Origin of the sequence: Nonomuraea sp. NPDC005983, assembly GCF_040614375.1 — a bacterium.
In the GTDB taxonomy this organism is placed as follows: Bacteria; Actinomycetota; Actinomycetes; order Streptosporangiales; family Streptosporangiaceae; genus Nonomuraea.
In genome coordinates this window covers 1-54542 of the sequence record NZ_JBEXUP010000045.1, presented here as the reverse complement: position 1 = coordinate 54542, position 54542 = coordinate 1, and the positions used below count along the sequence as shown (strand labels likewise).

Here is a 54542-nt window from a genome sequence, read left to right as displayed (position 1 = left end):
TCGGCGCGGCACTGATGTTCCCGTCCTCGCTGGCGCTGCTGCTCGGCGAGCTGCCGCCGAACAAGCGCGCCGGAGCCGTCGCGCTGTGGAGCGCCTCCTCTGGAGCCGGCGCGCTGGCCCTACAGGGCGGCGGCGGGTGGCTGGTGGAGGAGTACGGCTGGCGCGGGCTGTTCCTGCCCGGCACGGCGCTGGCGGCGGTGCTGCTGGTGCTGACCCCCGCGCTGCCCCGCTCACGCGGCACCACACGGCGCATGCCCGACCTGTTCGGCGCGCTCCTGCTGGTGGGCGCGATCGCCGCCGCCGTGCTCGCCATCTCGCAGGGCGAGGTGTGGGGCTGGACGTCCACACGCACCATCGGCTGCGCGCTGGCCGCCGGCCTGCTGCTGGCCGGCGCGCTCGCGACCTCGTGGCAGAACCCCGGTGGCGCGATCGACATAAGGCTCTGGCGCCGCCCCGGCTTCCTGTGGGCCGGTGGCGCGTCCTGCCTGTACGGAGCGGCCTCGTACGTGGTGCTCTCGATCGGGCCGCTGTACCTGAAGGAGTCCGGGTTCGACAGCGTCAGCCTCGGCCTCTGGCTCACCCCCATCTCCGTCGCGATGGTCGTGTCCAGCCCGCTGGCCGCGATGGCCAGCCGGCGCATCGGGCTGAACGGGATCATCTACGCGGGCGCCCTCACGCTCGGCGGGGGCTGCGCGCTCCTCCTCGCGCACCCGTACCCCAACCTCTGGTGCCTGCTCGGCGCGCTGCTGCTCGGCACCGGCTTCGGCGCGCTGTCCACCGGCACGTTCACGGTCGGCACGATGGCCGCGGACCCCGGCCAGTACGCGGCCGCCGCGGGCGCCGTCAACACCGCCAGGATGCTCGGCGGCGCGATCGGCGTGGCAGGAGCCTCCGTCCTGGTCGACCGGCCGATCGTGGACGGGCCGATGCCCGGTTTCGCGTCGGTCCTGATGGCCTGCCTGGCGGTCGCCGTCGTGCTGGCCGTGGTCGCCCTCACGCGGGTCGCCAGATCGTCGTCGCGCCGGCGGGCGGCCCGCCCCACGCGGCGCGAGGCCGAGGCGGAGCTCATCGTGCTCCGTCGGCTCCTCGCCGAGCTGCGCGACAGCTTCGTCCAGGTACGCAGCGAGGCCGAGCAGGAACTCGCCCGCTTCAACGTCCACGACTTGTCATCCGCCACCCGCGTATCCGCCACCCGAGCAGCCGCCACCACCCGAGCAGCCGAACAGCGCTGACAGGAGTGACCCCATATGGCCGCCGACGCCCTCCGCAAGCCGTACCTCCGCCCCTACGACACCCCCAGCCGCGGGACGCGGCCTGTCTCGGGGCCCGTCCCGCCGCCCGCGTTCGGCGACCAGCGCGACGCCCCGCCCACCGAGATCGCGCCCGCCCAGGCGGCGGAGAGCGCGACGGCGACAGCGCAGACCCTGCACCTGCTGCGGCACATCCAGCAGGTCTCCGAACAAGCAATCACCGTGATCGACCAGGCGCTCGACCGCGCGTCCTGACCCCCGGAGGCAAGCCATGCTCACCATCAAGGTCGACTCACCGGCGGACGTCGCCGAAGAGCGGCAGCGCGAGTTCGCCGACACCGTGATCGGGGCAGCGGTGAACGTCTTCGGCGTGGAACGCGCCGACGTGCGGCTCGTCCTCACCCAGGGCGGGGCGGACGACGAGCGGGAGCGCCGGGAAGCGGCCTTCTGGGCCGCGGCTTGGTCGGGCTGCTGATGACCGCCATCCTCACCCCTCCGATAACCCTGCCCTACCAGGTCAGCGGGCCCCTCGTGCTGGCGCTGCGGCGCAAGGCCGCCGCGGTGGCCGAGGCCGAGCTGAAACGGCTCGCCTCGCGCGCCCCCGAACTCGACGCGCGCTCCCGCGACGAGGTCAGGCGCTCGATCCACCGCGTGGTCGAGGGCTTCCTGCACGAGCCGATCGTCCGCGTCACCACCTCGGCGGGCTCCCCGCTCGGCGACCACTACGTCGACGCCATGTACGAGCTGTTCGGCCTCGAGCGGGGCACGTCATGAGCCGGGGCAGGGTCGGCGTCCTGGTGCCGCCGGCCAATCCCGCGGCCGAGCCCGAGCTGGCACGCCTGCTCGGATCCCGCGCCGACATGCACGTCAGCCGCTTCCCGGTAAGGCCCGGCTACTCCCTGGCCGAACGCCTGGAGATGTACAACGCCACCCTGCCCGACATGATCCGCTCGTTCGGCGGCCTGCGGCTCGACGCGCTCGTCATGGCCTGCAGCGGGTCGCGCTACCTGATCGGGCCCGAGCAGGACCGCTACCGGTGCGAGGAGCTGAGCAAGGAGTTCGGCGTGCCGTTCGCCTCCGCCACGCTCGCGACCTGGGAGGCGTTCGAGCACGTCGGGACGCACGACTTCATTCTCGTCTCCCCCTACCAGCCGTGGCTGACCGAGCTGGCCGAACGGTTCTGGGCGGAGGCCGGCCTGATCGTCACCAAGGTGGTGCCGGTGTTCGCGAAGGGCAGGACCTCGCCCTACGACGTCACCCCGGCCGAGCTCGTCCGCCAGGTCGAGGAGGCCGACCTGCCGCACGACGCGGTGGTGCTCTTCAGCGGCACCGGCATGGCCACGCTGCCCGCGCTGGGGTCGCTCGGCACGGGCAACGACCGGATCCTGCTGACGTCCAACCTGTGCAGCGCCTGGTGGGCGCTGTCGCAGGCGACGGGGCAGCCGCTCACGCTCAGCCGGGTGCCGCACCGCCGGGCCGCGCAGAGGCAGCACTCGTGAACGGCGTCGTGGTGGTCGGCGCCGGCCCGGTCGGGCTGACGGTGGCGCTCACCCTGGCCAGGGGCGGGACGCCGGTCACCGTGCTGGAGCGCGAGAGCGGCCTGACCAGGCAGTCGCGCGCCTCCACCTTCCACCCCGCCACGCTGGACCTGCTGGACGACCTCGGCGTCGCGTCCCGGCTCGTCGGACGCGGCAGGGTCGTCGACCGGATGCAGTGGCGCGACCGCGCGGGCGGCGTCATCGCCGAACTGCCGATGGACTGCCTGGACGGCCTGACCAGGCACCCGTACCGGCTGCACGCCGAGCAGTCGTCGCTGACTCCGCTGCTGCTGTCGGCCCTGTCGGCCTACCCGCACGCCCAGGTGCGGTTCGGCACCCGGGTCGACGGGGTGGCCGAGGCCGGCGCGGGCGTCCGGATCCGGCTGGGCAGGAACTGGGCCAGGGCCAAGTACGTGATCGCGGCCGACGGCGCGCACAGCACCGTGCGCAGCTCGCTCAGGCTGCCGTTCCCCCGCTCCTCGTACCCGACCCAGGCGCTGCGCGTCTTCACCGACTCGCCACTGGACCGGTTCCTGCCCAAGCTGGCACCGCTCACCTACGTACGCGACATTGAGCAGTCGTGCAGCCTGCTGGGGCTGCGCGACCACTGGCGGATCGTGTTCAGGATCCCAATCGACGCCCGCGACCCGCTCTCGGCCGGCAACGTGGCCGCGCTGGTGCGCAAGGCGCTGCCGGAGGCCGGCGAGCAGGTCCGCGTCACCGGGGCCGACAGGTACGGCCTGGCCAGGGGCGTGCTGTCGTCCTTCAGGCACGGCCGGGTGCTGTTCATCGGCGACGCGGCGCACCTGACCTCCACCGCCGGCGGGCTGAACATGAACGCCGGCCTCCACGACGCCGTCGATCTCGGCCAGCTGCTCCCGGCCGTGCTCGACGGCTCCGCCCCTCCCGCCGCGCTCGACTCGTGGGCCTGGCGGCGGCGGACCGTCCTGCTCGAACGGGTGATCCCGCGCAGCGAGGCGCGCGTCGCCGGCGTGCAGGACCGCAACAGCGCCAGGCTGGCGTCCGCCATGGCCGGAGTGCGCGCCATCGCCGACGACCCGGACGCCACCCGCACCTACCTGGCACAGGCTTCCATGCTCGACACCGTCCCCCATCTGGTGAGGCGTAGCTGACATGCGGATCTGGTTCCAGAAACACACCGTCGAGGGCCGTTCGGCGCTGCTGGACAAGCTGTACGCCGAGCACCTGGCCAAGGTCTCAGGGCCTGGCACCCACGTCGAGGTGCACACGCTGCCGCCGGGCACCTACGGCAGCACCCTGCCGGAGCATCTGGTCGGCTACGGGCAGATCGGCCTGATGTTCGGCGACTACTTCGCGCGCACCGCCGTCGAGGCCGAACGCGACGGCTGCGACGCCTGGATCAGCGGCGCCGGCCAGGACCCCGGCCTCGCCGTGGCCCGCTCACAGGTCGCCATCCCGGTCGTGGGGTACGGGGACGCGGTCTGGCAGGCGGCACGGATGGAGCGGCACCGGCTGGGCGTCCTCGGGTTCATCCCCGGCCTGGTCGAACCCATCATCGGCAACATCCGCTCCGCGGGCGCCGAGCTGGCCTCGTACCAGGTGGTCGAGGGCAGCGCCCGGCTCGTAGAACAGGCCCTCAACAGGGACTTCGAACCGCTGCTCGACGCCTACGGCGAGGCCGCCCGGCGCGCCGCGCAGGCGGGGGCGCAGTGGCTGGTCCCCGCCGAGGGCATCCCCAACGTCATCCTGGTGCACCTGGGCGTCACCGAGCTGCACGGCCTGCCCGTGATCGACCCGGGCGGCCTGGCCATCAAGACCGCCGAGCACCTGTGCGAGCTGCGCGCGCTGAACATCACGGCCCGCGCGAACACCGGCTACTGGCTGCGGCTGGCCGACACGTCCGTGGTGGCGCAGGTCCGCGCGGCCCTGGAAGGGGCGTCATGAGCTTCCCCGTCGACCGTCCGCGCCGCCTGCGGCGCACGCCCGCCCTGCGCGGCCTCGTCGCCGAGACCCGCCTGCACCCGGCCGAGCTGGTGCAACCGCTGTTCGTCCGCGAGGGCATCAAGGAGCCCCGGCCCATCACCTGCATGCCGGGCCAGGTCCAGCACACCCGCGACAGCCTGCGCAAGGCCGCCGCTGCCGCCGCCCAGGCGGGCGTCGGGGGGCTGCTGATCTTCGGCATCCCCGAGGTCAAGGACCGCGACGGCCGCGGCGCCTGGGACCCCGACGGCATCACCCAGCAGGCGCTCGCCGACGTCGCCGAGGAGGTCGGCGACGCGACCGTGGTGATCGGGGACGTCAACCTGGACGAGTTCACCGAGCACGGCCACGTGGGCGTGCTCGGCCCCGACGGCGACGTCGACAACGACGCCACCCTGCTCGCCTACGCCGACGTGGCCGTGGCCCAGGCCGACGCGGGCGCGCACGTGGTGGCTCCGAGCGGGATGATGGACGGCCAGGTCGCCGCCATCAGGGCCGCGCTCGACGGCTGCGGCCACGAGCGGGTGCCGATCCTGGCGTACGCCGCCAAGTACGACTCGGCCTTCTACGGCCCGTTCCGCGACGCCGTCGAGTCGCGGCTGAAGGGCGCCCGCTCCACGCACCAGCAGGACCCCGCCAACCGCCGCGAGGCGCTGCGCGAGGTGCTGCTCGACGTCGAGGAGGGCGCCGACATGGTGATGGTCAAGCCGGCCGGCCTCTACCTCGACGTGGTCCGCGAGGTCGCCGACACCGTCCACGTGCCGGTGTTCGCGTACCAGGTGTCGGGCGAGTACGCGGCGATCGAGGCCGCGGCGGCGCAGGGCTGGCTGCTGCGCGAGCGGGCGATCAGGGAGAGCCTGACCGCGATCCGCCGGGCGGGCGCGGACAGCGTCATCACCTACTGGGCCACCGAGGTCGCCGAGCAGCTGCCGCGCTGACCGGCGGGACGACAGGGAGGAGCTGGCATCCGGATGATGTGGCGGGATCTATCGGACGACGCGCGCGCCACGATCGGCGAGCTGTGCGACGACTACGGCTCCCACCTGTACGACTACTGCCTGACCGAGCTTTCTCCCGCGGACGCCGAGCTGGCGGTGGCGGGGGCGCTGCTGTCGGCGCACGCCCGCGCCAAGCTGATGCCCGACCAGTCACGGCTGCGCCCCTGGCTCTACGGGCTGGCCCGCGCCCACCGCGGCGCGGTCGCCGGCCCGGCGAGCACCGGGACGTGGTCGCGTCCGGGAAAGATGCCCGACCTGCTGCCCGAGGCGTTGATCACGCTCCCCGGGCCGCAGCGCGAGCTGCTGGACCTGTCGGTACGGCACGGCCTCACCCACGACGAGATCGCGGCGATCTTCGGGGTGGGGGCGGGCCTGGTGGAGTCCATGGTGGATGAGGCCGCCGACGGGCTGGAGAAGTGGTTCGCCGCGGTGATCGCAGCCAGGACCAGTGAGGGGTGTGTCCGGCTCGCGGCACTGGTCTCCGCGTGGGCGAGGGCGCCCGGCAGGCGGACGCGCACGCAGATCAGCCACCACATCCCGGCCTGTGCGGCCTGCCGGGCCGCCCCCAGGACCCTGGGGGCGGCCCGCCTCCTGCGCCAGCTGCCGCTCGCCGCCGCTCCCGGCACTCTGCGGGACTGGCTGGGGCGAGCCCGCCCGATGCCGGACGTGCGGGGCCTGTGGCGGATGGACGGCTTCCCGTTCCAGCCGCACGCGCTGCAGGACCCCGTTCCGCCTCCGACCTCCCCGGTCTCCGGCCCCACGACGGGGACCGGGGAAAGCTCCTGGCCCGCGGCGGGCGCGGCCGCCGCGGGCCAGGAGCGCACCACCTCGCCGCCGCCGAAGCACTCGCGCGCGGACCCCGCCCCGAAACCCTCGCGGGTGGCGCCGTTCCCGCCACCCGTGAGGCCCGCCCGTACGGTCCCGCTCGGTTCTCCGGTTCCTGCGGAGTCCGCCCGCGCCGCTCCGGTCGCCTCCGTCGCCTCCTCGGCGGTCCTCTACGAGGAGGTCACCTCGGAGGAGGAGCACAGGTGGGAGGAGTTCTGGCGCAACCGCCCGGACGAGGCCGACCCCGAGGCCCGCATCACGTTCAGGTCGGTCGCCAAGGTGGGGCTGCTCATCGGCATCGCGATCCTGCTCGCGGCGCTGGCCTGGTCGGCCGTCCACGCCCGGCAGCGGTCGAGCGTGGTCTCCCAGCCCGGGCCGGCTGTCACGCTCGACCTGGGAGACCACACCGTCTAGAAGAAGCTGAACTCCTGCTCGGGCTGCGGCAGGTCGAAGCGCGTCGGCCCGCGGAAGGTGGTCGCGTCCTTCGGCACGTCCGTCAGCGGCGTGCCGACCGTGATCGGGACGGTGACGCTGCTCCTGGCGAGGTCGACGGTCACGGTCGCGCCCGTGCCCTCCTCGTCGCTGTAGGTGGCGTCGGTGCCCGCGACCACCAGGGCGAGCCTGTGGCCCTTCCTGAACGTGTAGTCCTGCGGCAGCGTCTGCCATCTGACCGTGCCGTACGTCCCGGGCGGCAGCGGCGCCGGACTGCTCAGCGAGTCGCGGTTGCGTACGTCGATCCAGCCCCGCGCGACGATCTCCGCGGGACGGGTGGCGACGTTCGTGGCGACTTTCTTGTAGCAGGCGTCGTCGGCCGCGGTGCTCTCGCCGTGGCAGTCCTCCTCGGCGAGGGTGGTGATGCCCTGGCCGCGCCGCCAGTCGACCCGGGTGGCGTCGCCGAAGTCGACGAGCATCGCCGTCAGGTTGGAGGTCGGCTTGTCGAGCTTGACCCGCAGCTCGGCCGTGGGAGTGCCCGACAGGCGCAGGTCGAGCGGCAGCGCGCCGGTGGTGAACGCGACCCGTCCCGGCTTGGACGTGCCCACGTCGGCGATCATGTCCGACTCCTGGAGCGCCACGTCGGTGAACGTGGCGCTCGCTCCCCTGGCGGCGGGCACCAGCCCGAGCGTGCCGTCGGCGGCGGGACGGAGCGGCAGCCTGGCAGCCGACGGGGCCGGCCAGTCGCGCTGGGTGATCCACTGGGCCGGGCCCAGCTGCACGTCGGCGCGCGGCTCGGCCATGACGTCGTTGCGCACCCCCTGCAGCCAGCGGTCGAACCAGCGGTGCAACGTGTCGACCCACAGATCCCTGCGGCCCTCGAAGTCGAACGGGTCCACGTGCTGGTACTGGCCGACCCAGATCTTGCGCGGCACGCCGCGCCTGGCCAGCCCCTGCCACCAGGTGGAGAAGTTGTCCGGCTTGACGTTCAGGTCGTTGACCGTGTGCACGACGAACACGCTGGCCCTGACCTTGGACACGTCGCCGAGCCGGCCGGCGAGGTAGTCGCGCTCGTTCCAGAAGGCGTTGTAGTCGCCGGTGTCGTCGCCGTCCTCGGCGTCCATCCGGTCCCGGACGGCCTGGCACTTGGCCTCGGGGTCGGTGTCGACGTAGTTCGCCAGCCAGGACGCGTAGTCGTAGTTGTAGATCACGCCGTTGGATCGCTGGTACCGGTACCAGGAGCTGATCGCCGAGATCGGCACGATCGTCTCCAGGCCCTCGACGCCTGTCGCGGCGACGGCGTTGGCGAGGGTGCCGTCGTAGGACTTGCCGATCATCCCGGCCTTGCCGGTGGTCCAGTCGGCGACGGCCGGGGAGCCGTCGGCGCGGAAGGCCTTGGCCCTGCCGTTCAGCCAGTCGATGACCGCCTTGCCGCCCAGCACGTCGGCCTCGCCGCCGATGTCGGGGCAGCCGTCGGACCTGGTGGTGCCGAGCATGTCCACGTTGAGGACGGCGTAGCCGCGCGGCACGAAGTAGTTGTCGTAGAACAACGGGAATTTCGCGACATTTCCGGAGGCGTCGTAAATCTTGCGTTCGCCCTCGTTGCCGCGTCCCGAGTTGTCGTAGTACGGGCTCTCATCGATGATCACCGGCACCTTGAGCCCCGGGCCGGACTCCTTGGGCCTGATGATGTCGACCCGGACCCTGTCGAGCCGGCCATCGGAGTCGCTGTCGACACTCGACTCGACGTAGACGTGCTCGCGGACCGCGTCCGCATAGGAGAAGACCGGCTGGGTGCGGCCGTTCTGGACGGTGATCGTGGGCGTGTCCGCCTGGGCGGGGGTCGCGAGAGCCAGGGTGAGGGCGACGGCGAGGAAGGCCGGGCGTAAGGGTGGCACGCGTGTCCTCCTGGGAGAGAAAAGTACCCGCAATCTCTCAAACGGCCAGGAACCTGACAAGATTCTTTCCATGAACGGTGCAGACGACGACACCCAGATGACCCTGTTCACCGTCGAAGCCCTCACCCGCGCCGCGCGCTGCTGCTGTCGGTCAACCACTCGGGAGACAGCGACTCGACCGGCTCGGTCTGCGGCAACCTCCTGGGTGCGCTGCGCGGCGCGTCCGCGCTGCCGGCGAGCTGGCTGCGCCCTCTCGAGGGACGTGACACGATCGAGCGCCTCGCCGACGACCTGAGCCAGGCCGCCGGTTGCTTAGGCTGGGAAGGATCCTAGGACCAGAGAAGAGGTTGCATGCGAAACGTGGCGCGGACCTCCCTCGTCGACACCGCCATCGAGGAGCTCCGCGAGGAGATCACGAGCGGGGCGTGGCCGGTGGGGACGAAGATCCCGTCCGAGAGCCAGCTCGCCGAGTCGCTCGGCATGAGCAGGCTGTCGGTGCGCGAGGCGGTGCGGGTGCTGGCGCACGCCGGCCTGCTGACCACCAGGCAGGGCGACGGCACGTACGTCACAGCGACGGACGAGTCGCAGATCGCGCTCCGCCGCCGCCTCGACAAGGCGGCCGCGATGGACATCATCGACGTCCGGCGCGGCCTGGACCTGGTGGCGGCCCGGCTGGCGGCGACCAAGCGGACCGAGCAGGACCTGGAGGGCCTGCACGAGACGTTGCGGCGCAGGGACGCGGCGGGCAGCGCCGGCGACCTCGACGGTTTCGCCGACGCGGACGTCGACTTCCACCTGCGGGTGGCCGACGCGGCGCACAACCCGCTGCTCGGCGAGCTGTACCGGAGCATGAGCGAGGCGCTGCGCGACAGTGTCCGGGGCATGGAGGAGGCCGCGCTCGAACCCGACAGCTCGCACGAGGACCTGCTGCGCGCGATCGAGGACGGCGACGCGTCCCGTGCGGTGGCGGTCTCCGTGGCCCTCCTCGACCAGCAGGAACGCGACCTCTGAAGCCCCGCCCGGCCCGCCCGCCACGCGCGCGGTGGGCGGAGAGGCTCACCCACCGCGTGTGCGGCCCGTGGAACGTTCGCCCAGCTCCGCAGGAAGGCGGGCCTGGCGAGCGGGTGGCCTGCGGGAACGTTCCTTCGCGCTAGGCTCGCCGCATGGTCACCCGCCGTGCCGACGCCGAACGGAACATCGCCGCGATCCTCGACGCGGGCCAGCGGGTGCTGAGTTCCGATCCGTCCGCGAGTGTCGCGGAGGTCGCCAAGGCGGCGGGTGTCGGGAGGGTGACCCTCTACGGGCACTTCCCGTCGCGGGAGTCGCTGGTCGAGGCCGTGCTCACCCGCGCGGTCGCGCTGGCCGACGCGAGCCTGGAGGACCCGCAGCTGGACGCGCTGCCCGCCGTGGAGGCCCTGTCGAGGCTGGTCCGGTCGTCGTGGGAGGTCCTCGACCGGCACAGCGCGCTGTTCGTCGCCGCCGACCGGATGATGCCGTCCGAGCGGATCCGCGAGCATCACGCGCAGCCGTTGCGCCGGGTCGAACGACTGATCGCCCGTGGCCGCGACGACGGCGACTTCCGCACCGACCTGCCCCTGTCGTGGCTGGTCAGCACGTTCTTCGCGATCCTGCACACGGCGGCGGGCGAGGTCGAGGCGGGCAGGCTCGACCGGGCCGACGCGGGCGAGGCGCTCACGCTGACGCTGCGCTCGCTGCTCACGGGATGAGCAGGACGATCCCGCCCGCCATCCCGAGCAGAACCGAGGCCACGGCGGCCACCTGTGCCTGCCGGCCCACGACCGGTGCTCCCGCCCCCTCCAGGGCCAAGACCGGCCGAGCCATCCGCCGCTACGAGCGGACCAGGCGGGCGATGGCGTCGGCGGCCTCCTTGACCTTGAGCTCCGCCTCGGCGCCGCCCTTCAGGGTGGCCTCGGCGACGCAGTGCGCCATGTGCTCCTCCAGCAGGGAGAGCGCGAACGACTGCAGCGCGCTCGTCGTGGCCGACACCTGGGTCAGGATGTCGATGCAGTACTTGTCGTCCTCCACCATCCGCTGCAGGCCGCGGGCCTGACCCTCGATTCGGCGCAGGCGCCTGAGGTGGTCCTGCTTGTTGTCCGCGTAACCGACCATCGCTCCGTCCCTCCGTTCACCCACACCGAGCAACACGGTACCCCCCTACCGTATTCCGGATCCTCATGAACGATGTACGCTAACTCGAACATCGTTGTACGAGTTATCGGAGACCTTCATGCGTGCCCTACCGGCACTGGTCCTGCTCTGCCTGGCCCAGTTCATGCTGATCATCGACATCACCGTGGTGCAGGTCGCACTGCCGACCATCGGCACCGACCTGGCGCTCGACCGCGAGTCGCTCACCTGGGTGGTGACCACCTACACGCTCTGCTTCGGCGGCCTGATGGTCCTCGGCGGGCGCCTCGCCGACTCCTTCGGCGCCCGCCGCACGCTGACGGCGGGGCTGACGCTGTTCACCCTCGCGTCGCTGCTGTGCGGGCTGGCCGCGAGCGGCGCCCTGCTCGTCACGGGCCGCGCCCTGCAAGGAGTGGGCGCCGCCCTGCTCTCACCGTCGGCGCTGGCGATCATCACCGGCTCGTTCCACGGCAGTCAGCGCAACCGGGCGCTGGGCGTCTGGGCGGCGATCGGCGGCTCGGGGGCCGCGGTGGGGGTGCTGCTCGGCGGCCTGCTCACCGCCGGCCCCGGCTGGGCGTGGGTGTTCTACGTGAACGTCCCGATCGGGCTGCTGGTGCTGCTCGCGCTGCCCGCCGTGGTTCCCGCCTCGCGCGGCGAGCGCCAGCGGGTGGACGTGCCGGGCGCGCTGACGGTCACGCTGGCCACCGCGCTGCTCATCTACGGCCTGGTGAACGCGGGCGACGGAGGCTGGGCGACGGCGGGCACGCTGCTTCCGCTGGCCGGCGCGGCCATCTGCTACGCGGCGTTCGTCCTGATCGAGCGGCGTGTCAAGGCGCCGCTGATGCGCGTCGAGACGATGACCCGCCGCCCGGTGCTCTCCGGGACGTTCGTCATGCTCCTCGCCACCGGCAGCATGCTGGGCCTGTTCTTCCTCAGCACGCTCTACCTGCAGCACGTTCTGCGCTTCAGCGCGCTGGAGACGGGGCTGCTGTTCCTGCCCGTGGCCGTCGCCATCACGCTGGGCGCCCAGCTCGGCGGCCATCTGATCGGCCGGATCGGCGGGCGTCCCGTCGCCGTCGGCGCGTTCGCGCTGACCGCGCTCGGCGCCGCCCTGATGACGCGCATCTCCCCCGACGCCAGCGCCTACACGACGCTGCTGCCGGGCTTCATGGTGGCGGCGTTCGGCATCGGCCCCGCGTTCGTCACGGCCACCACCACGACCATGGCCAACGTCCCGCACGGCGAGGCCGGGGTCGCGTCCGGCGTCATCAACACCTTCCACGAGCTGGGCGGGTCGATCGGCGTCGCGCTGGTGTCCTCCGTGGCCGCCGCGAGCCTCGCCCCCGGCGCCACCGGCGTCGGGGGCTTCACCACCGCGCTGACACTCTGCGCCGTGGCCGCCGGGGCCGCCGCCCTGGCCTCGCTGGGACTGGTCCCCTCGGGCAGGCCGTCAGGCGCGTTCGTCGGCCACGGGCACGGGCACTGAGCCGTCACGCCTTGTTGTTCATGAAGCGGGCGATCTTCCAGTCGCTGCCCGACTTCTTGAGGATGAAGAACTGCCGGCCCTTCTCCGCGTTCGACGTGCTGGTGCGGACGAACGCGAGGTCACTGCCGGTGATCGTCTCGTCGAAGGTGGGCGTGGCGCTCTTCATCGAGCTCATCTTGCTCTTGAACACCGTGCGCAGCGCCTGGGTGCCCTGCGCGGTCGGCTCGCCGGCCACCGCGGCCACGCCGTCACTCGCGAACGCGTTGACGACCTGGTCCACGCTTCCGGCCTTGAGCGCGTCGAAGAATCCCTGGACCGTGCCCTTGGGCGTGGTCTGCACCGCAGTCGTGGTGGGCGACGGGCTCGCCGTCCCGGTCGGGCTCCCCGACTCGTAGGGGCTCTCCGACTCGTACGGGCTGGCGGACTCGTAGGGCTCGCCCGGAGTCTCAGGCTCGGTTCCGGGCGGGCTCACAGGCGGTGACATGTACTGGTACGTCGTCGTCGAGGGCGACGCGGCGGACACGTTTCCCACCGCTCGCATCGAACCGTTTCCGCTCGCGGCGCAACCCGTGACGAGTACTGCCGGGAAGACCGCGGCCAGCAGGTAGGCCCTGCGCTGGAATATCGTCATGGCCGCTTGATTCCCGCCCAGCCTGTACCCGAATGCCCGGTTTGTCCACTCAGCACGGGTCCTTTACGGACTTTGATCGGGTATTACTCACGGTAACGGTTCACTCAAATTGGTGAGATCGTTCAGAGGTCCGATCGTTGCCGAGCCGCGACCAACGCTCGGCGACCCCGCCGATAGCGTCCATTCAGTGCCGCAGATCGACATGAACCAGAGCACGACCCCCCAAACTCAGCCTCTCCCGCAACGCGAGGACGCCGAACGATGTGACAACGTCACAGACGGCCGGCGGTGCGTCTTACCGGCGGGCCACCAGAGCGCCCATGTCCATCCCCCAGCCGAGCCCGCGGGCGACTCGGCCCCGTGACGCCGCCCTACCAGGCGGGGCCGAGTGACGTCCCGCGGTCATCATGCCAGCCGCCGCGGCTCGGATGCGGGGCGGCTTCCCGACGGCGTCAGCCCGCGAGGCGTCGCAACGGCTCGTCGGTCAGCCTGAACTTGATCCACTCGTCCTGCGGTTCGGCGTCGAGCGACTTGTAGAACCCGATCGTCGGCTCGTTCCAGTCGAGCACCGACCATTCGAGCCGCTCGTACCCGCGCTCGGCGCAGATCGCGGCCAGCTCGCGCAACAGCGCCTTGCCGTGGCCCCCGCCACGACGCTCCGGACGGACGTACAGGTCCTCCAGGTAGATGCCGTGCACCCCCCGCCACGTGGAGAAGCTGAGGAACCACAGCGCGAAGCCGACCACCTCGCCCTCCTCCTCGGCGACATGGGCGAACGCGGCGGGCGACTCGCCGAACAGCACCGCGCGGAGCTGCTCCTCGGTCGCCCGCACCTCGTGCGCGGCCTGCTCGTACGTGGCCAGTTCCCGGATCAGGTCAATGATCACAGGTACGTCATCAGGGGTTGCATAGCGAATCACAGGCCCAAGGGTATGGCCGCTACCGCGCGCCCATGACGACGCCGGCGATCCGCCCGACCGTGCCGTACTCCCCGGCGGACGCCCGGTTCTTCGTCACGCCGACGCTGATGCCGGTGGCGGTGTCGGCGAAGGCCGCGGTGCCGCCGCTGCCGAACATCCCGAACACGGTGGGCCTGTCGAGGAGGCCCACCGCGTAACCGAGCCCCCAGGACGTGGGCATGGCGCTGACCTCGTCCGTGCCGGACACGGCCGCAGACGACAGCTCGCGCAGCCGCTCGGGCGAGACGAGCTTCCCACCGAGCAGGGCGTCGTACATCCCGGCGACGGCGCGGGCGGTCATCGTGCCTCCGGCGGGAATGTCCGAGGTCAGCACGTCGGTGCGGTTGCTGAACGCGGCGTCGGGCATGGCCCGCATCGGGGCGGCCGTGTACCCGTCCACGACTCTGAAGAAGGGCATCTCGGCCAGCATCTCGGCGGGCATCTCCATCGCGGGGCCCGGGTCCTCGATCCTGGCCACCCGTCCCAGCTCCGGCTCCGGCACGCCGAAGAACAGGTCGTCGGCCACCCCGAGCGGGCCCGCCACCTCCTCGCGGAGCACCTGCGAGATGCGCTTGCCGGTCACCCTTCGGACGACCTCGCCGATGAGGTAGCCGAAGGTCTGCGGGTGGTAGCCGAACGCGGTGCCCGGCTCCCACCAGGGCGTGGCGTCGGCGATGGCCGCGCACATCCGGTCCCAGTCGCACAGGTCCTCCGGCGTGGTGTCGACCGGGACGCCCGGCACTCCGGCCGCGTGCGTGAGCACGTGCCGCAGCGTCGCCTGCCCCTTGCCGTGGGCGGCGAACTCCGGCCACACCTCGGCGATGCGCAGGTCGTAGTCGAGCGCGCCGCGCTCCGCCAGCACGTGGACGACGGCGGCGGTCACCCCCTTGCCCGTCGAGGTGCTGTAGACCAGCGTGTCGGAGGTGAAGGGACGGCCCGTGCTCGGGTCGGCCACGCCCGCGACGGCGTCGACCAGCAGCTCTCCCCGCTGGTAGACGGCGACCTGCACGCCCCGCTCGGTGCCGGTCTCGACCAGCTCGTCGATCGCGGCCTGCACGTCCTTCTGAAGTTCAGTCATCATCATTTCCTCTCGTACGCGGCGAACACCCCATGAGACGAGCGGGCCGCGGAAAAGGAATCGCTCAGAGGGACGCGGGAAGGCCGAACGCGCGGAGATACTCGTCCCCGTACGTGGTGATCTGCGTGATCAGCCCGTCCTCGACGCTCAGGACCGCCAGCCAGGACGGCGTGAACCCGCTCTCACCGGACCTGCGCAGGTACGCGGCGGCGGCGGGCTGGCGGTTGGCCCGCGTCGCGAGGAGCCGCCAGTCGCCCCACGCCTCCGGCCCGACCATGGCCGGAGTCCAGGCCGCGACGAACGACTCGCGCCCCAGCAGCCAGATCGGCTGGGGCGGCATCGACTGCCACACGTCGTCGCGCAGCACCTTGCCCAGCAGGGTCGGGTCGGCGTGCTCCACGGCCTCGATGTAGCGGCGCAGGACGGAACGCTCCTCGGCGGTGGGCTCCGCCGACCACTCCAGCCGCCGCGCCGGCAGGACCTCCTTGACCGTCGGCCTGGCCCGCTGCAACGCGCTCTTCACCGCGGCCACGGTCAGCTCCAGCGACTCCGCCGTCTCCTGCGCCGACCAGCCGAGCACGTCACGCAGGATCAGCACCGCCCGCTGCCTGGGCGGCAGGTGCTGGATCGCGACGAGGAACGCCAGCTCGATGGTCTCCCGCTCGATCACCACGTCGGCCGAGTCGAGCAGTTCGTCCGGGTACGGCTGCAGCCACGGCACCGCCTTCGCCGCGGGCGGCTCGACCCCCGCGTCGGCCACCACCGGGACGGCCCGGGGCTGCGGCCGGCGCGGATGCGCCCGCAGATGGTCGAGGCAGGCGTTGGTGGCGATCCGGTACAGCCAGGCCCGCAGCTCCGACTCGCCCCGCAGGCTGTCGCGCCCCCGCCAGGCCCGCAAAAACGTCTCCTGGACGAGGTCCTCGGCCTCGTCGAAGGAGCCGAGCATCCGGTAGCAGTGCACGTGCAGCTCCCGCCGGTGCTCCTCGACGCGCTCCCCGAACCCGGTCACCATGGGCGGAAGCGTAACCCAAACGGCGCGAACCGCGTCCTGGCCGTGGCACTGTGGAGACGTGCCCGATCACTCCCGCGCCCCCGACGCCCTCCCCCGCACCCAGGACACCCCGGCCCTCACCCGAGACGTGCTCCCTCGCACCCGTGACGCGGCGATCGACGCCGTGCAAAGCGGCCGGCGGCTGCGCTACCTGTTCTTCTGGGGCCACCGCCCGGCCCGTGACGGCGGCGTCGGAACCGGCTGCCTCAGCCAGTGGTGGCCCGTCACCTTCACCGAGTCCGGCCACACCTTCGCCTCGGCGGAGCACTACATGATGGCGCACAAGGCCTGGCTCTTCGGCGACGACGAGAGCGCCCGCAGGATCCTCGCCAGCGGCCATCCGGGCGAGGCGAAGTCGCTCGGCCGCGAGGTCTGCGGCTTCGACGACGCCACCTGGGACACTCACCGCTACCAGATCGTGGTCCGCGGCAACATCGCCAAGTTCGGCCAGCACCCGGACCTGCAACAGTTCCTCCTCGCCACGCACGAACGGCTGCTGGTGGAGGCCAGCCCGCACGACCGCATCTGGGGCATCGGCCTGACCGCCTCCGACGACCGCGCCGCCTCCCCCCTCACCTGGCGCGGCCTGAACCTCCTCGGCTTCGCCCTCATGGACGCCCGCGACGCCCTCTCCTAGTCCGCGAGACCCGGGCGATCTCATAGCCCGTGAAACCCGGGCGATCCGCCAGATCACGCGTGCCCGGCGGCCGCGGTGAGCGGCTTCGGCTGGTCGTCCTCGACGCCGCGTCCCAGAAGCAGCGTGCCCAGCCACAGGAACGACATCCCGGCGGCGACCAGCGGCGAGTTCCTGCCGACCGCCAGCATCGCGACCGCCAGCACGATCACGCCGATCGTCACCACGGCCGCGCTCGACGCCGTCACCCGGCGCATCCACGCCATGACCACGGCCAGCGCGAGCAGAGCCACGAAGAACAGCTGCGCGCCGACGCCGTACGCGACCGCCCCGACACTCGCATTCCCCTGAACCCACTCGAACAGCGCCCGCAGCACCTCCCCGTCAGCCGCCCCGAACCCGGCCGCCAGATCGACGGCGAGCTGCACCAGGTTCACGGCGACGCTCAACAGCCCCACCCCCACGGCGACCTCGACGGCCACCCTCCGCCCACGGGTGTCAGGCGCTGCTCTCCGCCGCAACTCCAGCAGCATCACGCCGAAGAACAGGAACGCGACCACCCAGACGGCGTGCGCCGCCGTCCACCAGAGCCCAGGCACCAACCCCCCGCCTATGGGACGCATCAGGATCCATCCCCCCAGAAGCGCGGCGGGTGCGACGGTGAAGGACGCTCTGGCGACGGCGGCGAGGCTCATGCCCCCACCCTGCCCGCCCACCCCCGGCCGGCCCATCGGTGATCACCCCTGATCAACCCCGACCCGCACCGGACCCCACCTCAGGGACCCCGCCCCCTGCCGGCCGATGCCACGACATCGCCGCAGGTCAGGCCTGCCCGAACCGCGTCTCCCCGGAAACGCTCGGCCTCCTGTCGGAAGGGCGGCCTGGGAGCCGCGGGAAGGGCACGTTACGGCTCCGTCGAAGGTGGCAGGAAGGCACCTCGAAGGTCCGTCGGCAGGCGGCCCGGAGCCCCGAAACTGTCGGTGCCGCAGGCAAGAATGAGACCCATCATGGTGATCTCTCCTCCCTCCCCGTTCACCGCGGTCCGCTCCCCGTCGGGCGGCATCGTGGTCTTCTACGTCGGCACCGACCCGCGCCTGACGGCCGAACAGGCCCTGGCCTTCGCCGACCAGCTCCGCGACCTCGCCACCGCCGCCACCGACTCCCTGACCGCCGGCCAGCCGCGCCCCGGCTACGGCGTCCTGTCGAGCTGAACGCTCACGGGCGGCCGGGCGGAGGCGGGCTCAGTCGCCGTTGAGCACCTGGGTCATCCACTCCAGAGTTCCCGTGCGCAGGGCCTCCTCGGCCAGGCGCTTCCCCGTGGTGGTCTTGAGCGCGGCGAGAGAGCTGTCGATCCACGGCTGCATGTTCTGGTGCCCCTGCTCGCGGTACTCGACGGCCTGGAGGAGGCATTCCAGTTTGTCGGCGTCGCGGGCGCAGACGGCTTCGAGGCTGACCTTCTCCTCGTACTCGCCGACCGCGCCGCTCACCATGTCCGCCACGGGCTCCGGCACGCCGCGCATCTGGTCCGCGGTGACCTCCTCGTTCAAGGCCGCCTTGAGGTAGCGCTTGCCGACGTACGGGATGTCGGTGATGCGCGTTTCCTGGCTGTCGTGGAACAGGCTCATGAAGGCGGCGCGCTCAGGGTCGCCGCCTTCGAGGACGGCGATGACGCTGGCGATGATCGCCGCACGGAACGAGTGGTCGGCGATGCTCTCCGGATCACGCACTCCCGCCACGAGCCAGCCGGTGCGCTTGTACCGCTTGAGCAGCCCGACCTCGTACAACAACCCCGTCAGTCCCGCGATGTCGTCCACCACGAAGGCCCCCCTTCCATCCGCAGCACGCCATGGGCCGAGCGTAGACGACGTCCCCGACCTCGTGCCGCAACCGCGGCGACACGCCGCTCCCGCCTGCTCAGGAGATCGGCACGTCCGCGAACAGTTTCACCCCGTCGAGCTGAATGTCCCGGCCGGCCAGGGGACCACCGGACCTGGCCTGTTCACCGCGCGCTCCCCATCCCAGCGTGCGGACAGCATGGCCAGGGAGACGGCCAAGGCGGTGGCCGCGGCGAGCACCGGGCGAAAGGCGAGATGTCACCGCTACCGTTCGGTCGTCGTTGAGGGTGCGGAGGCCGTTGCCCTGACCTCCCGCAGGAAGGCGCTCACCGCGGACCGGAATCCGTTCGAGTCCTCGGTCCACGGCAGGTGACCCGCACCCTGCAGAACCACCCGCGACACGCGCGGCAGCGCCCGCTCCAATGAGTCCACGGACCAGCGAGGGCGGATGTCCTCCGCCCCGTCGACGATCAGCGTCGGGACGTGCAGCGCCTCGCACTGCGCCCGCAATGCGGAAGTGCCCCGGAGGCGCTTGTCCTGGGCGTTCACAGCGGCGTTGCACTCGAAATTGACGCCGAGCCAGGGGGTGGCCATGCGCTCGGCGTGCTCCAGCCCTCGCCGCTGGTCGGCGAAGTCCGCCGACCACTGCAGGACCGCGAACTCCCGGTCCTCTGCGTCCGTGCGCTCCCGGTTCTTCAGCGCCTCCCAACGCTCCAGGTTGCCGCCCAACCCGCGTCGCAGGTTGCGCGCGTACTCGTCGTGCCAGGCGGCATCACGATCGATTCCCGTGCCGGAGACGTAGACCAGCCCGCTCACGCGCTCGGGGTGGTCGAGCGCGTACCGCAGAGCCAGTTGGGCACCCCAGGAGTGGCCCAGCAACACCATCGTGTCCAGCTGGAAGTGCCGGCGAACGGCATCGAGATCCGCCGCGGACTGCGCCATCGAATACGGGCCGCGAGGTGGCCGCCCGTTCACCGCAGGCCGGCCGACAACCAGCGCATCCGGAAGCGGCGTCGATGCCCGGGGCATCGGCGCCGCTCCTCGAAGTGCCGATCAGCCCGCGCCGGGGACGGTGACGTTCTGCTCCTTGAACGGGAAGCCAGTCTTCGTGGCGTCCTGCTGCAGGCTGTTCAAGGAGTCCTTGCCTGCGTCGACGTCGGCCGGCGTGGCGGTGCCGCCCTTCAGCTTGCTGGTGAGGGCGGTGAACTTGTTGCTGACGGACTCGACGGCCTTGCACAGCGTCGGGTTGGCCGCGGCGAAGCCCTTGGCGACCTTCAGCTCATGCAGGGCGAAAGCACCTGCTATCGCCGCCTTCACGAATGCGCGTTTCCGACCCTCCGCTCCGGCATTGAAGCCGCCGCTGCGCAGGGGTTTGTAGATGTAGCGATGGAAGGCACCCAGCGCGAGACCCGCGTGCAACGCGAAGCGGGTCTTGGCGAACCGCCTTCTGTTGCCTGCCGTCGGGCAGGCGGAGTTGTACTCGCTGTCGTTGCCCGGGGTCGCCGTGGCAACCACCGCAGGGTTGGTGGCGACCGCGCCTTCGGGCATCAGGGTGTCGGTCTTCTTGCCGCCGCAGCCGACGAGCAGCCCCGCTGCCAGCAGAGCCGCCGCCGCGTGCACGGCAACGGATCGAATTCTCCGTACAGCCACTTCGTCCCCCTATGGATCCCTGTGCGCTTTCGCAACGCACCGGTCCGCGGTCCCGCGGCGTATCTCGGATGCCGGACCACCGCAGGTCCATGTGCTCCTTGCCTCCGTCATCGAACTCATCCGCTCCCGAACTGACAGCGGTCGCTCGTATGACGCGGCCCGCGGGATGCTCTCTCGGGTGTCCGCGGGCCAGGGCTGAGCGCTGTCGTACGACGAGCTTGCCGCCCTGGTTGTGGTTTAAGCGCGCTTTTGCCGCGTCCGGGCTGTCTCTGGACCATGGCCAGCCGGACATTTTGGTGGTGACTGACCGTTATGCGTAACCCGTCCTTCGGGGTACGACCGTCGCCCGCATGACGTTCACATCCGTCGGGCGGTCATCGAGGGGGAGGCAGCCCGCACACGTCAGGCGTGTCGCTGCGCGCGAATCTCCCGGACCATGTTCAACACCCGCAGTGCGTGCTCTTCGGCGTCGTCGCAGTCCATGACGACGGGCCACACCGCGGGCATGAACATGATCCTTTCGCCGTTGGCCTGCAGGCAGAAAAGATCGATCAGGGAAGGAGGGGAAGAAGTCATCTTCCCCTCATCATCCCACGTCAGGCGCCGCGCGTGGGGAAATCGTCAGCTCTCACGGGCTGTCATGCGCGGCGCCCGCACCTGACGACCTTCAGCGGCCAGGCCAGGCCCCTGTGGTCACCACGCGCCTATGGGGGTCTTCATCCGGAGGATCGGCCTCCGGCTCCCCCCGTCTCGCCGCCCTTGCCCTTCCCGTGCCCCTTCCCGTGGCCCTTGCCTTCGCCCTTTCCGCCCTTCCCCGGCGGGTCGGCGCTCTCCACCTGCGGGTCGAGGGGTTGCGTCTGCGTGGTGACAGCGCTGGCCGTCGCGGGGTCGTGGTCGTCTGCGCGGGCGGCGGCCGTGCCCGCCGTCAAGACGATCCCGGCGAGCGCGGAGCTCAGTACGGCGGCGGCGACATGCTTGTGGTTCAACATCCCTCATCTCTACGTTGAGTAACGACTCCGTCACTCTAGATGACAAGAGGGTGAGCGGGAAGCCATGCGGACTCATAGCCGTCGGCTCTCACGTTGCAGAACTCGCGCCCGTGACCGTCCTCGCGGACTCGCAGAACCACGGCGGAAGCAGACCGCAGGATCGTCAGCGTGCGGTGCGACGAGATCAACCGCGCAAGCAGGGCCGTTGCCCCCAAAAAATAGATCTGACCATAGGCCGGCGTTCGACACGGCCTATGGTCAGAGACTTTGGATCGCTGTCAGCGCTACCGCGCACACCCGGCGAGTTCGGGCTGCGACGGCGGGGTGTTCTGGGCGCCGAAGAAGAGGTTTGCGCAAGCGCTCACAAAGGTCGGATTCTCCTCGGGGACGAAATGCGCGGAGTCGGGCGCCACCGCGGAACGAACGTCGTCGGCGACGTTGCGGAAGGAGTCGGCGATGCCCCCGAACGAGTACTGTCCGCCAATCGCCAGCACCGGCATGGGCAGCCGCTTCGCCGCGTTGGCCTTGTTGTTCTCCGCGTCCCCGGCGAACGCCCGGTAGTACCCGTACCCCGCGCTCCGCTTGGCCGGATCGGAGTAGGCCGCGTAGTACAGCTCGCGGTCGATGACATCCCGCCGGTAAGACCCGGAGTCGTAGATCATGCCGAGGTAGGTGCTGACGTCCTCGTTGTCCATGATCCGCTCGGGAATCGGTGCGGGAGACGAGTTGAACCGGAAGTGCCAGCTCAGCCTGTACAGGTCCTCAAGCCCGAAGCCGGACAGCGGCGCCTCGATCACGGCGAGGCGGGTCACCTCGGCAGGGAAGTCGCGTGCGTAGGGGTAGGCGACCAAGGTGCCGAGGTCGTGACCCATGAGCTGCACCTGGCGGAAGCCCAGCTGATTGACGGCCTGGCGAATCCGCCGTGCGATGGTGACCTTGTCGAAGCCGCCGGCCGGTACGGTGGAGTCTCCCAGCCCCGGTAGGTCGAACGCGATCACGGTGTGGTCGCGGGCGAGCTCGGGCATGACTTTGCGCCACATCAACCACGTCTCAGGCCAGCCGTGCAGGAGCACGATGGCCGGGCCCGACCCGCCCTTGACGTAGTGGAGGGTGCCGCCTTCGACAGCGACCTTCCCGTGCCTGAAGCCGGGCGCGAAGAGCGCCGGACCCTCGGTGGGCTCCTTCGGCGTCCCACTCGCGTCGGCGCCGGCGGTCATGGTGAACAGGGCCACCAGGGCGACAAACGCGCTGATGGCGGCTCGCCCCAGTTTCCTGACACGTAGCCTTGGTCTCGGTGCTTGCACGGCAACGCGCGCGGTTGTTTCCTCTTGCGGCATATCCCGTTCCCTTTCCGAGCGCAGAGAACCACGTGACGATCCAGCTTTTGGCGGTAGGGGCCCACTTCCGCGATGCACCGATTACCGGTCGGCGCGCACGGCCATGCCAAGGCTGTGGATAGCAAAAGCTGTGGATAGCAGCGGAGGCGGTCGATCGCTCGGCGTCACGTGGTCGTGTGAATCCTGCACGATCGGAGATCATGCCGTCTTCTTCGATCGTGCTCTTTACCGAGCCTGCGGACTCACGACAGCGACTCGACAAGACGGCGGACTTCCCTCGCTGACGGGGAGGTGAAGCGAGCCGCGGCTGATCACTCACAACTCGGTCTCAGCGGGCCGAGGTGGAACCTTACTCCCCTTGGCGTGCGCCGTTCGGCTCGGGTGTGATGGGGCGTCGGCAGACATACGTCCGCGCGGGGGGCAGGTTCCGCCAGATGGTCCTGGTCGTCAGCACCTCGTCGAAGGCCGCGCCGAGCCGCCGGCGGAACCGCTTGCCCGGCCCGAACGGAGTGCCGGTCAGGTAGGCGATCGTGGTGAAGCTCCCGCCCGGCGCCAGCACCCTGGCGACCGCCTCGATGATCCGCCCCTGCGTCCGCTCGGGGATGAGCGTCCAGGGCAGCGCGCTCACCACCGCGTCCACTTCGCCCGCGCCGATGCGGGAGGCCAGCTCGGCGGCGTTCATGTGCAGCACCTCCAGCCACGGCCTGGTCGCCACCAGGTGATCGACCATCGCCCGATCGACCTCGACGGCGACGTAACGCGCGTCCTCCGGCAGCCGCGACCTTATGAGGCCGCTGATCGCGCCGGTCCCAGGGCCCAGCTCCAGCACGGTCGGGGCGCCCCTTCTCGGGACCACCTCGATCAGCTGGGTGGCCAGCATCTCAGAGGTGGGCGCGAACGCCCCGATCACCGCGGGCCTGCGCACGACCGCCTTCATGAAGACACCCAGATCAGCTCTCATGATCCGACACTAGGGACGCCACAGGGCGATCGGATCCTGCCTGACGCCGATCTCCGCCCTCCGCCCACTGGCCGGGCCGACCGGCCGATAAGCCAGAGTCCTCCTTCTGAAGGCGGACGGCGTTCGTCTCCACGACGGCCCGCCAGGCCCGTGCACTTCGGTGGCGATTCGCTACACCGAGCCCCTGGCCGAGGCCACCAAGCCCGGACGGGTTCAGCGTTCGCCCCAGCCCCAGTGCGTCAGCTCTCTGGTTCCTCGGAGCAACGAGGACCTCTCGGCGGCTCAATCGACGGGCTCGTCTCGGGTCGGAGACGTGCGGGATCTCAGCTGTCTAGCGCTGCTTGAGGCGGAGTGCTTCCTTGCGGGTCTCGGCCTGGATGGACCGCTCGCGCTCCAGCCACGCCGGGTTCTCCGCCTTCAGCGCGTCGATCTCAGCGGTGGTGAGCGGTCCGGTGATCCCGCCTCTGATCAGGCCGGAAATGGAGACCCCGAGCTTCGCCGCGACGACCTGCTTGGGGTGCGGGCCGTTGCGGCGCAGGTCAGCGAGCCAGGCGGGTGGCGTCGACTGCAACTTGTTCAGCTCGTCCCTGGAGACGACACCCGCCTGGAACTCGGCGGGAGTGGCCGAGAGGAGGACACCCAGCTTCTTGGCCGCGGTCTCGGGCTTCATTGTCTGGATGGTCTTCGGTTTGGGCGAGGTCATGGCGTCAAGCGTAGTCAGTCGGAACGGGTTTCCATGACATGGATACTCTGAGGAAGTGACTGATGGGGAGACCAAGGTGTTCCGGCTGGCGTACGTGCCTGGGGTGACACCCGCGAAATGGGTCAACATCTGGTCCGAGAGGATGCCCGGTGTGCCGATCACCCTGGTCGCGGTTCCCGCCGCCGAGGTGGTGGGCCTCCTTCGGGACGGCGGCGCCGACGCCGGACTTGTCAGGCTGCCGGTCGACCGGGACGGGCTCAGCGTGATTCCTCTCTACGTGGAGACCACGGTGGTCGTGGTGCCCAAGGATCACGCGGTGGCCGCCGCCGATGAGGTGACCATCGCCGACCTGACCGACGACGAGGTGCTCCATCCTCTGGACGACACCATCGAGTGGACGGTCCGGCCCGGGCTGCCCGCGTTCACACGCCCGGCCACAACGGCGAACGCGGTCGAGCTGGTAGCGGCCGGCACTGGGCTTCTCCTGGTTCCGCAGTCGCTGGCACGCCTGCACCACCGCAGGGATCTCACTTACCGGCCGGTGCTGGACGCGCCGCAGTCTGGGGTCGCGCTGGCCTGGCCGACGGACGCGACCACTGACCTGGTGGAGGATTTCATCGGCATCGTCCGCGGCCGGACAGTGAACAGCTCGCGGGGCCGTACCCCCGCCTCCCCTGCGGAGAAACCGGCGCAGCGGCAGGCACAAAAGCCCGCAAAGAATGGCTCCGGCCGCCGGGCCGGGCCGGCCAGCCGTAAAAGGAGGGGCTACCGGCCCCGGTGACCAGGGGCCCCGATCGGTTTTACCGCGGACCGCTGTTCTCGCCTGCGTCATGCGCGACAATCTCGCCCGAAAGCCGAACCCTCCCACGAGCAGCAGCGTCCTAACATCATGCTCAAGACGATCACCGTCGTGGCCTCGCTACTGGCGCTCACCGCCACAGCCACCCCCGTTCTCGCCGCAAGCGGCGAGATCCCCCGAGCCTTCCTGCTCTACGAGCACAAGACCATCGGCGAACAGGACCCTGAGGACTACTGGTGGGTCGACGGCAAGCGCGCGCAGTGGTTCGCCGTCAGCCCGTGCAGGGGCAGCCGCGTGGACGGCGTGCGCGGCGACCCGAAGGTAGGCAGGACGGGCCGGGTGGCGGCCAGGACGGTCGAGCGCAGCTGGCAGGAGACCACGGGGCTGAAGGAGCAGGTCATTCTGTACTCCACGCCCGCCATGGCCAGGCGCGCCCTGCGGGAGTTCAAGGCAGCGTGGAAGCGCTGCGGCCACCGCAAGGGGTTCACCCGGACGCTGACCAGGGTGAGCGTGGGTGAGGAGAGCTGGCGGACCTTCACCACGAGGGACGGCGGGATCGAGGACGACGACGCGATCATCGCGCGCACCGCGAACGCGGTGTACGTCTACCTCCGCCGGCCGACCAGGACGAGCGTCAAGCCACTCCTCAGGGACGCCCGAGCCATGGCGGCCAAGATCTGTGACATCGCAGACTGCTGAGTCATTGAGCGGAGACCTTGGATGGGCCGTTAGCAGGCCGATGACAGAAGGCGTGGGCCTTGATCCGGTTTCCCGCAGGTCTCCACGGTTTGAGGGGATTGACATGTCCCTGGCTCCCCCTGGGGAACAGTGAGTCACCGCCCCGTCGGGCATGCAACGGCAGCCAGGCGGCCGATTCCATCGGCCGCCTGGCCACACGACGGCGCCTGTCCCGGGCTGAGGACTGACAAGGGATCGCCGTGTACGTCGAAAGTCCTTACCCAATGTCGAAGAAGTCGAGCACCTCCAGCTTCTTGACGAGGCGCTGCTGGTCGTCCTCATCGTCGTCCTCGAAATCGTCGTCGAACACGACGGCCTGGGCGACCGGGCCCCGGTCGGCCGAGCCAGAAGCGGTGGCGGCCTGTGCGGTAGCGGCTCCGCTCACCGACATCAGACCTGCCGCGGCAACGGCGAACAGGGAAACGAGCATGGACGCGAGCCAACGCATGATGACTCCTTTCAGTGATGGTTCGACTACTTTCTGTAGCCATACCGCTCATCCCCCGCCAATGCCGCCTCAAACTGCAGGAAACGTTCAGCCTGTGCGATAAACACATAGACCATTTCAACCGGTTCAACCGGACGCTCGGCTCACACAGCGGGGGTGACACCCGGCGAGCCCGAGTGCAGACCTCATGCAGCGGATGGGACACGACTCCGTACGCGCGGCACTGATCTACCAGCACAGCACGGCGGAGGCCGACCGCAAGATCGACGACGCGATGAACGCCATGATCAACAAGGACACCCCGGACGACGATGACAGACCCTCGGGAGTGCTCGCCCGCGTGAGCTAATGGCACGCTAATGACACGAAGCCCGTTTCCTTGATCGGAAACGGGGCTTCTGGCTGGTGGGCGGTACTGGTATCGAACCAGTGACCCCTCGCTTGTAAGGCACACTCGGAGGGGTCTCGATCAGGCCCTATCCTGCTGCTGACCTGCACATGTGGTCCACGCTCGCCCACCAGAGTCCATGGCGGTCCGGGGCGATTGTCACCCAGTTAGTCACTCAGAATCTGAGGCGCGGTCTGGGTTTGCCGCCACACATCGCGGCCGTTGCTCCACAACTCGAAGGCGTGGTACGCGAACCGGTCGAAGAGGCCGTCGTCCTGGTACCGGCGCAGGTGCAGCATCGGCGAGTCATGCCCCACGAGCTTGGCCAGATGCGGAGTGACAAGCATCTCCGAGTCGAACCGGAAGACGCTCATGGCGATGTGCTCGTCGCCGTACCTGGCCTCGACTCCCGGGACATCGCGTAGCTGCTCGATCTCCGACAGCGTGATCCGGATGCGCGTGGAGACGGTCAGGGGGACGTTCTCCACTTCCTCACGTCGACGGGTGACGTCGCTCTCCGGGTCGCCGACCAGGAACCGGATCTTGCACCCCTGCTGAGCCTTCCGCTTGAGGACCTTGGCCAGGTTGGGGTGTTCCAGCCACAGGAAGTAATTGATGAAACCGGCAAAGACGATCTCGTTCCGTGCCGCGTTGATGAGATTCCGCCAGATCGATTTCGGGCATGCGGAACGATACGGGTAAACGGTCATAACTTCTCGGTCCGGCCCGGTTTTAACCGTATTGCGAATAACGTCTGGCCATAACACGGCTGTTTCAACTCCTAGCGCCTCTGCGGCGGACCACTGGTGTCGAAGGTGCGGTACGCGAGTCTCGTCCTGCAGCCAGCGTTCTACCGTCTTGACATCCACCCCACACCGCTCCGCCAGCCTTTGGCTGGTGACCTGCGCATCGAGCATGGCACGGCGTAGGGCGACAAACTCTGAGCCCCCGCCGACAGACGTCTGTCCTGTCCCGGGACACGCTTGACAGTGGACTCCCAAGACATGCTAGACACTGGTGCCGTGTTCCAGCGTCTCGTGATGCGTTGTTTGCACGCGGCACGTTTCGGGGGCGGGAATGACGCGCTGGTCGATAACGCGACGAGCGGCCGCAGTACTGACGTCGGCGCGTTAGAACCGGAACCGCACGATGCGGGTGGACCGTTTCATGCCCGGCAGCAGGTTCATGAAGCGGTACATGCGGCGTATATTCGCGGGCGCCTTGGCCATCAGCACCGGTGAGTCGTTCATCGGCGCCTCGTCGACGTATTCGAGCCGCGGGTGCCAATCGGCCAGCGCGGCAGGGTCGTTGAAGCCGCAGTGGAACTGTGCGTCGTATTTGCGCAGCGAGGGGTCCCATTTCGAGGTTCGCCACGCCCAGACCGGCACCGTGTCGAACTGTATTTGGCCGGCGGGGAAGGCGTCGACGACGCTGGTCAGCAGCCGCCGGACGTCGGTCTCGGCCAGGTAGGGCACCAGCCCCTCGGCGATCATCAGCACCGGTCGACCGCGGGGGATGCGTTCCAGCCAGGTCAGGTCGGTAACGCTGGAGTCGATCAGGGTGTAGTGCTCGCGCGGCGGCAGGAATTGTTGCCGCAGTTCGATGACGGACGGGTAGTCCAGGTCGTACCAGTCGACGGTGGCGGGCGGGTCGATCCGGTACACCCGGGCGTCGAGGCCACAGCCCAGGTGCAGCACCACCGCGTCGGGGTGGTCGGCGAGGAAGCTTCGGGCCCAGTCATCGTGGGCCTTGGCGCGCACCACGGCGGCGAGGCCCATCTGGCTGGTGCCGAATCTGCGGTTGTCGTAGTCGGGGTCGAGGCGGCGCATCGCCTGCTCAGCGTATTCGTCGCCGAGGATCGGGTCCGGCAGTCGGTTGTCCAGTGCTTTGGCCCTGAGGACGGGGCTGAGGGTCTTCTGCACTCCGACGAGTTCAGTGTCCTTCACGACAACGACATTACTCGCATTTCACGAATTTCGTGAAGTCCATGAATAGCTTTAAACTGTTGAGGCCACGACGAGGAAGGGAGCTTCGGTGACGCGAGCGGACGAGGGCGCCATCGCCGTCTTCCGGGAACGGTTCGCGCAGATCATGGTCGAATACGGCATGCCCCGGATGGCCTCGCGCGTGTACGCCGCGCTGCTGGTCACCGACTCCGGCAAGCTGTCGGCCGCCGAGCTCGCCGAGCAACTGGAGGTCGGCGCGTCGGCGATCTCGGGGGCGGTCAAATACCTGGTGCAGGTGCGGCTGGTCGAACGCGGCCGCGAACCCGGCACCCGGCACGACTTCTGCCGGATCCACGAGCACACCTGGAGCCACTTCGTCAGCCAGTCCGACCCGATGCTGGCCCGGGTGCAGGTCGGCGCCGACGAGGGCACCGCACTCCTGGGTCTCGACTCCCCCGCCGGGCGGCGGCTGGACGAGACCCGCCGGTTCTTCGCGTTCATACGCGAGGAGATCAACCGGTCGATGGCGAAGTGGCGGCGGCTCCAGGAGGCTGAACGCGAGGCCGGCCAGACGGCGAGCAGGATCTTGCCAAGGTAGCCGCCTGGCCTCCAGCAGCCGGTGGGCCTCGGCGGCCTGGTCGAGCGGCAGCCGGTGCACGATCACGGGTTTGCCCCAGCCCGCGGCCGGCCGCTGCGGGTCGCCCTGGGACACCTCCACCCCCGCAGGATGCGCACCGTGCACGGCAGCGGTACCACCCTGGCCATCCGGCTGCCCGACGACGTCCGCATCGTCCGGCGCACCACGACTCAGAACGTCCGCAACATCAAAGCCGCGGCCCAACCCAGGGAAGGTGACCTAGTTGATCTCTAGGCGGGCCGGTGCGTCGCGGATGGCGGCGGTGTGCCCTCGGTGCCACATGCTGCGGCGGTGGATGATCGGGTGGCCGGGCCGGACGCTGACCATGATCGCGAGGTCTCGGTTGGCAGTGCTCTTCTCTCTGGTGAAGAGCGGGGTCTCTGGTTCGCGGTCGCGTTGGGCGAGGTCCCAGCCGAAGGCTTGGACGTCGGCGTGGTTGCCGGGGGCGGCGAGGTCGGGCCGGTTGCGGTCGGCAATGAGGATGGTTCGGCGTTCGGGCATGGGACGGACGAAGGAGCGTTCGATCAGTAGGCCGTCGAGTTCCTCGGGTGCGTGGTAGTCGTAGCCGGACAGTTCTCCGTCGGGGAATGTGATCCTGCTCTGTAGCTCGGGGCTGAGGATTCCGCCGTCGAAGATGAACAGGATCTTGTCGCCTTCCTTGGGGTGTGGTGCCCAGTCGACGACGAGTAGGTCCCCGATGCGTGGCTGGATGCCGAGTTCCTCCTGAACTTCGCGCACGCACGCTTGGAACGGCTGAAAGATCTCATACAGCGGATGGGACACGACTCCGTACGCGCCGCGCTGATCTACCAGCACAGCACAGCGGAAGCAGACCGCAAGATCGCCGACGCGATTGAACGCCATGATCATCGAGGACAACCCGGACGACGATGACGGACCTCGGGAGTGCTCCCCGCATGGGCTAATGGCACGCTAATGGCACGAAGCCCCGTTTCCTTGATCGGAAACGGGGCTTCTGGCTGGTGGGCGGTACTGGTATCGAACCAGTGACCCCTCGCTTGTAAGGCGAGTGCTCTACCGCTGAGCTAACCGCCCCTGATCGGCACTACACCTTACGACACCAACGGCTCCGATCGCACATCCAGCGCCCAGCCCGGGCCCAGTTCGGGGCGGCCTGCTGCGCGCCAGCCCAGGAGGGAGGCGCCGAGCATGCCGGCGTCCACGCCGAGGGCCGCCGGGATCAGCGGCGGGGCGGAGCGGAAGGCGAGGCGTTTGACGAGGCGGGTACGGACCGGATCGAAGAGGGCGGGGCCCGCCTCCGCCAGCCCGCCACCCAGGACGATCATGGTGGGGTCCATGAGGAGGGTGTACGTGGCGAGCGCCAGAGACAGGGCCTCCACGGCCTCGTCCCAGATCTCTATCGCCACGGGGTCGTCGGAGGAGACGACCTGTTCCGCACGGACGTTCTCGAGGCCCGCTCGGAGGCTGTAGCGGCGGCCGACCGAGGCGGCCGACGCGTAGGTCTCCAGGCAGCCGAACTGGCCGCAGGCGCACTGCTCGCCGTCGGGGAAGACCGGGATATGACCGATCTCGCCGCCCCAGCCCGAGGCGCCGCCGTACGGCTCGCCGGCGACGATCATGGCTCCGGCGATGCCGGTGCCGATGGGGAGGAAGAGGAAGTCCTGGACGCCTCTGCCCGCGCCCATGACGCTCTCCGCCAGCCCGCCCGTGCGCACGTCGTGGCCGAGCATGACCGGGACGTCCAGGGACGTGAAGTCCGTCGCCGGGACGTCTCGCCAGCCGAGGTTCGCCGCGTAGACGGCCATGTCGGCCGAGACCAGGCCGGGGACGGCGAGGCCCACGCCGGCCGGGACGCCTTCACCGGAGGCGGCGAGGTGGCTGATGAAGTCGCGGATGGCGGCGACGACCGCGTCCGGGCCCTCGGTGCGAGGGGTGGGACGGCGCTCGCTCAGCAGCACGGCGCCGGACTCGGTGACCAGGCCGCCCTTCATGGACGTCCCACCGACGTCGAGTGCGACGACGAACGAACTCTTTGCGGACACGGAAGGAGACGATAGCGCAGCTCACTGAATGTCCGGAAAGATGAGCTCCAGGATTCCTCGCCGCCCTGCAGGGGCTCAGGCGCGTCCGAGGACGCGGTTGAGCGCCGCCTCCACCTCTGCGGACAGCCCCGGCGGGGCGCAGGGAGTGACGAACGCGTCGGCCCGCGCCTGGCGCACCGACCCGCAGGCCCGGCACTCCACCTCACCGAGGCGGCAGATCAGCGAGGTGGACGCGCAGGTACCGCAGGTGTCGAGGTCGAGGTCGTGCAGCCGTTGACAGTCCGGGCAGATGAGCACCTGCGCCTCGTGACGGACCCCGCGCTTCCAGGGGCTCGCGCCACGGACCGGGTCGGTCTGCCGGGCCCCGCAGCGGTAGCAGGGCATCGCTTCCTCCGATGTCAAGAAATGTCGGCGAGTGCCTTGATGTAGTCGGCGACGTCGCGCGCCTGGCCGATCGGATTGACCACCGACCACCGGATCACGCCCTCGCCGTCGATGACGAAGGTCCCCCGCTTCGCGAACCCCTTCGTCTCGTCGAACACACCGTACGCCCGCGCGACCTGTCCGTGTGGCCAGAAATCGGAGAGCAGCGGGAACGCGTAACCCTCCTGGTCCGCCCAGGCACGGTGAGTGAACATGGAGTCGACGGACACGGTGAGGAGCTGCGCGTCGGCGTCGAATGCGCGCAGCGCCGACAACTCGCCGTGGCAGACCCCGCTGAAGGCGAGCGGGTAGAAGACCAGCACGACCTTCCTCCCCCGAAAGCTGGAGAGCATCACCGGAGTGCCGTGCTGGTCCTGGAGTTCGAAGTCTGGAGCTAGGGCGCCGACCTCGGCAGAACGTTCGTTCACGCCTGTCATCCTGCCGCATGGCAGGCGCTCTGGCTCCCTAGCGTCTCCCTAGCGTCGGCCCTTCGGCGAGACGAGCCTGGTTCCGGACCAGTCTGGAGCGGCGGAGATGCTGCTGGTCTGCGAAAGACCTGCGGTAGTGGCATCCTCCCCGATGTCGCTCGGCTCCACGTGGCCGTCGCGCCCGGCCTTGGGAGTCAGCAGCCAGATCTGGCCGCCTTCGGCGAGTGATCGCATGGCGTCGCTGAGGACGTCGAAGAGGTCACCGTCGCCGTCGCGCCACCACATCAGCACCACATCGACGACGTCGTCGGTCTCCTCGTCCAGCAGTTCGTTACCGGTCAGGTCCTCGATGGAGTCGCGAAGCTCGTCGTCGACGTCCTCGTCCCAACCGATCTCCTGCACCACCTGACCCGGCTTCAGGCCGAGTCGTTCGGCCAGGCCGCGCTCGCCCTGCGCCTGACCCGCGGTCGCGCTCACGTTTATCCCTCCTGCTTGAGTGGCCCCGCATATGCGGTTTATCGCTTCGGGACAGTCCACACGCTGTGACCCTCAGTCGTCAACGGTCGCCACGGGTACGGCCGTAGTCAGCCAGAATCAATCCGACAAAAACGACAGACGAACCTGACGTTGCGGGTTGTCGACATTCAGGTCGACCAGCGCGATCGACTGCCACGTGCCCAGCGCCAGCCTGCCGCCCAGAACCGGGACGGTCGCGTACGGCGGGATGAACGCGGGCATGACGTGTGACCTGCCGTGACCACGCGAACCGTGTGCGTGACGCCACCTGTCGTCGGCGGGCAGCAGATCGCGCAGCGCGGCGAGCGTGTCGTCGTCGCTTCCCGACCCCAGCTCGATCAGCGCCACGCCCGCCGTCGCGTGCGGGACGAAGACGTGCAGCAGCCCGTCTCCCTCCTGAGCCCGCACGAACTCGGCGCATTCCGAGGTGATGTCGTGCACCGTCTCTCGTGAGCCCGTGGCCACGGAGATGATCTGAGATCTCACACACAGATTCTACTGAGGCACAACGACCGCATCAGGGCCGGGAAACACCAGCCCGGTGTGCCCGTCGTCGAAGCGCACGATGTACGGAGGCCCGCCGTCCACGCCGTGGACCTCGATGATCACCCCGCCCCGATCCCTCTCCCCAACGGTGTTCCCGTGCACAAGGAGCCGGTCGCCTACCGTCGCGTTCATACTCACCACATTGGTACGGCCGGGAACGCAGGAAAAGGGGCAACTTCCTCCCCTCCGTGCGGGGAGGGCGAATGATGACCCAAACGTTACACGCCGCTCACGCGATGGCGCCGGGTCACGGGTGCCGCGACGCGCTTGCATGGGCAGGAGTGGCCCGATGGGGATGGCGGGGCTCAGTGGGCGAGGCCCTGGCAGCCCCACAGGAGGCACCTCCGAGGAGGACGGTTAGACTCGCGCGGCATGTCTGCCGACGTGGGCGCCAATGTCCCTCTTCGCGGCACTGTGGGAAATTTCGTAGCTTTTCCCCGCTTGTTAAATTGGCGGTGAGATGTAACCTTTGGTGTCGATTCGTCCGACCATCGGTGGTCTAGGCCACCGGTAACGGCCCTGCCAGCAGGGACACCGTGGTTACCCGCCAGTAGAGATGCACTTTCTACCGCGAGCGACCAGGATGGAAGGCGACCCAGACCAGACATCAGTCATCCTCGGAAGGCGAGACCCAGTGGCTTCCGGACGCCAGCGTTTCTCGATCATCAGCGACGGCCTACCCAGCCAGCTGCCTGATGTCGACCCCAGTGAGACCAACGAGTGGCTCGAATCCCTCGACAACGTCGTCAAGACGGAGGGCCGCACCAGGGCCCGCTACCTGATGCTCCGCATGCTGGAGCGGGCCCGCGAGCACCAGGTCGGCGTGCCGGGCCTGCGCAGCACCGACTACATCAACACGATCCCGCCGGAGCGGGAGCCCTGGTTCCCCGGCGACGAGCACGTCGAGCGGCGCATCCGGGCCTACATCCGGTGGAACGCGGCGATCATGGTGTCCCGCGCGAACGCCCGCACCAACGTGGGCGGCCACATCGCGACCTACGCCTCGGCCGCCTCGCTGTACGAGGTGGGCTTCAACCACTTCTTCCGCGGCAAGGACCACGGCGAGTCGGGTGACCAGGTCTTCTTCCAGGGTCACGCCGCGCCGGGCATCTACGCCCGCGCCTACCTTGAGGGGCGCCTCAACGAGGCCCAGCTCGACGCGTTCCGCCAGGAGCTGTCGCACGGCTTCCACGGCCTGCCCTCCTACCCGCACCCGCGGCTCATGCCCGACTTCTGGGAATTCCCGACCGTCTCGATGGGTCTGGGCCCGATCGGCGCGATCTACCAGGCGCGGTTCAACCGCTACCTGCTCAACCGCCAGATCAAGGACACCAGCCGCAGCCACGTCTGGGCCTTCCTCGGCGACGGCGAGATGGACGAGCCCGAGTCGCTCGGCGCGATCGGCCTGGCCGCCCGCGAGGAGCTCGACAACCTGACCTTCGTCATCAACTGCAACCTGCAGCGGCTCGACGGCCCGGTACGCGGCAACGGCAAGATCATCCAGGAGCTCGAGTCGTACTTCCGCGGCGCGGGCTGGAACGTGATCAAGGTCGTCTGGGGCCGCGACTGGGACCCGCTCCTCGCGGCCGACGTCGACGGCGTCCTGGTCAACCAGATGAACACCACCCCCGACGGGCAGTTCCAGACCTACTCGGTCGAGTCGGGCGGCTACATCCGCGACAACTTCTTCGGCGGCGACCCACGCCTGCGCAAGATGGTCGAGCACCTGACCGACGACGACATCCGCAAGCTGTCGCGCGGCGGCCACGACTACCGCAAGGTCTACGCGGCGTTCAAGGCGGCCCGCGAGCACGTCGGCCAGCCGACGGTCATCCTGGCGCAGACCATCAAGGGCTGGACCCTCGGCAAGGACTTCGAGGCCCGCAACGCCACCCACCAGATGAAGAAGCTCAGCAAGGCCGAGCTGAAGGAGTTCCGCGACCGGCTGTACCTGCCGATCCCCGACTCCGCGCTCGAGGGTGACCTGCCGCCGTACTTCCACCCGGGCGAGAACGACCCCGAGATCGAGTACATGAAGGAGCGGCGGGCGGCGCTGGGCGGCGTGCTGCCCAAGCGGGTCGTCCGCGCCAAGCCGGTCAAGCTGCCCGGCGACGACGTCTACAAGACGTTCGGCAAGGGCTCGGGCAAGCAGCAGGTCGCCACCACGATGGCGTTCGTCCGCCTGCTGAAGGACCTCATGCGCGACAAGGAGATCGGCCACCGGTTCGTGCCGATCATCCCTGACGAGGCCCGCACGTTCGGCCTCGACGCGATGTTCCCCACGGCGAAGATCTACTCGCCGCACGGCCAGACCTACGAGGCCGTCGACAGGGAGCTGCTGCTGTCGTACAAGGAGTCCACCGAGGGCCAGATCCTGCACGAGGGCATCAGCGAGTCGGGCTCGATGGCCTCGGCGATCGCCGTGGGCACGTCGTACGCCACGCACGGCGAGCACATGATCCCGATCTACATCTTCTACTCGATGTTCGGCTGGCAGCGCACCGGCGACCAGATGTGGCAGATGGGCGACCAGATGGGCCGCGGCTTCCTGCTGGGCGCCACCGCGGGTCGCACCACGCTGAACGGCGAGGGCCTGCAGCACGAGGACGGCCACACGCCGCTCATCGCCTCGACCAACCCCGCCGCGGTCTCCTACGACCCGTCGTGGGCGTTCGAGGTGGCGCACATCGTCAAGGACGGCGTGCGCCGGATGTACGGCGAGCAGCCGGAAGACGTCTTCTACTACCTGACGGTCTACAACGAGCCCTACCTCCAGCCGGCCGAGCCGGCGGACATCGACGTCGAGGGCCTGCTCAAGGGCCTGTACAAGTTCGCCGCCGGGCCGCAGACGCAGGGGCCGAAGGCCAACATCCTGTCGTCGGGCGTGGCCGGGCCGTGGGCGATGGAGGCGCAGCGGCTGCTGGCCGAGGAGTGGGGTGTGTCGGCCGACGTATGGTCGGCGACGTCCTGGTCCGAGCTGCGCCGCGAGGCCCTGGCGTGCGAGGAGCACAACCTGCTCAACCCCGACGCCGACCAGCGCGTGCCGTACGTGACGCGGGTCCTGTCCGGGGCGCAGGGGCCGTTCGTGGGCGTTAGCGACTACATGAAGGCCGTCCAGGACCAGATCGCGCAGTGGGTGCCGGGCGACTGGTCCTCGCTGGGCACCGACGGGTTCGGCCTGTCCGACACCCGCTCGGCGCTGCGCCGGCACTTCCACGTCGACGCCGCGTCGATCACGCTGGCCGTGCTGACCCAGCTCGTGAAGCGGGGCGAGCTCGACGGCGAGGTGCTGCGTGAGGCGATCGCCCGCTACCACCTGAAGAACGGTGTCACCGAGGCCGGTGGCGCGGAGAGCAACGACACCCAGTCGATGGGGGTCTGAGGCAGCAGATCGGCGCCCCCGCGAAATCTCTTTCGCGGGGGCGCCGCCGCGCCCGCGCGGTCCTACGGAAAGCGCCTGCACGGGGCACGCGCGCCACTGTCCCCATGGGTGACGGTGGCGCGTATTGTGGGCACTACTTCCCCCTGAAACACTTCGAGGGGGATGTTGTATGCGCCATGTCCTTGCCGCCGTCACCGTGATCGCGGCAGCTGTCTCCGCTTGCGCCAGCGCACCGGCCGCGCCCGACGCCGACCCGGAAGGCGCCGTCACCGCCAAGCCGGTCGCCTGGGGCCCCTGCACGGATATCAGGCGTCCGCAGGGCGCGACGCCGGCTCAGGCGGACCCCACGGTCAGGTGCGGCAAGGTGACCGTCCCTCTCGACTACTCCAAGCCGAACGGCGACACGATCGACCTGGCGCTCATCAAGCTCTCCGCCACCCACCCGAACAATCGGATCGGGTCGCTGGTGTTCAACTTCGGCGGGCCTGGCGCGTCCGGCGTCGACACCCTCGACCAGGCGTCCAAGGCGTTCGGCGTGCTGCGCACCCGCTACGACCTGGTCAGCTTCGACCCGCGCGGAGTCCAGCGCAGCGCGGGCGTGCGTTGTGGCACCAACGCGGAGATGGACGCGTACGCGGCGCTCAACACCCTGCCCATCAACGCGGAGACCCGCGCGAAGGGCAGGGCGGCCAACCAGCAGTTCGCGCAGCAGTGCGAGCGTGACGCGGGCAAGGTCCTGCCGTACGTCGGCACCATCAACGCGGCCCGCGACATGGACCGCATCCGCCAGGCGGTCGGCGACCCCAAGCTCAACTACTTCGGCATGTCGTACGGGACGCAGCTCGGCGCGGTCTACGCCACCGAGTACCCCGAGAACGTCGGCCGGATGGTGCTCGACGCGCCGCTCGACCCGACGGTCGACTTCGAGCAGCGCGCGATCGCCCAGACGAGAGGCTTCCAGCAGGCCTACGAGAGCTTCCTGAGGTGGTGCGTCAAGGAGGGCTGCGACCTCGGTGCCAACGCGAAGGCGGCCGACGACAACATCGAGAAGCTGCTGCACCAGCTCGCCGCCAAGTCGCTGCCGGTCAACGGCCGCCAGCTCACCCAGGGGCTGGCCTCCACGGCGATCGCCGCGGCGCTGTACTCCGACCTGACCTGGCCGTTCCTGGAGACCGCCCTCTCGCACGCGATGAAAAACGGCAAGGGCGGGGGGCTGATGTACCTGGCCGACACCTACACCGGCCGCAACCCGGACGGCACGTACTCCACGCAGCTCTCCAGCTTCCCGGCGATCACCTGCGTGGACAGCACCGAGCGGCCGGACGAGGCGCTGCTGCGGCGCACCGAGGCCACCGCGCTGAAGATCTCGCCGCTGTTCGGCAGCGAGGGCCCGGGCGGGCTCTGCCGGTTCTGGCCGGCCGGGGGCAGCGACCAGGCCCGGCACGTGGACGCGACGGGGTCGAAGCCGATCGTGGTCGTCGGCGGCAAGGGCGACCCGGCCACGCCGTACCAGTGGGCGCCCAAGCTGACCGCGCAGCTCAAGACCGCCACGCTGGTGACGTACGAGGGCGAGGGGCACGGCGCGTACACCTCGGGCAACAAGTGCGTGACCGGCGTGGTGAACACCTACCTGCTCAACGGGAAGGTGCCCGTGAAGGGCACCACCTGCGCCGCCACCTGATCTAGTGTCGGTCGGATGACGGACTACTGTGAGCAAGTCGAGACGGAGGCCGCGCGCCTCGTCGAGCTGGCCACCGGCGCCGACCCCGCGACGCCGGTGCCCGCCTGCCCCGGCTGGACGTTCGCCGACCTGGTCACCCACGTCGGCACGACGCACCGGTGGGTGCGGCACATCCTGACCACCAGGACGCGTGCGCGCATCTGGCCGCGCGACGTGCCCAACGGCCTGGCGCCCGGCCAGAGCGGCGACCCGGCCTGGCTCGCGGCCGGCACCGCGGACCTCCTGGCCGCGTTCCGCGCCACCGAACCCGACACGCCGCTGTGGAGCTGGGGCAAGGACCAGCACGCCGAATTCTGGGCCCGCCGGATGCTCTTCGAGCTGGTGATCCACCGGGCCGACGCCGAACTGGCGCTCGGCCTGGAACCGGTCATCCCACAGGCGGCGGCGCTCGACGGCATCGAGGAGTTCCTCGACAACCTCCCGTACGCGGGCTGGGTCACCAAACGCCTGGCAGAGCTGGGCGCCGAGGGGGCCACGATCCACCTCCACGCCACCGACTCGCCAGGCGAGTGGACGATCACCCAGGGCCCCGCGGGCAGGATCGCCTGGGAGCCGGGCCACGCCAAGGGCGACGCGGCCGTCCGAGGCTCGGCCGGCGACCTGCTGCTCCTGCTGTACGGCAGGCGCAGCCCCGACGCGCTCGCCGTCTTCGGCGACCGCGCCTGGCTGGACCGCTGGCTGGCCACGGCCAACTTCTGAGCCCTGGACGCGCCGCCACTCGGCGGTCGGCGGCGTGCCCAGGGCCAGGGTGGCCACTCGCCGGGAGCGGCCCGTACGCGGAACCGGGTCGGCGGGGAAGGTGCCTCACCGGCCTGCGACGATCATCATCTCCTGTTCAAGATCCCGATCGCGGGCGAAGGCGCTGCCGCCCGCCGCTCTCACATTTCTCGAACAAAGAAACGATCTAACGAGTGAGCGACAACCCTATGTCGGTGTTTTCGACTGACTAGTCGAGCAGCGTGCCGTGGACGACCATCTCCGGCACCTCGGTGGCGAACCCTTCGAGCGGGCGGTCGGGGCAGCGCTCGGCGGTGACGGTGGCCGAGGCGATGCGGTCGAGGCGGAAGACGCGGACGTCGTCGCGGAGCCGGCACCAGGCGACCAGGTACCAGAAGCCGCCGCGCCCGCCCAGGAACACGCCCGGCTCGACGTCGCGCGAGGTCAGCGCGCCCTTGGCGTCGGCGTAGTCGAGCCTGAGCACACGGCGGCGCAGCAGCGCCTCCTCGATCGTGCGCGAGATGCCCTCGGCGCCGAGCGGGTTGATGCGGGCGTGGTCAGGCGGCAGGCTGACCAGCTGGACCCGGCGGGCCAGCTCTTTGGCCAGCTCGCCCTCCGGCCCAGGCATGGCGGCGACGACCTTGCGTAACGCGCTGCGGGCCTGCCTGCCGAAGGGCTGGTCGCCGGCCTGGCTGAGCGCCACGGCGATCGCGACGGCCTCGGCGGGGGTGAAGTTGAGCGGCGGCAGCGACATCTTCTTGTCGATGGCGTAACCGCCCCTGCGCCCCGGCTCGGCGTAGATCGGCACCCCCGACTCCTGCAGCGCGGCGAGGTCGCGCTCGATCGTGCGCACGCTCACCTCGAACCGCTTGGCGAGCTCGCGGGCGGATCGACAGCGTGGGGAGATCGCGCGCAGGTCCTCGACGAGCGCGTAGAGCCGGTCGGTACGGTTCACAAGCGCGACGCTACGCGCCGACACCGACAATCACCGGCCAGGGACGGCCCGGGGAAAGCCTTCCCTCACCCCGTGGCCACAGGCGTCTCACGCAAGGGTCATCAGGCCGGATCGACGCCGCCGGTCTCGGGTCCAGGCCGGACGGGCGCCGACAGCGTCTCACGTCCTCGCCGGACGGGCGCCAGCAGCGTCTCACGTCCTCGCCGGACGGGCGCCAGCAGCGTCTCACGTCCTCGCCGGGTCCTCGCCCGTCCAGGCCAGGAGGTCGGCGAGCGGCCAGGTGTTGACGATCCGGTCGGCCTCGATGCCGCACCGGGCGGCCCGCTCGCAGCCGAAACGCTGCCAGTCGAGCTGCCCGGGCGCGTGCGCGTCGGAGTCGATCGAGAACAGGCAGCCGCTCTCGTACGCCTGGCGCATCAGCCGCTTGGGCGGGTCGAGCCTGTCGGGCCTGGAATTGATCTCGACGGCCACCCCGAACCGGCGGCACGCCTCGAACACCAGCTCGGCGTCGAACTCCGACTCGGGCCTGCGCCCGCCCCGCGCGGTGCCGGCCTGGACGATCCGCCCGGTGCAGTGGCCGAGGACGTCCACGTGCGGGTTGGCGATGGCGGTCACCATCCGGCGGGTCATCTCGTAGCGGTTCATGCGCAGCTTGGAGTGGACGCTCGCCACGACCACGTCGAGCCGTTCCAGCAGCTCGGGCTCCTGGTCGAGGGTGCCGTCGAGGTTGACGTCCACCTCGATGCCGGTCAGGATCCTGAACGGCGCGAGCCGCTCGTTCAGCCTGGCGACCTCGTCGAGCTGCCTCTTCAGCTTGGCTGCCGACAGACCGCGGGCGACGGTCAGCCGGGGCGAGTGGTCGGTCAGAGCCAGGTACTCGTGGCCGAGCCCCCTGGCCGCCTCGGCCATCTCCTCGATCGGCGAGCCGCCGTCGGACCAGTCGGAGTGGCTGTGCAGGTCGCCCTTGAGCGCCGCCCGCAGCGCGGCGCTCTCCTCGTCCAGGTCGGTGCCCTCGGTGGCGCGCAGCCTGCGCAGGTACGTCGGGACCTGCCCGTCGAGCGCCTCGGTGATCGCCAGCGCGGTGACCTTGCCGATGCCGGGCAGCTGCCCCAGGCCGCCCGAGCGGGCGAGCCGGGCGAGTTCGTCGTCCGGCAGGTCGGCGACGACGGAGGCGGCGCGCCGGAAGGCCCGTACGCGGTACGTCGGCTCCGCCGCCCGCTCCAGGAGGAAGGCGATCTCACGCAACGCCTCAACAGGGGTCATGTGGCAATTCCTACCCTAGTCATGGGCAACTCCGTGTATGGAGATGCCAGGACGGGACCGCTAGGCTGATCGGCCAATGAAGGCAGGAGCTTATGGGGCAAATGTCGCCAACGGTGCCACCCTCACCACCGCGGTCGAAATCGTCCAGGGTGATCACGCTGACCATCGTCGGCCTCGTGTCGGTCCTGCTGACCGGCTGCGCCGCGGATGACGAAGAGGTCACGGCCGACTGCATCGACACCACCACCCAGCTGCCCGACGGCACCTACGAGGTCGTGGACGACTCCTACTGCGAGGATGACGCCGCCTACGCGTACGGCGATGACGATGACGACGATGGTGGCGGTAGCGGCAACAACCACTACTTCTACAACGGCTCCCGCGGCGCCTACCACTGGTACTACGGCGGCACGAGACACGGCAGCCGCGTCCGCTCCGGCACCACCTACCGCCCGTCGGACGTGAACATCAGCAGCCGCAACGGGCGCAGCATCCAGCGCGGCGGCTTCGGCAGCCACTGGGGCGGCGGGGGCTGATCGGTGCGGCGCGAGCATGGCACTCCCAGGGACGGCTGGGAGAAGATCATCGAGAGCCAGGGCCTGCCCTACCACCGCACGGCCCACCCGGAAGGGCTGACCCGCCCTTACTGGGACGAGTCCACCCACTACGTCTTCACGCTCGACGAGGTGGAGGACCTGGAGACCCAGGTCGAGGAGCTGCACGGGATGTGCCTTGAGGCGGTCGAGCACGTCGTCTCGGCCGGCCGCTTCGCCGACTTCGCCATCCCCGAATGGGCCGCCGAGGAGGTGGCGCGCTCCTGGCAGCGGCGCGACCCCTACCTGTACGCCCGCTTCGACCTGCGCTACGACGGCACGGGCCCGGCCAAGCTGCTGGAGTACAACGCCGACACGCCGACCTCGCTGGTGGAGTCGTCGGTGGTGCAGTGGTTCTGGCTGAAGGACGTCCACCCCGGCGACGACCAGTGGAACTCCGTCCACGAGCGGCTCATCGACCGCTGGCGCGAGCTGGCGCTGCCCCCGGGCCCGACCCACTTCGCCTGGACGAACATGGACGAGACCGGCGAGGAGGCGATGACCCTGGCCTACCTCCAGGAGACCGCCGAGCAGGCCGGACGCCACACGGTCGCCATCGCCATGGAGGACATCGGCTGGGACGCGCTGAACCGCCGCTTCGTCGACATGGAGGAGCGGATGATCCGCTCGGCGTTCAAGCTCTACCCATGGGAGTGGATGCTGGCCGACGCGTTCGGCCGCCACGCGGTACGGCACTCCACCTGGATCGAGCCGCTGTGGAAGGCGCTGCTGTCGAACAAGGCGCTGCTGGCGATCCTGTGGGAGCTGTTCCCCGGCCACCCCAATCTGCTGCCCGCCTACCTCGACGGCCCTCGCGAGCTGACCTCGTACATCTCCAAGCCGCTGCTCGGCAGGGAGGGCGCGTCCATGCGGATCGTGACCCCGTCGGGCACCAGCGAGACCCCGGGCTCCTACGGCCAGGAGGGCCACGTCTTCCAGGCTTTCGAGGCCCTGCCCGAGTTCGACGGTCAGCGTCCGGTGCTCGGCGCCTGGGTGGTCGGTGACGAGGCCGCCGGCCTGGGCATCAGGGAGACGACCGGCCTGATCACCGATGACACCTCGTCCTTCGTCCCCCACCGAATCGAGTGAGCATGTCCCTCCTGGAAGTTCTCGCCCGCGGCGCCGGAGCCATCGCCGCCTACGCCGCCGTCGGCGTGGTCCTGCTGATCGTCGGCTTCTACGTGATCGACATGGCCACGCCCGGCAAGCTGAGCGCCGTCATCCGCACCGAGCGCAACCCGAACGCCACCCTGCTGGCCACCTCCGCGCTGGCCGCGGTCGGCCTCATCGTCGCCGCGTCCATCTGGTCGTCCGGCGGCCGGCTGCTCGAAGGGCTGGCGGGCACCGTCGTGTTCGGCCTGGTCGGCATCGTGGTGCAGACGGTGGCCATGCTGGTCTTCGACAAGCTGGTCGGCATCTCGGTGCGCGACCTGGTCAAGGAGGAGGAGCTGCAACCAGGCGCGCGGCTGCTCGCGGTGACGCACCTGGCCATCGGGCTCATCACGGCCGTCGCAGTCATCTGAGTGGACCTGGCACTCTGGTAGGCGTGACGGACCGCATCCGTGAGGACACCACTCGCAGGCTGGAGCGCGCCATGGGCTCGCTCGGCACCGCGGCCATGGCGCGTATGGACGACCAGCTGCCGTGGTTCCGCGCGCTCAGTGCCGAGGACCGATCCTGGGTCGGGCTGGTCGCCCAGGCGGGAATCGCCGCGTTCGTGGAGTGGTTCCAGCACGCCGGCGAGAACCGCCCCACGCCCAGCATCGAGTTCTTCGGCACGGCCCCGCGCGAGCTGAAACGGTCGATCTCGCTCCAGCAGACCGTCGACATCGTCCGGATCGTGGTCGAGGTGGTCGAGGCGCGCACCGACGAGCTGGCCGCGCCGGGCGGCGAGGACCAACTGGAGCAGGCCATGCTCCGCTACACCCGCGACGTCGCGTTCGCCGCCGCCCACGTCTACGCCCGCGAGGCCGAGGCCAGGGGCTCCTGGGACTCCAGGCTGGAGGCCCTGATCGTCGACGCGCTGGTGCGCGGCGAGGTCGACGACGGGCTGCACTCGTGGGCGGCCGCGCTCGGCTGGACGTCCTCCCCCGTGGTCGTGATCGCCGGGCAGGCGCCCGACGACGACCCGCGGGCGGTGATCGACGGGCTGCGCGAGAAGGGCCGCCGCATCGGGATGGACCTGCTCGCCGGGGTGCAGGCCGACCGGCTGATCGTGATCGTCGGCGGTGCGGGCAGCGTGCACGAAGCCGCCAGGCAGGTGGTGGCCCGCTTCGGCGAGGGCCCGATCGTCATCGGCCCCGAGGTTCCCGACCTGCACGCCGCCCCCAGATCGGCCAGGGCCGCGCTGGCCGGGTTGAAGGCGGCGGCCGGCTGGCCCGACGCGCCCCGCCCGGTGCACGCCGAAGACCTGCTGGCCGAGCGGGCGCTCGACGGCGACAGCGACGCCAGGGGCCAGCTCGTCGAGAACGTCTACCTGCCGCTGGCGGGAACGCCGCTGCTCGATACTCTGGCCACCTACCTGGAGCAGGGCACCTCGCTGGAGGCCACCGCCCGGCTGCTGTTCGTGCACCCGAACACCGTCCGCTACCGGCTCAAGAAGATCACCGAGCTGACCGGCTACCAGCCGACCGAGGGCAGGTCGGCCTTCACGCTCCAGGTCGGGCTGATCCTCGGGAGGCTCTCGGAGAGCGCCGTTACCTGGCGGGCGCTAACGTAATCGCGCCGAAACCCGCACTGTGGGGTTCTTACAAAAGACCGAGGACAAAGTTCGTACGGATCCTTACCCTCGTGTTGGAGTTCTACAGGGCATGGTGAATTACGTGCTTGTACTCGTCGCTCCGGGCCAAGGTGCCCAGACTCCAGGTTTCCTGACGCCCTGGCTTGAGCTTCCCGGCCTGTCGGACCGGCTGGCAGCCTGGTCCGAGATCGTCGGGCTCGATCTGATCGCCTACGGCACCACCGCCGGCGCCGACGAGATCCGCGACACCGCGATCGCCCAGCCCCTGCTCGTGGCCGCCGCGCTGGCGTCCGCCGAGGCGCTCGGCGCGACCCCCGACCTGCTGGCGGGGCACAGCGTCGGCGAGCTGGCCGCCGCCGCGCTGGCCGGGGTACTGACGCCCGAGCAGGCGCTCACCCTGGTCCGCGAGCGCGGCCAGGCCATGGCCAAGGCCGCCGCGATCACCGAGACCGGCATGACCGCCGTCCTCGGCGGCGTCGAGGACGAGGTGCTGGCCGCCATCGACAGGCACGGCCTGACCCCCGCCAACATCAACGGCGCCGGGCAGATCGTGGCGGGCGGCACGCTGGAGCAGCTCGCCGCCTTCAAGGACGACGCACCGGCCAGGGCGCGGCTCATCCCGCTGTCGGTCGCCGGCGCCTTCCACACAACGCACATGGCCCCGGCCGTCGAGCACCTGCGCGCGGCCGCCGCCACCATCGTCCCCGCCGACCCGCGGGTCAAGCTGCTGTCGAACGCCGACGGCCAGGTCGTGACGACCGGCGCCGAACTGCTCCAGCGGCTGATCGGCCAGGTAAGCAACCCCGTCCGGTGGGATTCCTGCATGGCCACGATGGCCGGCCTCGGAGTCACCCGGATGATCGAACTGCTGCCAGGCGGCACCCTGACCGGCCTGGCCAAGCGCGGGCTCAAGGGTGTCGAGACCGTGGCGCTCAAGACACCCGACGACCTCGATGCGGCCAGGGAGCTGATCAAATGAGGATTCCCGACGTCGCCCCCGGCGCGAGGGTACTGGCCCTGGGCCACTACCAGCCGGCCACCGTCGTCACCAACGACGACCTGGCCAAGAACATGGACACCAACGACGAGTGGATCCAGTCACGCGTCGGCATCAAGGAGCGCAGGGTCGCCCCCTCCGGCGAGTCCGTCGAGGACATGGCCGCCCAGGCGGGCGGTAAGGCGCTGGCCGCCAGCGGCCTGTCGGCCGACGACATCGACCTGGTCATCGTCGCCACCTGCACGCTCGAGACGCAGATCCCCAACGCCTCCGCCATCGTGGCCCACCGCCTCGGCATCAACTCCCCCGGCGCCTTCGACGTCAACGCGGCCTGCGCCGGGTTCTGCTACGCGCTCGCCACGGCCAGCGCGGCGGTGCGCGGCGGTGCGGCCAGGAACGTGCTGGTCATCGGGGCCGAGAAGCTGTCGCAGTGGGTCGACTGGACCGACAGGTCCACCGCCGTGATCTTCGCCGACGGCGCCGGAGCCGCGGTGGTGGGCCCGTCCGACACGCCGGGCATCGGGCCGGTCGTCTGGGGCAGCGCGGGCGACAAGTCCGACGCCATCATCATCCAGGACCGCGACGGCTTCCTGCACCAGGAGGGTCAGACGGTCTTCCGCTGGGCCACCACCGCGCTGCACCCGGTGGCCAAGGAGGCGTGCGAGCGAGCGGGCGTCGATCCGTCCGAGCTCGCGGCCTTCGTCCCGCACCAGGCCAACCTGCGGATCATCGAGGCGATCGCCCGTAAGCTGGGCGCCGACAAGGCGGTCATCGCTCGCGATATCGTCACCGCCGGGAACACCTCGGCCGCGTCCATCCCGCTAGCGCTCTCACGCATGGTGGAGCGAGGCGAGGTCCGCTCCGGCGGGCTCGCCCTGGCCCTGGGCTTCGGCGCGGGCCTGACCTATGCGGGCCAAGTGATCGAGATTCCGTAGGATCCGGTACGGCTCGCCGTACCTGACACAGCTTGTACGGTGCGAGCCGTACAGAACCCAGAAAATCCAAAGGAGAACTAGCGACATGGCTGCCAGCGAGCAGGAGATCCTCGAGGGCCTCGGCAAGATCATCAACGAGATCACCGGCATTCCGGCCTCGGAGGTCACCCCCGAGAAGAGCTTCGTTGACGACCTCGACATCGACTCCCTGTCGATGGTCGAGATCGCCGTGGCCGCCCAGGACGAGTTCGGCGTCGAGATTCCCGACGACCAGCTCAAGAACCTGAAGACGGTCAAGGACGTCCTCACCTTCATCCAGAACTGACCGCATCCCCGCTGATCGATCAAGGAGCGCGAAACGTGAGTGCAAACCGGGTACGTGTCGTCGTCACTGGGCTCGGCGCGACGACGCCCGTCGGTGGAGACGTCACCTCGACCTGGTCGGCGCTCCTCGCCGGTCAGTCGGGCGTCAGAACCCTGACCGAGGACTGGGTCGACACCGTCCCCGTGAAGTTCGCGGGGACGGCCGCCGTCGACCCGACCGAGGTGCTGCCCCGGCCGGAGTCTCGCCGTCTCGACCGCAGCGAGCAGTTCGCCCTGGTGGCGGCGCGCGAGGCCTGGCAGGATGCGGGCGCGCCCGACGTGGCGCGCGAGCGGCTCGGGGTCGTGGTGTCGAGCGGCATCGGCGGCATCAACACCACGCTCTCGGCCTACGACACCTACAAGGAGCGCGGCTGGAACCGGCTGTCGCCGTTCACCGTGCCGATGCTCATGCCCAACGGCCCCGCCGCCTGGATCGGCCTCGACCTCGGCGCCCAGGCCGGCGTGCACGCCACCGTCTCCGCCTGCGCCTCAGGCGCGGAGGCCATCGGCTACGCCATGGACATGATCCGGGCGGGCCGCGCCGACGTGGTGGTCGCCGGTGGCACCGAGGCCGCCATCCACGGCCTCAACATAGCCGCGTTCGCCGCGGCACGCGCGATGTCCACCCGCAACGACGACCCGGCGAGCGCGTCCCGGCCGTGGGACCGCGACCGCGACGGGTTCGTGCTCGGCGAGGGCGCGGGCATCGTGGTGCTCGAGTCCGAGGAGCACGCCAAGGCGCGCGGCGCGCGGATCTACGCCTACGCAGCGGGCGTCGGCTACTCCGCCGACTCCCACCACATCACCCAGCCCGAGCCCGAGGGCCGGGGCATCATCATGGCGATGACCCAGGCGCTCAACGACGCCGACGTCACGGGCGCCGACGTCAAGCACGTCAACGCGCACGCCACCTCGACCCCCGCCGGGGACGTCATCGAGGTCCAGGCGGTCGCCAAGGCCATCGGCACGCACCCGCTGGTCACCTCCACCAAGTCCATGACGGGCCACCTGCTCGGCGGCGCGGGCGGCATCGAGTCGGTCTTCACGATCAAGTCGCTGCACCACCGCATCGTGCCCGCCACCATCAACCTCGACAAACTCGACGACGGCATCGAAGTGGATCTCGTCTACGGCGAGAACCGCGCACTGCCGGAAGGCGACATCGCCGCGGTCAACAACTCGTTCGGATTCGGCGGCCACAACGCGGCCGTCGTGTTTAAGGGGGCTTGAGTGACCGTCCTCGACAACCGGGTGGTGACGCCCGGTTCCGATCAGGAGCCTGCCGATCCCCGCGACCCCGTCGTCCGTCTGACCGCGCTGCTCGACGAGGGCTCGCTGCGGCTGATCACTTCCGAGGACAAGAGCGGCGTGCTCGCCGCCATGGGCCGCGTCGAGGGTGTCCCCGTCGTCGCCTTCTGCAGTGACGCCCGCTTCCAGGGCGGCGCGATGGGCAGCGAGGGCTGCGAGCACATCGTGCACGCCTACGACGTGGCCGTCCGCGAGCGGGTGCCGGTCATCGGGATCTGGCACTCCGGCGGTGCGCGACTCGCCGAAGGCGTCGAGTCGCTGCACGCCGTCGGCCGGGTCTTCGCCGCGATGACCAAGGCGTCCGGCGTGGTGCCGCAGATCTCCGTGGTCGTCGGGGCCGCCGCCGGCGGCGCGGCCTACGGCCCCGCGCTCACCGACCTCGTGATCCTCGCCGACTCCGGCCGCATCTTCGTCACGGGCCCGGACGTGGTCCGCAGCGTCACCGGCGAGGACGTCGACGCGGCCTCCCTCGGCGGCCCCGAGCCGCACAGCAAGCGCAGCGGCGTCGTGCACGTCGTCACCAAGACCGAGACCGACGCGCTGCTGAAGGCGCGCCAGCTCGCTTCGCTGCTCGGCCACCAGGGCCGGGTGCGCTCGTCCGGCATCGAGGAGGTCGACTTCTCCAGCCTGCTGCCGGAGTCGGCCCGCCGCGCCTACGACGTCAAGCCGCTGGTCAACGGCCTGCTCGACGAGCCCGGCATCGAGCTGCACCCCAAGTGGGCGCCGAACATCGTCACGTCGCTCGGCCGTCTCGGTGGCCGGACGGTCGGAGTGATCGCCAACAACCCGATGCGGCTCGGCGGCTGCCTCGACGCCACGTCCGCCGAGAAAGCCGCCCGCTTCGTTCGTATGTGTGACGCTTTCGGAGTGCCGTTGGTTGTCCTCGTGGACGTACCCGGTTACCTGCCCGGCGTCGGCCAGGAGCACGACGGTGTGGTCCGCCGCGGCGCCAAGCTGCTGCACGCGTTCGCCGAGGCGTCCGTGCCGCGGGTCACGCTGGTGACCCGCAAGGCGTACGGCGGCGCGTACATCGCGATGAACTCCCGCGCCCTCGGCGCGACCAAGGTGTTCGCCTGGCCGACGACCGAGATCGCGGTCATGGGCGCGGTCGCCGCGGTGCGCATCCTCAAGCGGCGCGAGCTGGCGGCGGCGTCGGAGGAGGAGCGCGCGGCGCTGGAGCACCAGCTCGCCGCCGAGCACGAGAAGCTCGCCGGCGGCCTGACCAGAGCCCAGGAGATCGGCGTGATCGACGAGGTCATCAAGCCGGAGGAGACGCGCGGCGCGATCGCCAAGGTCCTCGCGCAGGCGACCCCGGCCAGGGGCGCGCACGGGAACATCCCGCTGTAACCCGGCCTATCCGATGGGGCCCCGCACCTGTTCAGGCGCGGGGCCCCATCGGCGTTCCCGGGTCACACCGCCGCGTGCAGCCAGCGGACGGGCGCGCCGTCGCCCGCGTACCTGAACGGCTCCAGCTCCTCGTCCCACGGCCTGCCGAGCATCTTGTCGAGCTCGTCCTCCAGCACGCACCGCCCCTGGGAGGCCGTCATCATCACGGTGCGCAGCCGGTCTTCAGGGATCATGATGTCACCCGCGGCTCCGATCACCGCGGTGAAGGCGCCCAGCGTCGGCGTGTAGGCGTGGCGCGAGCCGTCGACACCGGACGAGGCGTCCTCGGTGATCTCGAAACGGAGGCGCTGCCAGCCCATGAGGGAGGAGGCGATGGCCGCCGCGATGCCCGGACGGCCCTCCCACTCCGCCTGCGCCCGCACGACATTGGGCGCGGCAGGTTGGGGTGTCCACGTCAGATCTACGGGCACGCCAAGGACACCCGCGACCGCCCATTCAATATGAGGGCACAGCGCGGGCTGAGCCGAGTGGACGTACAGCACGCCACGAGCAGACACCGGACCTCCCGATTCGGTACGAGGTGCGCCTTCCCCAACGGCCTCGACACGGGATGATCACAAGTGACTAGGGAGAGACTACCGTCGGTTGCCATCGGACACCAGTGCGGGGCCATACCAAGTTGTTGCGGCTGTGGCGCGTGACACGGGCCCGAGCGAGGAAAGATACCGGCTCATGGACATCCAATCAGTCGGTGAAGCACTGATCCGGCCAGGTCAGGTGCTGACCGACCGCAGCGCGCTGTCCGCCGCGGCCCGCTGGACCCAGGCGGTCGCCGAGGCCGACGGCGTGTGCGTGCTCCACCTGACACCCGGCGCCGACCCCTGCGAGATCGCCATGGAGCTGCGGGAACAGGGGTTCAGGGCCTCGCCCAACCACGTGTTCGCCGGCCAGCCGCTGTTCTTCGGCGGGCCCGCGAGCAGGCCGTTCCCCGTCAAGCCCGTGCACTACCGGCAGGGCAGGTCGCGCTCGCCGGTGACCATCGGCCTGCTCGACACCGGCGTGGCCCGGCATCCGTGGTGGGCCAACAGCGGCTGGTACACCGAACTGGGCCCCGAGAGCGCCGACGCCACCGAGGGCGGCCAGGCCGGGCACGGCACGTTCGTCGCGGGCCTGCTGCTGCGCCAGGCGCCGGGCGCCTCGCTGCGGGTCAGCCGGGTGCTCGACGCGAACGGCGTGGGCGACGAGGCGAGCGTGGTGCGCGCGCTGCACCGGATGCGGCAGCTCCCGCTGCAGGTGCTCAACCTCTCCTTCGGCGGCCACACCTTCGACGACCGGCCGCCGCCCCTGCTGGCCGACGCGCTCGGCTCGATGCCCGACACGGTCGCCGTCGCCTGCGCGGGCAACACGGGGAGCGAGCGACCGTTCTGGCCAGCCGCGCTGACAGGCGTCGTCGCGGTGGGCGCCGTCGACCCCACCGAGCAGCGGCGCGCGCCGTTCTCCGCGCATGGGTCCTGGGTGGACGCCTGCGCCCGGGGCGAGTGGCTGACCAGCAGTTTCCTGGAGCGAGGCGAGTTCGACGGATACGCGACCTGGAGCGGCACGTCCTTCGCCACGGCGCTGGTCGCCGGGGCCATCGCCGACGCGGCCAAGGAGCGGCCGGTGCACGACGCGGTCAAGGGGCTGCTCCATCTGGAGGGGGCCCGGCAAATTCCCGATCTGGGAGTTCTCGTCCCGTCGAGTCTGTAGAGTTTACGCTCAGTCCCCGGCCAGTCACGAGGAGGCAGCTTTGACCTCCTGTGAGGTACGGCAAGGAGTCAGCATGGACGAGCCACGCGAGCCGGCGGAGCTGCTCAAAGCCGCGGCTGACGACGACCGCACCGCCTGGGACGAGCTCGAGTCCCGGTTCGGGCCGCGCATGTGGGCGGTCGCCCGTGCGTGTGGTCTGAACAGCGCCGATGCCGCCGACGCGGTCCAGGGAGCCTGGCTGCGCCTGCTGGAGCATCTGCACACCATCCGTGACCCCGCGGGCATCGGTGCGTGGCTGGCGACGACCACGCGCCGCGAGGCGATTCGGATTCTCAGGAAGGAGCCTCCGGGCCTTCCCTTCTGTGACGTCGTGTTCGATCCAGATCCAGCGTCGGCGGTCCTCGAAGCCGACGGGAGCCGTCTGCTCTGGCAGGCGGTCTCCACGCTCAACGAACCATGCCGCACTCTGCTCCTGCTGGTCGCAACGGGCCAAGGAAGCCAGCAGGTGGCGATGCGGCTGGGGGTTCCAGCAGGCAGCGTCGGTCCGACCAGGGCCCGGTGCCTGAACAAACTGCGCACCCTGATCTCACAACAGGAGACGGTGCAATGAACAACGACGAATACTTCCTTGCGGCCCTCCGGCTCGCTGCCGGGAACGACCCGATCCCTGGGCATGTGTCCGCCGCCGCGCGTGACGCCTTCGGGCTGCGGGTCTCGCAAGCGGTGACCGCCAACCCCGCCGAACGCGCCGCACCCCGCGGCGTGCGCGGCGCAGACGGTCCCCACATGGTCCGGTTCGTCGCCGCCGGCCTCACCTTCGACCTGGAGGTGGCCGTGGGCGACGGGCTCATCGACGTCGCCGGGCAGGTGTCGCCGCATCCCGGAGAGGGCAGCCGGGTCGACGTCCGGACCCCGCATCTGACGCTCACCCGGCGTCTGTCCCGATCCGGCCAGTTCGCGGCCACCGGCCTGCCTCCGGGCTGGCTCAGCGTGGTGTGCCACCGTCCTGGCCAGCCCCCCGTCCAGACCAGGTGGGTACGTATCCGCCCATGAGGCAGGGGCCAGGTCCGCACCCTGGCCCCTGCGCGAAGCCGAAGGCGGCACGATGCCGACATCCGAGCACCACGCCGCGCGGCCCGGCCTCCAGGAGCGCGACGCGCTGGTCGCGGCGGCCGACGCGGCCGTGTCGCGGTCGGTCATCGATCCCGAGCAGGCGTTCCACGCCGGACGGGCGGTGCTTCGAGCCGCCCAGCGGACTGGCGCGGTCGAAGCAGCGGTCGTGGCGCTGCGCGCACTGGCGCTGTCGGTCCGCGAGCTGGGCGATCTGGAAGCCGCCGAAGGCTACCTGAGGCGGGCCATCGCCACCTGCGGAGCGCCGGGCGAGCGGATCGCGCAGGCCAGGCTCTCGCTGGTGACCGTGCGCACCGAGCGCGGCCACCCCCTCCAGGCGTTACGGGTGGCCGCGCTCGCGTGGGCCTACCTGTCGCCGCTCGACCGGGCCAAGCTCGACACGCAACGCGCCGTGGCCCTCGCCCACCTGGGCCGTTATCAGGAGGCCATCGCCTCCTGCGACCGGTCGCTGGTGGCGCTCGTCACCGCGCCCGGCACCCTCGACGACCGCAGGTTCCTGGCGGGAGGGCTGCTCAACCGGGGCCTGGTGCACGCCTACCGCGGCGACTGGGACTCCGCCATGCGTGACATCACCGCCTGCCTGCAGATCACCCAGCAGGCCGGGCTGGACCACCTGGCCCGCCTGGCCGCCGCCAACCTGCCGTTCCTCGCGGTGCGGCGCGGCGACATCGCGGGGGCGTTCGCGCACTACCGCGCCGCCGAGGACACCCTGTTCGGCTTCCCCGAGCGGCTGGCCACCATGCGGGCCGACTTCGCGGGCGCCCTGCTGGCCGCGCACCTGCCGGGAGAGGCCAGGGCGCTGCTCAGCCTGGCCGTGCCGGATCTGGAGACGTCCGACGCGCACGTGGCGCTGGCCGAGGCGCGGCTGAAGCTGGCCCAGGTGGAACTGCTGACCGGTGACGCGCGGCGCGCGCTGGCCGTCGCGGAGCGCGCCGCGCGGGAGCTGGCCGCGCAGGACCGCGACGCGTGGCTGCCGCTGGCCAGGGAGGTGGTGCTGCGGTCCCGGCTGGCGCTGGAGGGGCCCACGTCCGGGCTGGTGGACGAGTTGGTCGGGTGCGCCGACGAGATGGAGGACGGCGCCCGGCACCTGGCGGCAGCCGCCGCGCTGCGCCTGGCCGCGGCCGAGGCGGCGCTGGCCATCGACGACCGTCCGGCCGCCTCCGCCCAGCTCGCCCGCCTCACCCTGGACGCCAGAAGGCACCGCATGCCCGCGGGCGCCAAGCTCACCTCGCTCGCCTCCGAGTTGCAGGCCAAGCACCTGGCGCAGGCGTCACAGGTGCCGCCCCTGGTGCGCCAGCACGCGCTCGCGCTGGAGGCGGCGGCGCGCGAGGACGTCACGGGGGCGCTCAGCGCGGTCCGCGACGGGCTGGCCGAGGTGGGCGGGCAGGCGGAGACGTTCGACGACCCGTCGCTGCGGGCGCACGCGGCGCGCGCGGGCGAGCGGCTGGCGGCGTTCGGGCTGCGGCTCGCGGTGCGCGACGGCGACGCGGCGGAGGTGTTCGACTGGGCCGAGCGGTGGCGGTCGGTGACCGCTCCCCGGCATGCCGCCTGCCTGGCCGATCCCGAGCAGGTGCGGGCGGCGCTGGGCGATTCGGCCCTGGTGGAGTTCGTCGCCGAGGACGGCTCGCTGCTGGCCGTGGTGATCACCCCCGAGCGTGTCGCGCTGCGGCGCCTGGGAGCGATGGACGCGATCGCCGAGGCGCTGGTACGGCTCCGGTACGCGCTACGCACCTCCAGCGGCCCTGACGAATCCGGGCCGAGGACGTCCGGCGGCGCTGGTGGATGCGGACCGTGCACCTGCGACGGCCCGGTCGGGGCCGCCGCCGCGGAGCTGGAGGAGATGCTGCTCGGGCCGCTCGCCGCCGCGCTACGCGATCGGCCGCTGGTGGTGGTCCCTGCCGGGGTGCTGCACACGCTGCCGTGGGCGGCACTGCCGTCCCTGCGTGACCGGCCGGTGAGCGTGGTGTCGAGCGCGGCGGCCTGGTTGGAGGCCCGGCAGCGCGTGCCCGTTCCCGCCGACCGGCCGGCGGTGGTCGCGGCGGCGGGCCCGGCGCTCGCGCACGCGC

At 70.4% G+C, this 54542-nt stretch carries 64 protein-coding genes, 1 tRNA gene and 1 pseudogene (1 of these 66 running past the window's edge); 36 read left to right on the top strand and 30 right to left on the bottom strand.

Translation table 11 applies throughout. The features are described 5' to 3' along the window. The 9 genes in view from ABZ297_RS21010 to ABZ297_RS20970 are tightly spaced (at most 33 nt apart) and all read left to right on the top strand, a layout consistent with a single transcriptional unit that may run on beyond the window. A protein-coding gene (locus tag ABZ297_RS21010; protein WP_355348488.1) for an MFS transporter crosses the window boundary here: on the top strand, window positions 1-1232 show its 3' portion. The gene continues 271 nt to the left of window position 1, outside the view; the window shows 1232 of its 1503 coding nt (coding positions 272-1503); its start codon lies off the left edge, out of view; its stop codon occupies window positions 1230-1232. Between the two features lie 15 nt (window positions 1233-1247). Next, window positions 1248-1505, top strand: a complete 258-nt coding sequence (locus ABZ297_RS21005) for a hypothetical protein (protein ID WP_355348485.1) — start codon at window positions 1248-1250, stop codon at window positions 1503-1505. A gap of 16 nt (window positions 1506-1521) precedes the next feature. Continuing rightward, window positions 1522-1725 (top strand): hypothetical protein, encoded by a 204-nt coding sequence (locus tag ABZ297_RS21000; protein WP_355348482.1) that lies wholly within the window; start codon window positions 1522-1524, stop codon window positions 1723-1725. Then, window positions 1725-2024, top strand: a complete 300-nt coding sequence (locus ABZ297_RS20995) for a hypothetical protein (RefSeq protein ID WP_355348479.1) — start codon at window positions 1725-1727, stop codon at window positions 2022-2024. The genes ABZ297_RS21000 and ABZ297_RS20995 overlap by 1 nt, the downstream gene beginning before the upstream one ends. After that, entirely contained in the window at window positions 2021-2749 is a 729-nt protein-coding gene (locus ABZ297_RS20990) for a hypothetical protein (protein WP_355348476.1), read from the top strand. Before ABZ297_RS20995 ends, ABZ297_RS20990 begins: the two co-directional genes overlap by 4 nt. Next, a complete protein-coding gene (locus tag ABZ297_RS20985; RefSeq protein ID WP_355348473.1) occupies window positions 2746-3921 on the top strand; it encodes an FAD-dependent monooxygenase in 1176 nt (391 codons plus the stop codon). Before ABZ297_RS20990 ends, ABZ297_RS20985 begins: the two co-directional genes overlap by 4 nt. A 1-nt stretch (window position 3922) precedes the next feature. Beyond that, window positions 3923-4714: an aspartate/glutamate racemase family protein gene (locus ABZ297_RS20980; protein ID WP_355348470.1), complete on the top strand. Its 792-nt coding sequence runs from the start codon at window positions 3923-3925 to the stop codon at window positions 4712-4714. Beyond that, complete coding sequence (gene hemB, locus ABZ297_RS20975) at window positions 4711-5688, top strand: porphobilinogen synthase (protein WP_355348467.1); 978 nt, start codon at window positions 4711-4713, stop codon at window positions 5686-5688. Before ABZ297_RS20980 ends, hemB begins: the two co-directional genes overlap by 4 nt. Window positions 5689-5721: 33 nt before the next feature. After that, window positions 5722-6987, top strand: a complete 1266-nt coding sequence (locus ABZ297_RS20970; protein ID WP_355348464.1) for a sigma factor-like helix-turn-helix DNA-binding protein — start codon at window positions 5722-5724, stop codon at window positions 6985-6987. Here the strand turns inward: ABZ297_RS20970 and ABZ297_RS20965 are convergent. After that, the gene (locus ABZ297_RS20965) at window positions 6984-8903 is read right to left on the bottom strand and encodes a Xaa-Pro dipeptidyl-peptidase (protein ID WP_355348461.1); all 1920 of its coding nucleotides are present in this window, start codon (window positions 8901-8903) and stop codon (window positions 6984-6986) included. The genes ABZ297_RS20970 and ABZ297_RS20965 overlap by 4 nt on opposite strands. A gap of 129 nt (window positions 8904-9032) precedes the next feature. On the opposite strand from ABZ297_RS20965, the pseudogene ABZ297_RS20960 reads away from it, so the two are divergent. The 3 genes and pseudogenes from ABZ297_RS20960 to ABZ297_RS20950 form a co-directional block, all read left to right on the top strand. Then, window positions 9033-9236 (top strand): annotated as a pseudogene (locus ABZ297_RS20960) (ADP-ribosylglycohydrolase family protein); the annotation flags it as partial. A gap of 18 nt (window positions 9237-9254) precedes the next feature. Next, complete coding sequence (locus ABZ297_RS20955) at window positions 9255-9914, top strand: FadR/GntR family transcriptional regulator (protein ID WP_355348458.1); 660 nt, start codon at window positions 9255-9257, stop codon at window positions 9912-9914. 152 nt (window positions 9915-10066) lie between these two features. After that, on the top strand, window positions 10067-10630 hold the full coding sequence (locus tag ABZ297_RS20950) for a TetR family transcriptional regulator (RefSeq protein WP_355348455.1): 564 nt from the start codon (window positions 10067-10069) through the stop codon (window positions 10628-10630). On the opposite strand, the gene ABZ297_RS20945 is transcribed toward ABZ297_RS20950, so the two are convergent. Together ABZ297_RS20945 and ABZ297_RS20940 are read right to left on the bottom strand one after the other, a co-directional pair. After that, window positions 10620-10745 carry a hypothetical protein gene (locus tag ABZ297_RS20945; RefSeq protein WP_355348452.1) on the bottom strand — a complete coding sequence of 42 codons (126 nt, stop codon included), beginning with the start codon at window positions 10743-10745 and terminating at the stop codon, window positions 10620-10622. The two genes, ABZ297_RS20950 and ABZ297_RS20945, sit on opposite strands and share 11 nt — an antisense overlap. 6 nt (window positions 10746-10751) lie before the next feature. Then, complete coding sequence (locus ABZ297_RS20940) at window positions 10752-11033, bottom strand: metal-sensitive transcriptional regulator (protein ID WP_355348449.1); 282 nt, start codon at window positions 11031-11033, stop codon at window positions 10752-10754. A gap of 118 nt (window positions 11034-11151) precedes the next feature. On the opposite strand from ABZ297_RS20940, the gene ABZ297_RS20935 reads away from it, so the two are divergent. After that, window positions 11152-12537, top strand: a complete 1386-nt coding sequence (locus ABZ297_RS20935; protein ID WP_355348446.1) for an MFS transporter — start codon at window positions 11152-11154, stop codon at window positions 12535-12537. Window positions 12538-12541: 4 nt separating this feature from the next. On the opposite strand, the gene ABZ297_RS20930 is transcribed toward ABZ297_RS20935, so the two are convergent. The 4 genes from ABZ297_RS20930 to ABZ297_RS20915 all read right to left on the bottom strand — a co-directional run bounded on the left by ABZ297_RS20930 (window position 12542) and on the right by ABZ297_RS20915 (window position 16217). Next, the gene (locus ABZ297_RS20930) at window positions 12542-13168 is read right to left on the bottom strand and encodes a nuclear transport factor 2 family protein (RefSeq protein WP_355348443.1); all 627 of its coding nucleotides are present in this window, start codon (window positions 13166-13168) and stop codon (window positions 12542-12544) included. A 452-nt stretch (window positions 13169-13620) separates the two neighbouring features. Beyond that, complete coding sequence (locus ABZ297_RS20925; RefSeq protein ID WP_355348440.1) at window positions 13621-14088, bottom strand: GNAT family N-acetyltransferase; 468 nt, start codon at window positions 14086-14088, stop codon at window positions 13621-13623. Between the two features lie 19 nt (window positions 14089-14107). After that, window positions 14108-15205 carry a serine hydrolase domain-containing protein gene (locus ABZ297_RS20920; protein ID WP_355348437.1) on the bottom strand — a complete coding sequence of 366 codons (1098 nt, stop codon included), beginning with the start codon at window positions 15203-15205 and terminating at the stop codon, window positions 14108-14110. Between the two features lie 64 nt (window positions 15206-15269). Continuing rightward, window positions 15270-16217: an RNA polymerase subunit sigma-70 gene (locus ABZ297_RS20915; protein WP_355348434.1), complete on the bottom strand. Its 948-nt coding sequence runs from the start codon at window positions 16215-16217 to the stop codon at window positions 15270-15272. A gap of 58 nt (window positions 16218-16275) precedes the next feature. Here ABZ297_RS20915 and ABZ297_RS20910 point away from each other — a divergent pair, with 58 nt between their 5' ends. After that, window positions 16276-16893: an NADAR family protein gene (locus ABZ297_RS20910; RefSeq protein WP_355348431.1), complete on the top strand. Its 618-nt coding sequence runs from the start codon at window positions 16276-16278 to the stop codon at window positions 16891-16893. 53 nt (window positions 16894-16946) lie between these two features. On the opposite strand, the gene ABZ297_RS20905 is transcribed toward ABZ297_RS20910, so the two are convergent. Then, window positions 16947-17585 carry a hypothetical protein gene (locus tag ABZ297_RS20905; protein ID WP_355348428.1) on the bottom strand — a complete coding sequence of 213 codons (639 nt, stop codon included), beginning with the start codon at window positions 17583-17585 and terminating at the stop codon, window positions 16947-16949. Window positions 17586-17897: 312 nt separating this feature from the next. On the opposite strand from ABZ297_RS20905, the gene ABZ297_RS20900 reads away from it, so the two are divergent. Next, entirely contained in the window at window positions 17898-18101 is a 204-nt protein-coding gene (locus ABZ297_RS20900) for a hypothetical protein (protein ID WP_355348425.1), read from the top strand. A 30-nt stretch (window positions 18102-18131) separates the two neighbouring features. Here the strand turns inward: ABZ297_RS20900 and ABZ297_RS20895 are convergent, their stop codons facing one another. The 8 genes from ABZ297_RS20895 to ABZ297_RS20860 form a co-directional block, all read right to left on the bottom strand. Further along, a complete protein-coding gene (locus ABZ297_RS20895; protein ID WP_355348422.1) occupies window positions 18132-18707 on the bottom strand; it encodes an HD domain-containing protein in 576 nt (191 codons plus the stop codon). Window positions 18708-18989: 282 nt separating this feature from the next. Continuing rightward, on the bottom strand, window positions 18990-19754 hold the full coding sequence (locus tag ABZ297_RS20890; protein WP_355348419.1) for an alpha/beta hydrolase: 765 nt from the start codon (window positions 19752-19754) through the stop codon (window positions 18990-18992). Window positions 19755-19778: 24 nt separating this feature from the next. Beyond that, the gene (locus ABZ297_RS20885) at window positions 19779-20345 is read right to left on the bottom strand and encodes a hypothetical protein (protein ID WP_355348416.1); all 567 of its coding nucleotides are present in this window, start codon (window positions 20343-20345) and stop codon (window positions 19779-19781) included. Window positions 20346-20777: 432 nt separating this feature from the next. Next, entirely contained in the window at window positions 20778-20951 is a 174-nt protein-coding gene (locus ABZ297_RS20880) for a hypothetical protein (RefSeq protein ID WP_355348413.1), read from the bottom strand. Between the two features lie 140 nt (window positions 20952-21091). After that, window positions 21092-21364 (bottom strand): hypothetical protein, encoded by a 273-nt coding sequence (locus ABZ297_RS20875; RefSeq protein WP_355348410.1) that lies wholly within the window; start codon window positions 21362-21364, stop codon window positions 21092-21094. Between the two features lie 284 nt (window positions 21365-21648). After that, window positions 21649-22596 carry an alpha/beta hydrolase gene (locus ABZ297_RS20870; protein WP_355348407.1) on the bottom strand — a complete coding sequence of 316 codons (948 nt, stop codon included), beginning with the start codon at window positions 22594-22596 and terminating at the stop codon, window positions 21649-21651. A 454-nt stretch (window positions 22597-23050) separates the two neighbouring features. Beyond that, complete coding sequence (locus ABZ297_RS20865; protein WP_355348404.1) at window positions 23051-23662, bottom strand: methyltransferase domain-containing protein; 612 nt, start codon at window positions 23660-23662, stop codon at window positions 23051-23053. A 331-nt stretch (window positions 23663-23993) separates the two neighbouring features. Further along, window positions 23994-24365 carry a DUF5997 family protein gene (locus tag ABZ297_RS20860; protein ID WP_355348401.1) on the bottom strand — a complete coding sequence of 124 codons (372 nt, stop codon included), beginning with the start codon at window positions 24363-24365 and terminating at the stop codon, window positions 23994-23996. A gap of 55 nt (window positions 24366-24420) precedes the next feature. On the opposite strand from ABZ297_RS20860, the gene ABZ297_RS20855 reads away from it, so the two are divergent. Together ABZ297_RS20855 and ABZ297_RS20850 are read left to right on the top strand one after the other, a co-directional pair. Continuing rightward, window positions 24421-25146 carry a LysR family substrate-binding domain-containing protein gene (locus tag ABZ297_RS20855; RefSeq protein ID WP_355348398.1) on the top strand — a complete coding sequence of 242 codons (726 nt, stop codon included), beginning with the start codon at window positions 24421-24423 and terminating at the stop codon, window positions 25144-25146. 108 nt (window positions 25147-25254) lie between these two features. After that, the gene (locus ABZ297_RS20850; protein ID WP_355348395.1) at window positions 25255-25863 is read left to right on the top strand and encodes a hypothetical protein; all 609 of its coding nucleotides are present in this window, start codon (window positions 25255-25257) and stop codon (window positions 25861-25863) included. 256 nt (window positions 25864-26119) lie between these two features. On the opposite strand, the gene ABZ297_RS20845 is transcribed toward ABZ297_RS20850, so the two are convergent. Continuing rightward, window positions 26120-26350, bottom strand: coding sequence for a hypothetical protein (locus ABZ297_RS20845; protein WP_355348392.1), 231 nt, complete (start codon window positions 26348-26350; stop codon window positions 26120-26122). 196 nt (window positions 26351-26546) lie between these two features. On the opposite strand from ABZ297_RS20845, the gene ABZ297_RS20840 reads away from it, so the two are divergent. After that, window positions 26547-26699: a hypothetical protein gene (locus ABZ297_RS20840; RefSeq protein WP_355348389.1), complete on the top strand. Its 153-nt coding sequence runs from the start codon at window positions 26547-26549 to the stop codon at window positions 26697-26699. 206 nt (window positions 26700-26905) lie between these two features. Here ABZ297_RS20840 and ABZ297_RS20835 read toward each other — a convergent pair whose 3' ends face one another. Both ABZ297_RS20835 and ABZ297_RS20830 read right to left on the bottom strand, forming a co-directional pair. After that, window positions 26906-27655, bottom strand: a complete 750-nt coding sequence (locus ABZ297_RS20835; protein ID WP_355348386.1) for a hypothetical protein — start codon at window positions 27653-27655, stop codon at window positions 26906-26908. Window positions 27656-27868: 213 nt separating this feature from the next. Beyond that, window positions 27869-28684: a class I SAM-dependent methyltransferase gene (locus ABZ297_RS20830; protein WP_355348383.1), complete on the bottom strand. Its 816-nt coding sequence runs from the start codon at window positions 28682-28684 to the stop codon at window positions 27869-27871. 88 nt (window positions 28685-28772) lie between these two features. On the opposite strand from ABZ297_RS20830, the gene ABZ297_RS20825 reads away from it, so the two are divergent. Both ABZ297_RS20825 and ABZ297_RS20820 read left to right on the top strand, forming a co-directional pair. Next, complete coding sequence (locus ABZ297_RS20825) at window positions 28773-29282, top strand: MarR family transcriptional regulator (protein ID WP_355348380.1); 510 nt, start codon at window positions 28773-28775, stop codon at window positions 29280-29282. Between the two features lie 138 nt (window positions 29283-29420). Continuing rightward, a complete protein-coding gene (locus tag ABZ297_RS20820; protein WP_355348377.1) occupies window positions 29421-29555 on the top strand; it encodes a hypothetical protein in 135 nt (44 codons plus the stop codon). On the opposite strand, the gene ABZ297_RS20815 is transcribed toward ABZ297_RS20820, so the two are convergent. From ABZ297_RS20815 to ABZ297_RS20780, 8 genes are all read right to left on the bottom strand, one after another. Next, a complete protein-coding gene (locus tag ABZ297_RS20815; RefSeq protein WP_355348374.1) occupies window positions 29541-30185 on the bottom strand; it encodes an NUDIX hydrolase in 645 nt (214 codons plus the stop codon). The genes ABZ297_RS20820 and ABZ297_RS20815 overlap by 15 nt on opposite strands. 117 nt (window positions 30186-30302) lie before the next feature. Continuing rightward, window positions 30303-30377: transfer RNA gene (locus tag ABZ297_RS20810), tRNA-Val, on the bottom strand. 17 nt (window positions 30378-30394) lie between these two features. Next, entirely contained in the window at window positions 30395-31345 is a 951-nt protein-coding gene (locus ABZ297_RS20805; RefSeq protein ID WP_355348371.1) for an ROK family protein, read from the bottom strand. 75 nt (window positions 31346-31420) lie between these two features. Then, window positions 31421-31729, bottom strand: a complete 309-nt coding sequence (locus ABZ297_RS20800) for a hypothetical protein (protein WP_355348368.1) — start codon at window positions 31727-31729, stop codon at window positions 31421-31423. A gap of 14 nt (window positions 31730-31743) precedes the next feature. After that, on the bottom strand, window positions 31744-32196 hold the full coding sequence (locus ABZ297_RS20795; RefSeq protein WP_355348365.1) for a peroxiredoxin: 453 nt from the start codon (window positions 32194-32196) through the stop codon (window positions 31744-31746). A gap of 48 nt (window positions 32197-32244) precedes the next feature. After that, window positions 32245-32673, bottom strand: a complete 429-nt coding sequence (locus tag ABZ297_RS20790) for a DUF3052 domain-containing protein (RefSeq protein WP_355348362.1) — start codon at window positions 32671-32673, stop codon at window positions 32245-32247. Between the two features lie 117 nt (window positions 32674-32790). Continuing rightward, a complete protein-coding gene (locus tag ABZ297_RS20785; protein WP_355348359.1) occupies window positions 32791-33198 on the bottom strand; it encodes a secondary thiamine-phosphate synthase enzyme YjbQ in 408 nt (135 codons plus the stop codon). 9 nt (window positions 33199-33207) lie between these two features. Beyond that, the gene (locus ABZ297_RS20780) at window positions 33208-33390 is read right to left on the bottom strand and encodes a DUF1918 domain-containing protein (protein ID WP_355348356.1); all 183 of its coding nucleotides are present in this window, start codon (window positions 33388-33390) and stop codon (window positions 33208-33210) included. Window positions 33391-33892: 502 nt separating this feature from the next. Between ABZ297_RS20780 and aceE the strand changes: the two genes are divergently transcribed. The 3 genes from aceE (at window position 33893) to ABZ297_RS20765 (ending at window position 39080) form a co-directional block, all read left to right on the top strand. Then, a complete protein-coding gene (gene aceE, locus ABZ297_RS20775; protein WP_355348354.1) occupies window positions 33893-36640 on the top strand; it encodes a pyruvate dehydrogenase (acetyl-transferring), homodimeric type in 2748 nt (915 codons plus the stop codon). A 169-nt stretch (window positions 36641-36809) separates the two neighbouring features. Continuing rightward, window positions 36810-38321 (top strand): alpha/beta hydrolase, encoded by a 1512-nt coding sequence (locus tag ABZ297_RS20770; RefSeq protein ID WP_355348351.1) that lies wholly within the window; start codon window positions 36810-36812, stop codon window positions 38319-38321. 15 nt (window positions 38322-38336) lie between these two features. Next, a complete protein-coding gene (locus ABZ297_RS20765) occupies window positions 38337-39080 on the top strand; it encodes a maleylpyruvate isomerase family mycothiol-dependent enzyme (protein WP_355348348.1) in 744 nt (247 codons plus the stop codon). Window positions 39081-39327: 247 nt separating this feature from the next. Here the strand turns inward: ABZ297_RS20765 and ABZ297_RS20760 are convergent, their stop codons facing one another. Together ABZ297_RS20760 and ABZ297_RS20755 are read right to left on the bottom strand one after the other, a co-directional pair. Then, window positions 39328-40053 carry a YafY family protein gene (locus ABZ297_RS20760; RefSeq protein ID WP_355348345.1) on the bottom strand — a complete coding sequence of 242 codons (726 nt, stop codon included), beginning with the start codon at window positions 40051-40053 and terminating at the stop codon, window positions 39328-39330. Between the two features lie 225 nt (window positions 40054-40278). Continuing rightward, on the bottom strand, window positions 40279-41316 hold the full coding sequence (locus ABZ297_RS20755; protein ID WP_355348342.1) for a PHP domain-containing protein: 1038 nt from the start codon (window positions 41314-41316) through the stop codon (window positions 40279-40281). A 149-nt stretch (window positions 41317-41465) separates the two neighbouring features. On the opposite strand from ABZ297_RS20755, the gene ABZ297_RS20750 reads away from it, so the two are divergent. From ABZ297_RS20750 to ABZ297_RS20710, 9 genes are all read left to right on the top strand, one after another. Next, window positions 41466-41852 (top strand): hypothetical protein, encoded by a 387-nt coding sequence (locus ABZ297_RS20750; RefSeq protein WP_355348339.1) that lies wholly within the window; start codon window positions 41466-41468, stop codon window positions 41850-41852. A gap of 3 nt (window positions 41853-41855) precedes the next feature. After that, window positions 41856-42998, top strand: a complete 1143-nt coding sequence (locus ABZ297_RS20745) for a glutathionylspermidine synthase family protein (RefSeq protein WP_355348336.1) — start codon at window positions 41856-41858, stop codon at window positions 42996-42998. A gap of 2 nt (window positions 42999-43000) precedes the next feature. Next, window positions 43001-43432, top strand: a complete 432-nt coding sequence (locus ABZ297_RS20740; protein ID WP_355348333.1) for a DUF350 domain-containing protein — start codon at window positions 43001-43003, stop codon at window positions 43430-43432. Between the two features lie 71 nt (window positions 43433-43503). Continuing rightward, a complete protein-coding gene (locus ABZ297_RS20735; RefSeq protein WP_355348506.1) occupies window positions 43504-44628 on the top strand; it encodes a helix-turn-helix domain-containing protein in 1125 nt (374 codons plus the stop codon). 103 nt (window positions 44629-44731) lie between these two features. Beyond that, window positions 44732-45628 carry an ACP S-malonyltransferase gene (locus ABZ297_RS20730; RefSeq protein WP_355348330.1) on the top strand — a complete coding sequence of 299 codons (897 nt, stop codon included), beginning with the start codon at window positions 44732-44734 and terminating at the stop codon, window positions 45626-45628. Further along, entirely contained in the window at window positions 45625-46581 is a 957-nt protein-coding gene (locus tag ABZ297_RS20725; RefSeq protein ID WP_355348327.1) for a beta-ketoacyl-ACP synthase III, read from the top strand. Before ABZ297_RS20730 ends, ABZ297_RS20725 begins: the two co-directional genes overlap by 4 nt. 85 nt (window positions 46582-46666) lie before the next feature. After that, window positions 46667-46906: an acyl carrier protein gene (locus ABZ297_RS20720; RefSeq protein WP_350807180.1), complete on the top strand. Its 240-nt coding sequence runs from the start codon at window positions 46667-46669 to the stop codon at window positions 46904-46906. A gap of 35 nt (window positions 46907-46941) precedes the next feature. Further along, window positions 46942-48174, top strand: coding sequence for a beta-ketoacyl-ACP synthase II (gene fabF / locus ABZ297_RS20715; protein ID WP_355348322.1), 1233 nt, complete (start codon window positions 46942-46944; stop codon window positions 48172-48174). Further along, a complete protein-coding gene (locus ABZ297_RS20710) occupies window positions 48175-49599 on the top strand; it encodes a carboxyl transferase domain-containing protein (protein ID WP_355348319.1) in 1425 nt (474 codons plus the stop codon). 62 nt (window positions 49600-49661) lie between these two features. On the opposite strand, the gene ABZ297_RS20705 is transcribed toward ABZ297_RS20710, so the two are convergent. Next, window positions 49662-50156, bottom strand: coding sequence for a DUF3145 domain-containing protein (locus ABZ297_RS20705; RefSeq protein WP_350807175.1), 495 nt, complete (start codon window positions 50154-50156; stop codon window positions 49662-49664). Window positions 50157-50331: 175 nt separating this feature from the next. Here ABZ297_RS20705 and ABZ297_RS20700 point away from each other — a divergent pair, with 175 nt between their 5' ends. The 4 genes from ABZ297_RS20700 to ABZ297_RS20685 form a co-directional block, all read left to right on the top strand. Beyond that, window positions 50332-51345, top strand: coding sequence for a S8/S53 family peptidase (locus ABZ297_RS20700; RefSeq protein ID WP_355348315.1), 1014 nt, complete (start codon window positions 50332-50334; stop codon window positions 51343-51345). Window positions 51346-51418: 73 nt separating this feature from the next. Then, window positions 51419-51955, top strand: coding sequence for a sigma-70 family RNA polymerase sigma factor (locus ABZ297_RS20695; protein WP_355348312.1), 537 nt, complete (start codon window positions 51419-51421; stop codon window positions 51953-51955). Continuing rightward, on the top strand, window positions 51952-52398 hold the full coding sequence (locus ABZ297_RS20690; RefSeq protein WP_355348309.1) for a hypothetical protein: 447 nt from the start codon (window positions 51952-51954) through the stop codon (window positions 52396-52398). Before ABZ297_RS20695 ends, ABZ297_RS20690 begins: the two co-directional genes overlap by 4 nt. A gap of 52 nt (window positions 52399-52450) precedes the next feature. Continuing rightward, on the top strand, window positions 52451-54542 hold a 2092-nt coding region (locus tag ABZ297_RS20685; RefSeq protein ID WP_355348306.1), incomplete at its 3' end, for a hypothetical protein.

Coding starts and splice junctions, on each gene's coding strand:
- ABZ297_RS21005 (WP_355348485.1), top strand. CDS start 1,248: ATGGCCGCCGACGCCCTCCGCAAGCCGTACCTCCGCCCCTACGACACC.
- ABZ297_RS21000 (WP_355348482.1), top strand. CDS start 1,522: ATGCTCACCATCAAGGTCGACTCACCGGCGGACGTCGCCGAAGAGCGG.
- ABZ297_RS20995 (WP_355348479.1), top strand. CDS start 1,725: ATGACCGCCATCCTCACCCCTCCGATAACCCTGCCCTACCAGGTCAGC.
- ABZ297_RS20990 (WP_355348476.1), top strand. CDS start 2,021: ATGAGCCGGGGCAGGGTCGGCGTCCTGGTGCCGCCGGCCAATCCCGCG.
- ABZ297_RS20980 (WP_355348470.1), top strand. CDS start 3,923: ATGCGGATCTGGTTCCAGAAACACACCGTCGAGGGCCGTTCGGCGCTG.
- hemB (WP_355348467.1), top strand. CDS start 4,711: ATGAGCTTCCCCGTCGACCGTCCGCGCCGCCTGCGGCGCACGCCCGCC.
- ABZ297_RS20970 (WP_355348464.1), top strand. CDS start 5,722: ATGATGTGGCGGGATCTATCGGACGACGCGCGCGCCACGATCGGCGAG.
- ABZ297_RS20955 (WP_355348458.1), top strand. CDS start 9,255: ATGCGAAACGTGGCGCGGACCTCCCTCGTCGACACCGCCATCGAGGAG.
- ABZ297_RS20950 (WP_355348455.1), top strand. CDS start 10,067: ATGGTCACCCGCCGTGCCGACGCCGAACGGAACATCGCCGCGATCCTC.
- ABZ297_RS20945 (WP_355348452.1), bottom strand. CDS start 10,745: ATGGCTCGGCCGGTCTTGGCCCTGGAGGGGGCGGGAGCACCGGTCGTG.
- ABZ297_RS20940 (WP_355348449.1), bottom strand. CDS start 11,033: ATGGTCGGTTACGCGGACAACAAGCAGGACCACCTCAGGCGCCTGCGC.
- ABZ297_RS20935 (WP_355348446.1), top strand. CDS start 11,152: ATGCGTGCCCTACCGGCACTGGTCCTGCTCTGCCTGGCCCAGTTCATG.
- ABZ297_RS20930 (WP_355348443.1), bottom strand. CDS start 13,168: ATGACGATATTCCAGCGCAGGGCCTACCTGCTGGCCGCGGTCTTCCCG.
- ABZ297_RS20920 (WP_355348437.1), bottom strand. CDS start 15,205: ATGACTGAACTTCAGAAGGACGTGCAGGCCGCGATCGACGAGCTGGTC.
- ABZ297_RS20915 (WP_355348434.1), bottom strand. CDS start 16,217: ATGGTGACCGGGTTCGGGGAGCGCGTCGAGGAGCACCGGCGGGAGCTG.
- ABZ297_RS20905 (WP_355348428.1), bottom strand. CDS start 17,585: ATGAGCCTCGCCGCCGTCGCCAGAGCGTCCTTCACCGTCGCACCCGCC.
- ABZ297_RS20900 (WP_355348425.1), top strand. CDS start 17,898: ATGGTGATCTCTCCTCCCTCCCCGTTCACCGCGGTCCGCTCCCCGTCG.
- ABZ297_RS20890 (WP_355348419.1), bottom strand. CDS start 19,754: ATGCCCCGGGCATCGACGCCGCTTCCGGATGCGCTGGTTGTCGGCCGG.
- ABZ297_RS20880 (WP_355348413.1), bottom strand. CDS start 20,951: ATGACTTCTTCCCCTCCTTCCCTGATCGATCTTTTCTGCCTGCAGGCC.
- ABZ297_RS20875 (WP_355348410.1), bottom strand. CDS start 21,364: ATGTTGAACCACAAGCATGTCGCCGCCGCCGTACTGAGCTCCGCGCTC.
- ABZ297_RS20865 (WP_355348404.1), bottom strand. CDS start 23,662: ATGAGAGCTGATCTGGGTGTCTTCATGAAGGCGGTCGTGCGCAGGCCC.
- ABZ297_RS20860 (WP_355348401.1), bottom strand. CDS start 24,365: ATGACCTCGCCCAAACCGAAGACCATCCAGACAATGAAGCCCGAGACC.
- ABZ297_RS20850 (WP_355348395.1), top strand. CDS start 25,255: ATGCTCAAGACGATCACCGTCGTGGCCTCGCTACTGGCGCTCACCGCC.
- ABZ297_RS20845 (WP_355348392.1), bottom strand. CDS start 26,350: ATGCGTTGGCTCGCGTCCATGCTCGTTTCCCTGTTCGCCGTTGCCGCG.
- ABZ297_RS20840 (WP_355348389.1), top strand. CDS start 26,547: ATGGGACACGACTCCGTACGCGCGGCACTGATCTACCAGCACAGCACG.
- ABZ297_RS20835 (WP_355348386.1), bottom strand. CDS start 27,655: ATGCTCGATGCGCAGGTCACCAGCCAAAGGCTGGCGGAGCGGTGTGGG.
- ABZ297_RS20815 (WP_355348374.1), bottom strand. CDS start 30,185: ATGGCGTTCAATCGCGTCGGCGATCTTGCGGTCTGCTTCCGCTGTGCT.
- ABZ297_RS20800 (WP_355348368.1), bottom strand. CDS start 31,729: ATGCCCTGCTACCGCTGCGGGGCCCGGCAGACCGACCCGGTCCGTGGC.
- ABZ297_RS20780 (WP_355348356.1), bottom strand. CDS start 33,390: ATGAACGCGACGGTAGGCGACCGGCTCCTTGTGCACGGGAACACCGTT.
- ABZ297_RS20770 (WP_355348351.1), top strand. CDS start 36,810: ATGCGCCATGTCCTTGCCGCCGTCACCGTGATCGCGGCAGCTGTCTCC.
- ABZ297_RS20765 (WP_355348348.1), top strand. CDS start 38,337: ATGACGGACTACTGTGAGCAAGTCGAGACGGAGGCCGCGCGCCTCGTC.
- ABZ297_RS20755 (WP_355348342.1), bottom strand. CDS start 41,316: ATGACCCCTGTTGAGGCGTTGCGTGAGATCGCCTTCCTCCTGGAGCGG.
- ABZ297_RS20740 (WP_355348333.1), top strand. CDS start 43,001: ATGTCCCTCCTGGAAGTTCTCGCCCGCGGCGCCGGAGCCATCGCCGCC.
- ABZ297_RS20735 (WP_355348506.1), top strand. CDS start 43,504: ATGGGCTCGCTCGGCACCGCGGCCATGGCGCGTATGGACGACCAGCTG.
- ABZ297_RS20725 (WP_355348327.1), top strand. CDS start 45,625: ATGAGGATTCCCGACGTCGCCCCCGGCGCGAGGGTACTGGCCCTGGGC.
- ABZ297_RS20720 (WP_350807180.1), top strand. CDS start 46,667: ATGGCTGCCAGCGAGCAGGAGATCCTCGAGGGCCTCGGCAAGATCATC.
- ABZ297_RS20700 (WP_355348315.1), top strand. CDS start 50,332: ATGGACATCCAATCAGTCGGTGAAGCACTGATCCGGCCAGGTCAGGTG.
- ABZ297_RS20695 (WP_355348312.1), top strand. CDS start 51,419: ATGGACGAGCCACGCGAGCCGGCGGAGCTGCTCAAAGCCGCGGCTGAC.
- ABZ297_RS20690 (WP_355348309.1), top strand. CDS start 51,952: ATGAACAACGACGAATACTTCCTTGCGGCCCTCCGGCTCGCTGCCGGG.